The following is a 54,432-nucleotide window of genomic DNA, read 5'->3' on the forward strand; positions in this document are numbered from 1 at the left end:
GATCCATCGGGCCGAAGCCGTCCTGACGGTAGCCGTTCATATCGTCGGTTTCATGATGACCGGCCTGCACCGCCGCATCGATAAAGGCGCGGAACAGCGGATTATTGCCTTTTTTCGGCGTGGTGACGCTCAGGTAGCCGTCACCGCCGTGGTAATCGTTTTCACCGATATCGCGCTTCTCCGCCTTGCGGAAATAAGGCAGGCAGTTCAGATATGACCAGTTCTCCAGGCCCTTTTTGCTGGCCCAGTTGTCATAATCCATCGCGTTGCCGCGCACATAGCACATGCCGTTGATCAGTGAGGAGCCGCCAAGCCCTTTCCCGCGTCCACACTCCATGCGGCGGTTATTCATTTTCGGCTCAGGATCGGTTTCATAAGCCCAGTTATAGCGTTTTCCCTGCAGCGGATAAGCCAAAGCGGCTGGCATTTGGGTACGGAAATCCCAGCGGTGATCCTTGCCGCCTGCTTCCAGTAAAAGTACCGATACGTCAGCATCCTCAGTCAGTCGCGTGGCCAGGACGTTGCCAGCCGAGCCGGCGCCGATAATGATATAGTCAAATTTCTGCATTAAACCTCCAAAACGCTGCGGCCTGCGCCGCAGCAAAAAAGTGTTATAAGCGCAAAACCGCCATCAAAACGCGGACGGATAGTCGCCCATTTCAATCAGTACGGATTTGGTGCGGGTATAGTGATGGAGCGTTTCCAGACCGTTCTCACGCCCCACGCCGGACTGCTTATAGCCGCCGACCGGCATTGGCGCAGGCGATTCGCCCCAGCTGTTCACCCAGCAGATGCCCGCTTCCAGCTGATGAATAACGCGGTGCGCGCGATTCAACGAGGTGGTGAACACGCCTGCGGCCAGGCCGTATTCGGTGTTGTTGGCGCGATCGATAACTTCCTGCTCGTCATCAAAGACCAGCACGCTCATAACCGGCCCGAAGATCTCTTCCTGCACGATACGCATTTCGTCGGTGCAGTCGGTGAAGACGGTAGGCTCCACGTAACAGCCTTTCGCCATGTCGCCTTCGGTGATACGGGAACCGCCTGCCAGCACCCGCGCGCCTTCCTGCTTGCCGATTTCCATATAGCTAACCACTTTCTGGCAGTGCTCTTCGCTGACCAGCGGGCCGAAGTTGGTTTCCGGCTTAGTCGGATCGCCGCACTTGATGCCGCGCATTTTTTCCAGCAGACGCTTTTCAAACTCCGCTTTTAAAGAGCGATGAATAAACACGCGCGTGCCGTTGGTGCAGACCTGGCCGGTGCTGTAGAAGTTGGCCATCATGGCGCCGTCTACGGCACGTTCCAGCTCGGCGTCTTCAAAGATAATCAGCGGCGATTTACCGCCCAGCTCCATCGTGACCGACTTGAGGTTAGCCAGCGCCGCATCCGCCATTACGCGTTTGCCGGTGTTGACTTCGCCGGTGAAGGAGACTTTGGCAATTTTCGGATGCTGGCTCAGGCCCTGGCCGACGCTTCCGGCGCCCTGCACCACGTTAAAGACGCCGTCCGGCAGACCAGCCTCGGTGAAGATTTTTGCCAGCTCCAGCGCGGTAAGCGGCGTGACTTCGCTGGGTTTGAAAATCATGGCGTTGCCGGTAGCCAGCGCGGGCGCGCTTTTCCACATGGCGATCTGGATCGGATAGTTCCAGGCGCCAATACCGGCGCAAACGCCCAGCGGCTCGCGGCGTGTGTAGACCAGCGCGCTGTCGCGCAGCGGGATGGATTCGCCTTCGACCGCTACGGCCAGGCCCGCGTAGTATTCCAGCACGTCCGCGCCGGTTACGATGTCCACCGCTTCCGTTTCGCTCAGCGGTTTACCGGTGTCGGCGGTTTCCAGCGCGGCCAGCTCATCGTTGCGCTCGCGCAAGAGCGCCACGGCTTTTAACAGTACGCGGCTACGTTCAACCGGCGTATAGCTACGCCAGATACGCTGACCGGCTTCGGCGGAGGCGACCGCGCGATCGATATCCTGCTGGCTGGCCGAGGTGATTTCCGCCAGCACTTCGCCATTAGCGGGGTTGATGGTGGTGAATGTTTCGCCTTGACCCGCTTCTTCGCGGCCATTGATGTAAAGTCCACGGCGTTGCATATCGGCCATGTCTCCTCCTTTAAGGGTTAGGTTGCCGGGCCGGAAAGCCACAGCGCAAGATTTTGATAGCAAAGCTGACGCGCATCGAGCAGGCCCTGCGCCATCGGCTGGGGCGCCAGCGTCATGCGCAGCCACAGGCCGTCGATCAGCGCCGCCATGCTGGCGCCCGCCGCCCGCGCCGCATCTATCGGCAGCGCTCTGGCGAACTGCGCCGTCAGGTTGGAATGCAGTCGCCGGTCGTTGATTCGCTGCAAACGCTGCAAATCGGGCTGATGCAGGCTGCTGCTCCAGAACGCCAGCCAGGTTTTCAGCACCGGCCCGGCAATCTGCGAATCGTCGAAGTTGCCATCGATAATCGCGCGGATCTGCGCCTGCGGATCGTCGGCCGCGACGCTGCGGTGATGCTCGACCGCCCTGTAGAGATCCAGCAGGATCTGACGCATACAGGCATCCAGCAGGCCGTTTTTATCGCCGAAGTAGTGGCTGACGATCCCCGTGGAGACGCCCGCCTCTCTGGCTATCAGCGCCAGGCTGGCATCGGCCAGGCCGACCCGGTCTATCACCGTCAGCGTCGCATGAATTAACTGCGCCTGGCGGATGGCTTTCATTCCAACTTTTGGCATCGCTTAATCGGTTTCAGCTATTGAATAAGAGAGATTATAGACTTTTTATATTGAACGTTCAATCAAGAAAAAAATGACAGGCGTGGAGGCATGAAAAAAGTTAACGAAACAGCAACGCGTGGAATCAGGTTAACCTTCTGTATTTATGCTATTTATTTGCGGATGGCGTGTTAATAAATGAGCGAGCAACAACGGGCGCAAATGCGTTGTAAAGAAGCCTTTCTGATGACCTTATGCAACGGTCTGGCCAGGATTTAAGCGCGGTCTGGCAGGCTGGTGTACCGGCTTAACGCCTGCCAAACGCAGTCGGGCGGCCTGTGCTGGCGAACCAGCGTCGGTAAACATGCCAACGGAGCTGGTCGCCCGAGCCCCGGCTTTACCGGGGACGAGCTGTCAGCGCGGATTTTTGGCCGTCAGGCCATCCAGCTTTATAGCTAATTGTTCAAGCACAAAGCCCGCCGGATCCTCAAATCCGCCGTTCTGGGCGACCACCTGCAAACCTTCCAGCAGCAGCGTAATCTCTTTTGCCAGCGCCTCTGGCTCGCCCGCGCCTGCCTGGCGACACAAGGCCGCCAGCCGCTGAAACTGTCGCTGTTTGTGGGCAAAAATAAGCGCTCTGACCTCCGCGAATTGCCCGGTGGTTTCCGCCAGGGTATTGGTAAACGGGCAGCCCCGCTGCAGCGTGCCGGTAAGATTATCTGCCAGGAACCGCCCGAACCCCATAATCTGGGCGGCGGAGTCGTCCGGAAACCGTTCGGCAAGCCGATCGAATACCTGACTGTAATCCTCAACCAGTAACTGTATCCATTCCAGCACCAGCGCTTCTTTGGAAGCAAAATGTCGATAAAGCGTCATCTTGGTGGACTGCGCTTTTTCGGCAATAGCGTCCACGGTCACGCGAGTGATGCCGTCCTGATAAAAAAGCGTTTCCGCCGCCTGGAGCAGGCGATCGCGCGGGGGAAGGCGTGGCTGTGAGAGTCTGGGCATAATTCCTCGTTGCAACGATACTGGATAGTATTATACGATACCAATCGGTATCATAAGATACTAACCAGTATACACCTTCAGGGTGTTGTCGTCTTCTCAGCCACGAATCGGATTTTTATGAATCTTTCAGACTATACATCTTGCGACGCTGTGGGCCTCGCAGCGCTGATTACCCAGGGCGAAGTCAGGCCTGAAGAAGTCAAAGAGGCGGCGAATAAAGCCATAGAAAAAGTGAACGGCGAGGTCAGCGCCGTGATTGAACTCTGGCAGGATGAACACAGCAATCTGCAAGGCCCGTTATACGGCGTGCCGATGCTGGTGAAGGATCTCGGCGTGTCCGTTAGCGGCCGCCGTAATGAGCTGGGGAGTCGGCTGGCGGCGGGGTACGTGTCCGCGCAGGATTCTGTCCTTACGCAAAAAATGCGCCAGGCCGGGCTGGTAATGCTGGGCCGAACCACCACGCCGGAGCTGGCCACCAGCACCACCACGGAACCCAGCTTTAACGGCGGCACCCGCAATCCCTGGAATAAGCGCTACAGCGCCGGGGGATCGAGCGGCGGCTCTGCGGCGGCGGTGGCGTCAGGAATGGTGCCCGCCGCCCATGCCACCGACGGCGGCGGCTCGATCCGCGTACCGGCTGCAGTCAACGGGCTGTTCGGCCTGAAGCCCAGCCGTGGCCGCATCAGTATGGGCCCGGAAGTGGATGAAGTCTGGTCGGGCCTTGCCGTGCATGGCTTCGTCAGCCGTACGGTGCGCGACAGCGCGGCTCTGCTGGATGCCGTGCAGGGCAATACGCCCGGCGATCCTTTTATCATTGCCGCTGCGCATCAGACGCTGAGGGAGTGCGCCGCGCAGGAGCCGGGCAAGCTCAAAATCGGCGTGATGACGCATCCTTTAAATGGCCAGCGCAGCGAACCGGAAGTGGTTGCCGCGCTGGATCAGACTATTGGACAGCTTATTGCGCTGGGACATCAGGTAGAGGAAGCCGCGCCCGATATCGGCAGCTGGGACGCTTTTGTAGAAATGAATACGCGGTTCTGGGCATCGAATACCGCGGCCTGGATCGACGCGCTGGCCGCCATGATGAACAGGCCGATTAACGCCGACACGCTTGAGCCTGCAAACCTGGCGCTGTGGCGGCTTGGCCACGAGCTGACCGCCGTGGATATGATTGGCGCAATGCATATGCGCAACGCCGTGACCCAAAAAATGGGTCTGTTTTATCAGCAGTACGATATGTTGCTGACGCCTGCCCTACCCGCTTTGCCCGTAGAACTGGGCCGCTACAATCTTCATCAGGGCAATCTGGACGGGCGCGGCTGGATGCATCACGTTTTTGACCAGTCTCCTTTTACCGCCCTGGCTAACGTTTGCGGCACCCCGGCCATGTCGGTACCGCTGGGGTTCAGCCCGGCGAACCATCTGCCGATCGGTATGCAGTTTTTAGCAGGATTTAATCAGGAGCCGGTATTGTTGCAGCTGGCGGGCCAGCTGGAGCGGGCCTGTCCCTGGCGCGATCGCAAACCCGCCGTCTGGGCCGGTCATTAATCTGCACTGACCGCTTTCTGCCTGTGCAATATGAATAAACAATTAAGGAGGCAGGCCCGCTTTTGACAGAGGCGGGCCTATGCGAAGGGCAAGGAATTTAACGCCAGAACGTTTATCTTACAGCACTTCAATCACCTCAAATTCTTCTGCGATCAGCTCCATATCGTCAGAAAAATACCCTTCGCGGGTGAAAAACCGCTGATACTCTTTCTGCCAGTATTCAAGGCTTAAATCGCCTTCACCTTCTTTGTGGGCAAACGCCTCCGTAACATCACAAAAACGCACCAGCCGCATTGAAACCAGTCTGGTCACGCAGACCGGGACGTTCTGACCATCAAGGATGATGTTATAGCTCCCAATCTTAGGGGCAGGCTCTTCCTGCTGGTAAGAGGCAAGAGATCCGCAGGAGGCCGTTTTGATCCCTTTTTTAATCAGGTCAGCAAGCTGGCTGGCCAGTTCCGGACTGTCGCCCATTTGCCAGGCATCTGCGCCTGGATACTTCGCTTTTAATACCTCAACTGTAGCCATTTACAGCCCTTTTTAATCGTCGATGAAAAACGTCATACAGGGTTTTAGCATGAACTGTCCGGACATTAACAGTGAGGCTTTCCCTCTGGTATTGTGGTCCGCTGTTCGCTCACAGTAGACTTTAGCCTGCACATGTCCGCTTTGTGCCAAAAGCGGACGTATTATCACTACTTTTCTGGTTACTGCTCTCAGTAGTGATACGCAGCCTGCTCGTTTTTTCCGGTCTGTTACAGCTGATTCAGACATCATGACATAACCTGCGGTAATTATCGGGTTCAATCCCGTAACGCTTCATTTTGTTATACAGCGCACCGCGTGAAAGATTGAGCGCGATGGCAACCTGACGCATATTTCCCTTTTTTTCTATCAGACAGAGTTCTATTAGCGACTTCTCGCCATCCTTCAGATTAAAACTTTTAACGCTCTCGCCTGGTATATCGAAAATGGCACAGGCGGGCAGACGAAGCTCCTCAGGTAGATCTTTATCACTGATTTCGTCCGTTTCGGTCAGGTTGATGGTTCGTTCAACAATATTTTCCAGTTCACGCACATTTCCGGGCCAGTCATAGTTTTCCATCATCTGCAGCGCCGAACCGGAAAGTAATGCGCGTTCACGATTGAGTGCGCGGCAGATTTTTTCGCAGAACCAGTCAGCCAGCTCTTTGATATCTTCTTTTCTTACACGCAAAGGTGGAATGGGCAGACTGATCACGTTCAGGCGAAAATAGAGATCACGACGGAATGAGCCATTATCAATATCTCTTTTCAGATCGCGATTGGTTGCAGCAACAATACGCACATTGACTTTTAGTGGTTGCTTCCCGCCGATGCGCGTAACTTCACCTTCCTGCAGAACTCTCAGCAAACTGGCTTGCGCATCGAGCGGCATATCACCGATTTCATCAAGGAACAACGTTCCTCCATCTGCCAGTTCAAATTTGCCCGCTGCGCCACCACGTCTTGAACCGGTGAATGCGCCATCCTCATAGCCAAACAGTTCGCTGAGCACAAGATCACGAGGAATTGCGCCACAGTTAACGGCAAGGAACGGACCGGTATTGCGATTACTGCCATTATGGATGGACTGAGCAAATAGCTCCTTGCCGGTACCGCTTTCGCCTGTAAGCAGTACGGTACTATCACTGCGTCCAGCATTACGTGCTTTATTACGCGTATCCTGCATTATGCGTGACTGGCCGAGAATCATGTCAAAGGTATAGCTGGCACTACTGCCAATAACACGACGCGTCATATCACGTATACGGCGGTTATCACGCATAGAAATGACGCGGCCACCTTCAGGTGTGATAACAACTGAAATCACGCATGAAATACGCGAAACCGGGCCTGGACAAAAAGTAATGTTGCGATCTTTGCAGGCTGGCAGCTCTCTAAATGAACAATCATCCGGCAATAATACTTCATCAGCATCACGGAAGCGGACATCTTCCTGTATACCTAATATCTGGCGGGCATAACGGTTTAACTGCCGAATTGTGCCTTTCTCACTGACAACCAGAACGCCTTCATTCAGCGATTCCATTACCGATTCCTGCTCATTTACTAAATGACGCAAAATCAGCTGCTGTGAAATTGCCTCTGCAGCGGCCTGAACGGTTCCGAGTGTGTGGTAGTGAAAATAGCCAGGATTTGCAGTCAATGTCAGCACACCCAGCATAACGCCATTTTCATCCCGGATGGGAGCCGCAGCGCAGTGTTTGCCACGAATACGCAGCGCTTCTTTATAATTTTCTGCGCTCAGCATATAGACCAGTTTGTTCTCTTTAATGCAGCGACCGGTGCAGTTGGTACCGGATATTGCCTCACTGAGAATACTGCCTACTGGCGTTAAGTCCTGGCCACAATAGTGCATCGTTACACCATCAGCGTCGGTCAGATTGATGTGACCATCGGGATTATAGGCGAGCAGATTACGCATGATATCGCGCGCTATTGCGATTAATGCCGAGTTCCGTGCCATTACTCTGCGAAGTTCGTGCTCAGCGCACAACTGGTATTCGAAGCGATAGGCATCAATACCTTCGGCATGGCTACGTATCCATGACGCGTGAACAGCCGGGCGTAAGCCTTTCGGTGCATTTCCCTGCTCGAAAGCTTTCCAGGCTATCCCCAGTTCTTCGATGTATTCGGCAAATTTCTGCGCATGGTTCAGCTTAGCGATCAGCTCCCATTCCTCGTCCCACGTTTTTTCGTTGTTATGGTTCATAAGTTTCATTGTGTGAGGATTTTAATGCGTCCATTCTATAGACATGTTACGAAGACATGTCCTTTTTTTAAACACTTTGTGATCGTCATCTTTTTTTATTCCCAAATAAAACAGTGAGGTATGAGTTGGCACATTCATTGCTAACTAGAAAGGTCTTACCTACAAAGACAAAACATAAAAATCAACGTGGGGAAATAATGAAATGTCTACACGAAAGCATAATGTGCCTTACCTCATTTTCATCTGTGCCATCGCATCAGTTAGCGGGATCATTCTTGGCTATGACGCCTCTGTTATTTCAGGCGTTATCGAACCACTGACTGAACATTTATCGCTCACGCCCGCTGAAAGTGGATGGGCGGTTTCTAACGTTATTTTAGGATGTGTTATCGGTGCCTGGGGAGTGGGGCGCCTCACTGACCGTATTGGCCGTAAAGCTACATTAATCATTACTGCAGTTCTGTTTGCCATTTCAGCAATCGGTGCTGCACTCGCCAACGACCTTACCTGGTTCGTTATCTATCGCATGATTGGCGGTCTGGCCGTGGGAATGGCCTCTGCCGTCACTCCACTTTACATCGCAGAGGTGTCGCCGAAAGATCTGCGCGGGCGCATGCTGGGTATGCAGCAGATGCTGATGGTGAGCGGCCAACTGGTGGTTTACGTGGTGAACTACCTGATTGCCAAAGGCGCGGCTCACAAATGGATTGTGTCGATGGGCTGGCGCTGGATGCTGGCGTCAGCCCTGATTCCCTGCGTACTGTTCCTGGTGATGGCCTTCTTTATGCCTGAATCACCACGCTGGTATGCGATGCATAACAGAAAAGACAAATCGCTCAAGGTGCTGACCTCTCTTTCCAACGCAGCGCATGCTGAACGCTTATACGCCGAGATCCGGAGTTCTATTGATGTTGATTCCGCCTCAACCAGTGAGCCATCGCAGCGCGGCATCCTTAAGGATAAAAAGGCCTCTTATATTCTGTGGATCGGTTGTGCCATTGCCGTGCTTCAGCAGGTTTCCGGCATCAATATCCTGATGTATTTCGCACCATCACTGCTGCAGAACGTGACTGGTAATACACAGGACTCTCTGTTTCAAAGCATTTTCCTGGGTCTGGCTCTGTTAGCGGGTGTCAGCATTGCGTTGGTTGCGTTTGACCGCGTGGGTCGTATCCCATTACTTCGCTGGGGTGCTTTAGGTTGTGCTGCCTTCCTGTTCTTCACTTCCTGGGCCTTCATGAACGAAGCCAAAGGTTACCTGCCGGTGGTTGGCTTAGTGGGATTTATCTTTGTGTTTGGCTTGTCCTGGAGCCTCGGTGCCTGGCTGCTGATATCAGAAATCTTCCCGAACCGTATGCGTGCTGTAGCGATGGGCTATGCCTTCTGTTCCCTGTGGGTTTCAAACTTCATCGTTACTCAGAGCTTTCCAATGATGAACCGCAGTCCGGCACTGATGGAGCATTTCCATGGCGCCTTCCCGCTGCTGCTATGCGGTGGTTTCAGCGTCATCGCTTTCTGGTTCGTTGGCCGCTTCCTGCCAGAGACAAAAGGTGTATCGCTGGAGCACATCGAACCGCTGATGCTTTCTAAATCCCGTCGTTTTGGACGTGAGAAGCAACCGCTCGTCACACCAGAATCTGTATCCCAAAAGTAAGCCTTAAATACCCTACATATTGAGGAGAGTCACATGTCTTTAAAAAATATTGTGCGCGTTGGTCTGATTGGCGCAGGTCGTATGGGCAGTTTTCATGGTGAAACGGTTGCTCAACGTATTCCAGGTGCAACTTTAATAGCAGTTGCAGATCCTGTTCCAGGCGCCGCAGAGAAACTGGCCGCTAAACTGGGCGCACAAAAATCCTATACCGACCCGCAGGCAATGCTGAATGACCCTGACATTGACGCAGTAGTTATTGCATCTCCAGCGCGTACTCACGCTGAACTGGTTGTAGCAGCAGCAAAGGCGGGTAAAGGCGTTTTCTGTGAGAAGCCAATGGCTGTGACTCTGGAAGAGGCGGATAAGGCAATCAACGCCGCTGAAGAAGCCGGTGTTACGTTGCAGGTTGGCTTCAACCGTCGCTTTGTGAGCGGTTTTACTGCCGCTTACGAAGAAATCAAAGCAGGTAAAATTGGTGTGCCGCAGCTGCTGCGTTCAACCACACGCGATCCCGGCCTGGGCGATCCTACTCCAATCCCACACTGGACTATTTTCCTGGAAACCCTCATCCACGACTTCGACATCCTGCTGCACCTGAACCCGGGGGCGAAACCTACCCAGGTTTATGCCGTTGCCGATGCTTTAGTTCGTCCTGATTTTAAAGACCGTGGATTGCTGGACACCGCCGTAGTGAATATTCGTTTTGATAACGGCGCAATCGCTACTGCTGAAGCTAACTTCCAGGCTGTGTATGGCTACGACGTGCGTGGTGAAGTGTTCGGCAGCAAAGGGATGCTGCAGGCTGGCAATATGAACGTGAACAACTGCGTGCGGTACACCGCAGAGGGTATTTCAATCGATACTGCACGCCGCGATACCGATCTGCTGCGTGATGCCTATGTAGCAGAGCTGACCGACTTCGTGCGTTGTGTTGCGACCGGTGAAACCCCGAAGGCAACGGGCGAAGATGCCCGCAATGCGCTGGAAATCGCGCTGGCATGTATTGCATCTGTTCAACAGTCTCAGCCGATCAATCTGTAAGGATTATTCATGTCTAACTATTCATTATCCGTATGCGCTGAAATGGTGTTCCTCGATCTGCCATTCATTGAGCGCGTGGAACGTATTCACTCTATGGGCTTCGGCGTTGAAATCTGGGACTGGACCCAGAAAGACATCGAAGCGCTGGTTAAAACCGGTGCCCGCATTACTTCAATGACCGGCTATATCTCAGGAAACCTGACCGATGACGAAGAGATTGCACAGCTGCTTTCCAGTGCTAGCGAGTCGATTGAGGTTGCCCGTCGTCTTGGCTGCCCGTCACTGAACCTGCACGGAACCGGTTTGAATAATGTCGGCCTGCCTGTGAAACCAGTTGAAGTAGTAACCGGTGACATGTGGCTGAAGGCGAAGAAAACGCTGGATGCGCTTGCAAAGCTGGGCGAGAAAGCCGGCAAAGTGTTCACTCTGGAGAACCTTAATACGGCCGTTGACCATCCGGGTACGCCTTTTGCCAAAGCGGACGATACGCTTGCGCTGGTTGCCGCAGTGAACAGCCCATACCTGAAAATGAACCTTGATATTTATCACGCGCAGATCGGTGAAGGAAACCTGGTTGAGCTGATTCAGAAAAGCGAGAAGCACATCGGTGAAATCCAGGTCGCTGACGTGCCGGGCCGGAAGGAGCCGGGAACGGGCGAGATCAACTACAAAACTGTTGCCGGGGCGCTGCAGGGCATCAACTACCACGGCGTGGTAGCACTGGAAGGTTGGGCATCAGGTGATTCTGTAGCGGCGCTGGAAGCTTTCCGCGAAGCGTTCACTCTGTAATATCTGACACCCACTAAGGGCTCTGAGAACCTCCTTAGCATCGCTTCTCAGATTACAGGAAGCGGTGTTTTTTATTTTGAAGGATATAAATATGAGCGTATCAAAGCGTATTCTTGTTGGAGTGAGTCCCCTGTCCTGGACCAATGACGTACTGGAAGATCTCGGCGGCGATATTCCGCTTGAAATCTGCCTTGAAGAAGCCGCTGCCGCTAGCTATGAAGGGATTGAGTTGGGGCGTAAATTCCCCAGAACGATTAATACACTCCAGCCGATTCTCTCCAACGCCAAACTCAAGCTGGCATCCGGCTGGTTTAACGGTTTCCTTGCTGAACGTAGCGTCGAGGAAGAGCTCGAAGCTGTTCACGATCACGCATTACTTCTGAAGTCTCTTGGAGCGAAAGTAATGGTTTATGGTGAGTGCGGTGCTATGCCAGGCAACTCTCCTCTGGATGAGCCATTATCACTTTCTCCAGCTTTAGGAAGCATCAGTCTCGAACAGTATGCGCAGAAGGTAAATAATCTGGCTGTGTCACTGTTGAAAATTTACGGCTTGCGTCTCGCTTACCATCATCATTTGATGATGATTGTTGAAACTAACGATGAGTTGAAAGCATTCCTGGAAGCGACTGATGATGTAGTGGGCATCGTGCTGGATTGTGGCCATGCAACAACTGCTGGCGTGGACATTACCTGGGTGCTTGAAAACTATGGCAACAGGGTGGCACACATCCATATGAAGGATGTGCGTGGAGATGTATTAGATGATGTGATCAACAATGACTTGAGCTTTAATAATGCTGTCAGAAACGGTCTGTTCACCGTTCCCGGAGATGGCATCGTTGATTACACCCCAGTAATTAATTTCCTGAAACAATCAAATTATAGTGGTTGGATAATTATTGAGGCAGAACAGGACCCAGAAAAAGCACCGCCATTAGAGACTGTCAAAAAAGCGCGTGCATGGGTTAAAAATGAGATTGGAATCTGAGTCGCCACTAAAAATTAACCATCGGGTTAATACACAGGCTCGTCTGGCGCTCATTTAGCGCCTTTTTTTAATATGAAATAAATTGGCCATTATCTCTGGTATTTACTGTAATAGACTAACATTGGATGATTAGTAGTTGGATGAAAAAAGGATGGTGCCTTGCGCACTGTTACTTACCCGGGCATTTATTAATACAATACGTTATTTTTAAAGCCACCAGGAGGCAGTGAGAATAATTTTAGCTACCGTTTTTCACTCAAAGCGCATTTAAGCTCCTGCCGGACGGCTTTATGCTGAAAGTTTAACCGGAAATATAGTCTGCAGTGTACATTTTTCGTCAGCTTTATTCAGGCTTTCGGTGCAAAAGTTCGCAGCCAGATAATCGACGAGCCGCTTCGGTGGACGACCGGTAATTGTTTACACAGAGTTGCTGACCAGGGGCGATAAAGTGTCGCCGTGGTAACTTCCGATTCCATCTTCGTCATCGGTGTATGTTTGAGCAGCTATTCAACATAGCGTCAGGCGTAAGGTCGGGCACATCAGCCGGGCAACCAGAGAACGAGGCAAAGTGAACGGTAATCTGATCGATGGTCAGCATCTCCGGGCAGGTTAGCGGTAATATACGCCCTCCGAACGCTTGAACGAGCAGCAGTGCGGCCATTGATGCTGCTATATCCCCAGGTGCAATTGTCGCGAGCGATGTTCCCCGGTGGCAGGCCATAATGTCCGCTTTTCGCTCAAAGCGGACATCAGTCTGCGTGTCAGCCCGCTTTGTGCCAGAAGCGGAAATTAATGATAACAAAAAAATCACCATGACATGCACCTGTTAAGAATATATGATTTATATATATAACGTTACGGAGTGTATGTTTATGGGGATTGTTAAAATTTCAGATTTGCTGCATGAAGACGTTCGTGATGCCAGTAAAGCTATGGCGCGCTCAGTGAATGCGCAAGCCGAATACTGGATCCGCCTCGGTATGATGAGCGAACTCTATCCGGAGCTTAACTATCAGCAAATTAAGCTGATGATGCTGAAATCAGGCTCCGACCGTTTAATGGAGGTGATCAATGCCATCAATTCCCATTAAAACCGGCGATGAACTTACACGTCAGCGTCATGCAGGGATGCTGCTTGCTTCCGTCTTTGAAATGCTGGACACGTTTATTGTTCCGGGCGTCACTACCTTAGACATCAATAACCAGGCAGAAAGATTTATTGTCGAGCAGTTGCAGTCCCGCCCGGCCAGCAAAGGACAATACGATTATCCTTACGTGCTAAACACCTCTGTAAATGAAGTCGTTTGTCACGGCATCCCTAAAGCTAACGAGCACCTGAAATCCGGTACTATCGTTAACGTAGACATTACCCTGGAGAAAGAAGGACTGATTGCTGACTCCAGCAAAATGTACCTGATCGGAGACGTTTCGCCTTTAGCACGCCGCCTGGTGAAGAAAACCTGGGAAGCTATGTGGCTGGGCATTAAAGCGGTAAAACCGGGTGCGACGCTGGGAGATATCGGTCATGCCATTCAAACTCATGTTGAAAGCAACGGCTATAGCGTTGTCAGGGAATATTGCGGGCACGGTATTGGCAAAGAAATGCATGAAGCACCACAGGTGCTTCACTACGGTAAACCAGGTAGAGGAGAAGTGTTGCGGCCGGGGATGGTTTTTACCATCGAACCGATGGTAAATCAGGGCGACAGCAAAATAAAGACCAAAAAAGATGGCTGGACAGTGGTGACCCGCGATAAAAAACTCTCTGCTCAGTGGGAACACACCATAGCAGTGACCGATGATGGTTTTGAAGTCTTAACGCTGCGTAAAGACGAAGTTATACCAGACCACATTACTTAGAACCTTATCTCTGCGTAGAAAAAAAGAGTAAAACCGCAGAGAGTTCTGCCTGCCCAGCCGAAGAACGCAATAAGCATTTTCTTTAAGATTGCTGATAAAGAATAACGGAAACGCCATGTCCAAATTTAATATCTTAAGATAATAGTAGCAGCGAATAAACGTCCGCTTTTCGCTCATAGCAGACTTTAAGCCAGCTGCAGGAGTTGACCTTGCCTTGCACCATCAGAATTTGGCGAGCCGGAGGAGTCCAGAAGGATACTTTTCTTTTTTCTGATTACAGTCGGTTTCAGCTGCAGGCAGAGCATCTACAAAAGCCTGATCCTACCCACGTAATGTGGACACGGCCCTAAGCGAGGTTTTGGTTTTCAAACTGTTCCGGGCTAAGACCGCCACAGGCACTGTGACGACGCCAGCGATTGTAATCGCACTCGATATAATTAAACACTGCCGTTCGCATTATTTCCCGGCTGGCAAAGTTCTCTCCGTGGATACATTCCACCTTCAGTGAGTGAAAGAAGCTTTCCGCACAGGCATTGTCGTAACAACAGCCTTTAGCGCTCATACTGCCCTGCAGATTATGCCGTTTCAGTAAGCTCTGGTAATTCGTTGAACAGTACTGACCACCCCGGTCTGTGTGCACGATGACATTTTCCGGGCGTTTACGCCGCCATAACGCCATCTGCAGTGCATCGCAGGCAAGCTGTGCCGTCATCCATGAGGACATCGACCAGCCAATGACTGACCGCGACCACAGGTCAATCACCACCGCCAGATACAGCCAGCCTTCACCGGTGCGCAGATACGTGATGTCACCCACCCACTTCTGATTCGGGCCGCTGGCGTAAAAGTCCTGATTCAACAGATTCTCGGATACTGGCAGACCATGCTCACGGTAACTGACCGGGCTGAACCGGCGCGAGGCTTTCGCCCGCAGCCCCTGACGACGCAGACTGGCGGCGATAGTCTTGATGTTGTACTCCGGCAGTTCATCAGCAAGACGAGGTGCTCCATAACGCTGTTTTGCCCTGGCAAAGGTCTGTCGAACCGCATCATCGCAGACAAGTCGGAACTGTTGACGTCGGTTTATCTGGTGACGACGCTGACGCCAGGCATACCAGCCACTGCGGGCGACCTGCAGTACCCGGCACATGGCTTTAATACTGAACTCAGCCTGATGCTTTTCGATAAAGACATACTTCATTTCAGGCGTCTGGCGAAGTATGTCGCGGCCTTTTGGAGAATGGCCAGCTCCTCGTCCCGTTCAGCCAGTTGGCGTTTGAGGCGGGCATTCTCAGCGGCGAGTTCGCTCTCACGTTCAGAGGACGTTGCCTGTTGCTGCCGCTTGCTACGCCAGGTGTAAATTTGCGACTCATAAAGGCTGAGTTCGCGGGCGGCTGCGGCCACACCAATGCGCTCGGCCAGTTTCATGGCTTCGTTGCGGAATTCAGGTGTATGTTGCTTGCGTGGCTTTTTGGTGGTTGATACTGATTTTGTCATGTGAGTCACCTCTTGCTTGAGAGTTTACTCACTTAGTCGCGTGTCCACTATTGCTGGGTAAGATCATAGCGTTTTTTCATGATGACAAGCACTATTTTTAGTAGGGACGATTCATTATTTATTCATTTTTTTTCAGCTATCTGTTTGGCCTTAATCTTAAGGTGGACACACTGCAAGTGATGAAAGGTGGTGCCTGGTCAGTTTTTTGTAATAAATTCACCAACTCCATATCTTTTCATTCAGTAAAATTGAACAAAAAGACCAATAATTTACATTATGTTACTTTTATTGACTTAAAATAAACTTAATAATGACATAACTTACAAAGCATTGATGACCGCCGCTTTTCCGGAAAATTAATTATATATCAGAGAGAAAATGATTAACCCTTTTCTTTTGCAGAAAAAAAACCTTAAAAAAGTAATAAAAATTTTTATTTCCGTTAGTAGCATTTTTATAAGTTCGGGCGTTTTACCGGCCAGTCAAAAGATAGACATCCAGGATGAACGGGTTTTGAATAATCCTCCTGAAATAATTAAGAAAGGGGATGTTCTTTACTTTGACGGCCAAATAACAAATGAGGCCTATGTATTATTCTTAAAAGAAATCGGCAACTCCAGAATCAAAACCGTCTCTGTTAACAGCATTGGTGGAGATGTGGAAAATGCTTTATCCATAGCCAGTTACATTAAAAAAAATAATATGGATATAGAAGTTCGCAGCGTCTGTGCCTCTGCGTGTGCTAACTATCTATTTGTGGCAGGTAACCGTAAATTAATTAATAATGATTCATACATCCTGTGGCACGGTGGCGCCAACGGACCAGAGCAAGAAGTTGAAATTTCTGGGGATATAACCCGCGCAGAATTTTTCAGGCTTGAATCCGTTCAACAGATAAAGAAAAAGGAAGCACTCTTTTACAAGGAGGCAGGGGTAAGAAATGAGATATGTTATTGCCCACAGCTAAAAAATAACTATCACGATACTTTCCCGGAAAAATGGTTTTCATATTCTCCGGAAGATATGAACAGATTTGGCATAAAGAATATCTCTTTTGCCACTACACCTTCTCAATGGCTTATGTCAATGAGAAAAAAACACGTCATCTTTGCCCATTATTGTAATCAGGGGAAGTAACAATGCGTGAACTTTCTTTGAATGAAATGGATGTGGTTGCTGGTGGTTTTTCAATTGGTAGCTGCTCAATTGGCGGTTCCTACTCTTCCACGCATGACGGTCACGGTGGCTCTTCAACATCAGTGAGCGTTCATGCAGGCTGCGGCATTAACGCACCGGATGCAGGCAGAGGTAACAGCGGTAACTCCGGCAAATCACACTCTGGCCGCAACGGCAATAGCAAAAGCGACCGTGGCGGCAAGCATTAATTCTTAGCCTCAGTTTAATGCGGCTTCAGGTACCGGTTGCCGCATAATACGGTTTGTTACTGACAGGAAACCCCTCTGATTTTCGGGGCATGCAGGGTAACATGAACTCATCTCTCTATCGGCAGTCGGCTATTACACACAGAACTAACGTATGGAAAGGAAAAGCCCTGCTGGTGCGTGGACTTCCAGTATGGGTACATCTGCTTATTACCGCCATTTTTCTTATCTCACTTACTCTCCTTCTTACTTTTGGTAGTTATACACATCGTGTAACCGTAAGTGGTGAGCTTGCATCCGTACCTCGCCCTGTTACTGTCGCGTCTCCGGATCAGGGCTTTGTTATAAACAAATTTGTTAGCCCAGGCGATAATGTCAAAAAAGGACAGCCGCTGTATGAGATTGATATTAGTCGTACAACACGTTCGGGTGTGGTCAGCGTGCAACACAGACAAAGTACACAAGAACAACTTAGAATCGTCGATGATATTATAGGGCGCCTTCGTGAAAACCGGCGTATTACTCTTGCCACGCTTGAACAGGAAAAGGCAAGTTATGCTGCGGCATTTGAACATTCCACTAAAATTCTTAAACAGGCAGCTTCAGGCCTGAAAGAGATGAAACAAAACATGGAAAGCTATCGGCGCTATCAGCAGGCAGGATTAATAAATCGCGATCAACTTTCTCAGCAGACCTCTCTTTTTTATCAGCAGCAAAATGATCATCTCACTTTGAGCGGTCAACGTGAGCAGAATGCATTACAGGTTCTTGCGCTTGAGGGTGATATACGCACACGTGCAGCTGATTTTGACAATGAAATATTTCGCATGGAAATGCAGCGGAGTGTACTGGCTCGTCAGAATACAGAAGATGATGCTTCCGGCACGCTTTTAATTACCTCTCCGGTTAATGGTCGGGTAGATACGGTCAGTCTTACATTGGGGCAAAGCACCCGTTCGGGCGATACGCTGGCACAAATTATTCCGGATGTTAAACCACACTGGGAACTGGTGATGTGGATCCCGGACAGTGCCCTGCCCTTTATAAAAACCGACGCGCCGGTCAATATTCGCTATAGCGCTTTTCCATCGGAAAAATTCGGGTTATTTCCCGGCCGCATTGCAGAGGTCTCGGTCACACCTGCCGGTATGCAGGAACGTTCGCACTGGGCCAGCGCACCCGGCGCTGATACAGGTATACCACAAACCTGGTACAGACTAACCATCACACCTGACGTGACACATTTTGTATGGCAGGGGCAACGTCTTAAAGCGGGCAACGGGCTTCGGGCAGACTGCACGCTTTTTTTGGAAAAGCGCCGGCTATGGCAGTGGGTTCTGTCGCCGCTTTATGAAATGCGGGACAGCACGCGCGGAGCAATTAATGGATAACGAAAAACTTGCCTGGCTTCAAAGACGTCTAAATTTTTCTCCTCGTCGTCGGGTGCCCCTCATCCTTCAGACCGAGGCTGCGGAGTGTGGACTTGCCTGTATGGCCATGATCGCAGGCTGGCATGGTCATCATACAGATTTGTTTACATTGCGCAGTGAAAGCGGCCTCTCTTCACGTGGGGCAACGCTGGGCACCCTGCATGCCATTGCTGGCAACCTTGGACTGGCCGGGCGGGCACTGTCACTGGATCTGGAAGAACTTTCAGCACTGCGATTGCCGTGTGTGCTCCACTGGGATTTCAGTCATTTCATCGTGTTGGTCAGTCTCAAAGGTGACAAGGCTGTTATCCATGATCCTGCATATGGCCGACGAACGGTCAGTAGTCAGACACTGTCGCAAAGCTTTACTGGTGCTGCGCTGGAGTTATGGCCCGATCGTAATTTTAGCCGCCAGAAAAAGTCATCACGTGTCAGACCTACAGAGTTGATACGTGGTATTACCGGTTTTGGCCCGGCGTTGATTAAAGTATTTTGTCTGTCTGTTATGACTGAATGTATCAGTCTGCTGTTACCGGTAGGTACCCAGATTGCCCTCGACCATGTTGTTCCCTCTTCCGATCGCGGGCTCCTGGAGCTGGTTTGTTTGTCTTTAGGGATGCTAATTCTGCTGCAAACAGGTCTTAATTTGCTTCGTTCCTGGACTGTGATGATTACGGACACTTTGACAGACATACAGTGGAAAGAAGGATTATTAAGACATTTATTGTCGCTTCCCCTGCCCTGGTTTTCAAAAAGGAGAATGGGGGATATACAGTCCCGTTTTGCCTCACTTGGCATTCTGCGGGACAGCTTTGTTCACGATATTACCGGTAGCATCATTGACGGCATTATGTTGATTGGCTCACTGATCTTGCTGGCGGTTTACGGGGGGCCTCTGCTTTGTTGCGTGGTGGTTGGCTTTGTGCTGATAGCGGTTTTAATGCGTTTAATAACTTTTCCCCGCTATCGCCAGCTGGCTGAGGAACAACTGATAAAAAATGCAACGGCTGCTTCGCATTTTAGCGAGTCGCTTTGGGGCATCGCCACACTCCGGGCACAGGGTCTGGCGTCGCAGCGTGGGCGCAACTGGCTGACGCTGGAAGTTGAAGCTGCAAATGCCGGCGTTAACCGACGCCGCTTTGATATTTTATTTAATGCAGTTAGCGGGCTGACCGGAGCCCTGGATAATATTGTCATCCTCTGGCTGGGTATCAGCGCCGTGATGACGCACAGTCTTTCATTAGGCGCATTTGTAGCGTTTGGCGTCTTCAGAGAAATGTTTACGGGACGGGCGCTTTCCCTCACTGAGATGTTCCTGCGATTAGGAATGCTTTCATTACATGGCGAGCGGATCGCAGATATTGCGCATACTACGCCCGAACCCATATCACCCTTAACGGAACAATTTAAACCTGGAAAAGCTATCGTGCTGGAAGCGAAAGAACTTTTGTTCCGTCATGATGCCCAGTCTTCGCCTGTGCTACAGGATTTAAATCTTACTCTTTGTGCAGGAGAAAGTGTTGCTATTACCGGACCTTCAGGTTGTGGTAAGACCACGCTTATGAAAATATTATGTGGACTTGTGCCACCTTCCGGAGGAAACGTTCTGGCTGATGGTAAAGATATCTATGCAGGCGGTGTGGAAAGCTATCGTCGGGCTGTATCCTGCATTCTCCAGGAGGATCGTTTGTTCGCAGGGTCAATGCGGGAAAATATTACCGGGTTCGGTGACATGCCTGATGAGGCCTGGCTTGAAGCGTGCGCCCGTCTCAGCCACATTCACGATGACATTATGGCATTGCCTATGGGCTACGATACGCTAACCGGGGAGCTTGGCGAAGGATTATCAGGCGGACAACGGCAGCGCATATTTATTGCCCGGGCTTTATATCGACGGCCCGGCATACTGTTTATGGATGAGGCAACAAGTCATCTGGACGAGCATAATGAAGCGCTGATCAATATGGCTATACGTGGCCTGAATATTACCCGTGTCATCATCGCTCATCGGCCTTCCACCATCGCCTCTGCCGATCGGGTAATCAATCTTTCAGTTGTTCATAAACGCATCTAATGCCGGGGCTGCCATAAGCCCGCCTGGCTTCATATACCGGGGCCAGGTTTTGGCTGTTCGCTCCTCACCCTGCTGCGGTGCGCCTCAGCCATAACCCGGCCCCGTTGCTTTGACTATATATGTCCACAAACGTTATTCACTCTGTTTTATGTGCATTAAGCAGCTCAGAAACACATTTCGGATTAGCCTGCTGGTTTGCGTCACTCAATACTTTGTGAATGCTGTTGTTCTTCACAACCGCATTCTCAGCAACCATACATCTTATGCACGCCGACAAAAGCATAGTCTGAAGCCATTCTGTAGGGTGGTACTGAATCGCCAAGGTTGATATAGGCAAACTCCGGCTCTGTGCGCCTGATCATGACGCTGAAGCCAAGCACATCGGTATAGAAGCTAAGGGAAGCGGGAAGATCTGTTACGGTCAGCTCGGGAACCATGCGGTTCCAGTAGGGTTCTTTCATGTCAGTCATTTTTTTCATCCTTTTTTGACTGACGCAGCATACACCAGATGGCTTGTGCGGGGTTCGTGGCCGGGATGGTATGTTCAATTCGACCTGGTAGCAGATTCAGATGAGGAGGAGGCCGCCTCATGGCTGCGGCCAGCAAATTACTACAAAGGGGATACAGCTTGAACATTGTGCTGGAAGACGTAAGGATCAGATAGCAGCTCAAATTGCTCGTCGTCTGGATAGGTGACTGCAATCTGGTACTGTTCGCCTGCAAATGCTTTCACTGCCTCAAGATCTTTCCAGTAAGTTGCCAGGAAGAAATGTTCCCATTCACCCTGTGTCTCTCTGCGTACATATGCTCCCAGATTTCCTGGTGTCCTCTCTGAATGTTCAACACCGGTCTTTTGCAGATGGCTTGCAAAGCCTTCTGCATACTTAAACGGTACGCATCCGTGCCATGTTCTGACAATCATGTGTCTATCCTCATGTTGTGGAAGGGTTTAACCATAACATGGGATGGAAAGAGGTGGGATTCGTGATCAGATGTTATGGTAAATACAGGGTGTCTGAAGAAGGTGCATCGGATTACTGCATTACTCAGAGAGCCCGGAATATCCACACTGTAATGGGATACAACAGGTAAAGAATGACGACGACTTGCAGCCCTTTGAGCAGCCAACGGGTACGACGCCAGAGGTGACGTTCCTTTTCATTGGCTTCCTGAATGGATTTCTGTATCTGATCCTGATGAGGCACAGCGTCATCCTTGATTGAGGGTTATCAGAGGTTCCAGCATAACGGAACACGCTTTTTCATCAAGTGCATCACCCAGATGTTATGGTAAATTCAGGTGACCGGCAGGTATGGAAGAGATTTGACCGTCGGGCGCCAGCCTACCCGTTAACTTCACTCTGCAGGAGTGATAGCATCGCCCGGTTTACTGGCATGCCTGATAACTTACAGGGAGCGTTTAATGCAATTAATGAGAATGACCTACGACGATCTGACCAAGGGCGGCGGCGAGGCAAAGCTGCACGTTTACGGCGTGGGGACCTTTCCAGTCTTTTCCGGCCAGAAGCCTTATACCAACGATCCAAACTGTACGTACAGGCCTAACAGCGCCATTCCGGTCGGGCGCTACTGGATCGTTCCGCGCCCTGAAGGCAGTATCGCGAACCGGATCAGAGGATGGGCCGTCGACACCTGGAACAGTTCAAATCATTCAGAGTGGTTTGCGCTCTTTAATTCGGAAACGATGAATGATTCCATCCTGATCAACGGCGTTGCCCGCGGCGGCTTTCGCCTGCATCCCCTTCGGCCGGACGGCTCCGGAGAAAGTGAAGGGTGCATCACCTTCGTGCGGCGCGCTGATTTCTACACGGTAAGGCATGCGCTGCTCCGGAGAAAAAAAGTTCGCGTGCCGGGTTCGCGAAACGGCTTGATGGCATACGGCTACGTTGAGGTTCAGGGAGAAAGTAACTTTGCAAACTGCAAAATTCGTTAAAAAAACAGCGGGGTTTTTCGTCTGTTTTATTGTGGCCTTTATGGTGTCACGTTACGGGATGCCGCTCTATCCGCTGACGGCGTGGCTCGTTGAACATTCTTACCAAATTTTCAGCGGTTACCAGGATGACGTATATGAAGCCGGTACGGATCCGGTGACGTTTTTTTCTCTTATGACTGTTATCGCGTTTTACGCTCTGGCCATGTACTGGCTGGTAAAAGCGGCAGTTAAAAAAGTAAAGCGTGGATAGGCTGATTGCAGTAAAAGCCGGGGCGCTCTGTTGGTTTCTGATATCAGGCCGATAACAGGATCAACAACACCAGGCGCGTTACGGCAGTTCATAAGAAATTTCTTTTCAGCACCCCATACGGGGTGCTTTTTTATCCTTTCCTGCAGTTCTGTATGAAAAATCAACGCAACAACAGGTTCGCAAGCCGGATGTTATGTTCAATCCGGTGGTTTTGCAGATTGTCAGCAAGTAAGGTGCATCGTCGGGATGTGAACGGGATGCGTCCGCTCTTTGCTTGTAGCGGATCTGACAGCCAACTGGATTGACTGCTCTGTGCCAGAAGCGGACGTTGCTACCCACCCATTGGATTAAAATTTTCGATAATACTTTTAGCTGTACACTGCTCTCATTTGTCATTGAGTAATCCATTCTTTCAATAGCCTGACCTATATAAATCGGATGCAATTTTTCCCGGAATGTGTTAAGTAAATAAAAAGCCTGTATAAATGGAAGGATAAGGATGCATATTGATGAAATTCCTGCTTATTTATTGCAACACGACCGTTTTTATCTGACTGCTCCAGACCTGAGTCGCTCAGAAGAAATGCAACTTAAACTAAATGGATTTACTTCGATTCATCATGAGTTTCTGCTTTGGTCCCCTAACTTTCATTCCTTTTCTTCAGTCAGGGATAATATGTTGGATGCAGCAGATAATTTCCTGAATGACAGGGTGGAATATAAGTTTTTAATTATTGAGCGTACGTCAGATGAGCTATTAGGTTGTATAAGCTTATTCATAAGGAATAGTGCTATTCCTTATTTCGAGATAGGCTACTGGCTTGCCACGGATGCGATGGGAAAAGGCATAATGTCCGAAGCATGCAAGCTGGCTACAAAAATAGCCTCGGAATTTTTTAACGCTATAAGAATCGAAATTCGTACTGCCAGACGTAACGTTCGCAGTCAGTCTGTTGCATTAAAGTGTGGGTTCAAACTTGAAGCCATATTAGCTTCTGATCGACTCGACAGCACGGGAGTGATTGACGATACCTTTATTTATAGATACAACAGCTGATTATACCGTGCCCGGAAGCTACAACGTCCGCTTTTTGCTCTTAGCGGACGTTCATCTGATTCCGTCCTCTTTGTGCCATAAGCGGACGTTGGCTTATGCCAGTTAATAGAGCCAGGTCACTTCATCAGCCGGAAAAATACTAATTATCAGTTTCGGTTAGTGACGGATTTTTCAACGAGTACCGTCGTGGCGAACATCCATTGAGTCGTCGAAACGCCGTACTGAACGCAGCTTCTGATTCATAACCTAGTGAGTGCGCGATTGCAGAGACAGATTCAGCGCCACTGGTGAGCCGGTGGCATGCAATCATCATCCGCCATCGTGTCAGATATTCGATTGGCGACGCGCCGGATAGACTTTTAAACCTGAGAGCGAATTTGGATCGAGACATCCCGGCCTCCTGCGCAAGTGCCGGCAAGGTCCATCGTCTTCCCGGGCTGGCATGAATTGCGCCAATGGCAGCCGCGATCCGCTTATCACCAAGTGCAAACAGCCAGCCGACGCCTTTTCCCACGCCGTGATCCAGATAAAGCCGCAGCGCCTGGACCAGCATCAGATGCGCGAGATGCTGCACAATAAGCCTGGCGCCCGGCTGTGCTCCGAACAGTTCCTGGCGCATACGATCGAGGGCCCATCGCAGACCTGTCTTGTCGTCTTCATCGCGGAGCCGAATGATGGCTGGCATTGAGCCGAGAAGCATATCGACATGGTCGCCGGCAAAGCCGAAATGGCCGCCGAGCATTGTCGTTTCTCCCCCGCCGTTCACCGTTGCGATCCCGCCGTTCCAGTCTTCTTCAGGTATGGTAGCAATGCCGATCGGCTCGAAGGCGAGGTCTTGGGCAATCAGGAACCGACGTCCGTTAGGCAGCAGGACGCAATCACCCGCCTTAAGCTTTATCGGATCCTGCCCATCATCGACGGCCAGCCAGGCGCTACCCGATACCAGCGCAAAATACTTGAGGCCAGAATGCTTCCCGAACTGAAGCGCCCATTCCCCCCCGAAGTCAAATCCACCCGCGATGTAGGTTTTCGGCGTCAATAGCGAGATGATATCGGATAAAGGATCAGCAATCATGGGGACAATCTCGAAAGTAATAGGGATATTCAAACATAGTTTGTTTCGACTTCCATGGTTATCCTTATTTCGAAGCAGACGCACCGGCTGCTCCCCGTCAAAGGATATTTTCATGATCAAAGTCGTTATCGCTTTCAAGCGTCGGCAAGGTATGAGCATAGAGGAATTCAGGAATTATCGTCGCGACGTTCATGCTCCACTGCTTTTTGCCATTCCTGAAGCAAAGATGATCCGCCGCTTTGTTATTTCATACCCCACGGATTATGCGTCTTCAGAGCTACCCCGGTTTGACGCCATGGTGGAGGCGTGGTTCGACAACGCTGAAGAGATGGATAAACTCTTTCTGTCAGACAACTTTGCAACCCGGGTGGATCCGGACCACGTAAACTTTATCGACCTGAGTTCCGTAGTCCGGCTCGTGACCGAAGAACTCATCGTCGTTGAATAACGACCCCGCCGGGGACGCAGGACGAAAAGCGTGGTCTGGAACGGCGATCGCCCCGGCCTTATCAGGGATAAATCATGTCCGCCTCGTGCCAAAAGCAGCTAGCGGTGCTTTAGGTTAGAACCGAAGTGGAACGCCTCATAGCTGTTTGGTCTTCCACCTCATCGGGCCTGGCTGCCTACCCTTCCTGGCGATCTGCGCCATATGCCACGGCTTTCATTGCTTGCAGCGCGTGCAGACGCATTTTTAACGCGGCTTCAATATTGTCGTAGGCTGTGCTGCCCAGCGGCAGACGTAATGGAGGGCTGGCAGCATCTGCCGCCGCGATCATAGCCGTCACGCATTTTTCAGCATCGCCTTTAATTACAAACTCTCCGGACATCAGTGCCGCCCGCAGTTTCCCCGCTGCCGTATCACGGTAGGCCGGTAAGGCATCAGCAATATCCAGCCCCGCACCAAACCGCGTCGCCGTCGGCCCCGGCTCGACCAGCAAAAAATCAATGCCAAACGCCGCTACTTCCTGCCGCACCGCTTCGACAAAACCTTCAATTCCCCATTTAGTGGCATGATACAAACTGAAATCAGGATAGGCGACCTGGCCGCCTTCCGACGACACCTGCATAATGCGCCCGCCACCCTGCTGCCGCAAAAAGGGAATCGCCGCGCGGATAAGCTGAATCGACCCGGTAAGATTGGTGGCAATCTGACGCTCAATTTGCCTATCGCTTAGCTCTTCCGCTGCGCCAAACAGGCCGTAAGCCGCGTTGCTGACCACAATATCAATGCTTCCCGCCTGAGCGAACGCCGCCTCAACGGTGGGTTTTATCGTCGCTTCCATACTGAGATCAAGCACCGTTACCTGCAAACGATCGCCGTATATTGCTGACAGACCGTCTAATACTGCTCGATCGCGGACGCTGGCAAATACTCTGTCGCCTCGGGCCAGCAGCGTTTCACACATCAGGCGGCCCAGGCCGCTGGATGCACCGGTTATTAGCCAGGTTTTCATTAGGGTCTTCTCCATTCAGTGAACCGAAGGACAGCATAAACCGAATAATTGGTGGCATAATCTCCGCAAATCAGCATGAGGTGGTGGGAAATATTCAACAATGAAACGACCTTCCTGGAATGAATTGCAGGCGGTGAAAACCATTGCCGGGCAGCGCAGTTTTCGTCGCGCTGCTGAGGTGCTGGGACTTAAACGCTCGACGCTTAGCCATACTGTCAAAGGACTGGAGGCAACACTTGGCGTGCAGCTGTTCCATCGCACAACGCGCAGCGTTGCGCTGACCGAAGCGGGTGAAATACTGATCGCGCGCCTGGCGCCGTTACTGGCGGAAATGGATGACCTGCTGAACGACGTTACCGCCAGCGGTCAGCAGCCTTATGGCACGCTGCGCATCAGTGCCAGCGATGCAGCGATTAGCCTTCTGCTGGAAAAGGTGCTGCCGACATTTATCCAGCAAAAGCCGGGGATTGAAATTGATTTAGTGGCGCAGGGGCAACTCATAGACATCGTGGCGCAAGGGTTTGATGCGGGCATTCGGCTGATTGAAGATGTGCCTAAAGACATGGTTGCCATTGCTCTGAGCGGGCCGCTGCGCTTTATTACCGTGGCCTCGCCCGGTTACTTAGCCGGGCGGCCCAAAATCATGCATCCGCAGGATCTGATGCAGCATACCTGTTTGCGCCAGCGCTTGCCGGGCGGTAAACGGTATCACTGGGAATATCAGCAGCATGAGCAGCAGTTTGCGCTGGATGTGCCGGGCAGCCTGACCCTCGACAGCAGCGCTTTAATGGTGGAAGCGGCTGTCGCCGGGCTGGGTGTGGCCTATGTCCCCGAGCGCTACGCCCGACAGTGGCTGGACACGCAGCGGCTGGTGACGTTGTTGGACGACTGGACGATTGCGTCACAGGGCATCGCGCTCTACTTTCCGCAACATCGCCATATGTCTGTCGCATTACGCCTGTTTATCGACACGGTAAAAGCCGTTATGCGCGACCGGGCATAGCCTAATCGCTTTATTTTATTCAGAAAAGAGGCCAGGCACGGGCCAGAGAATAAGAAAGGTGGGTTGAGTAATCGAATTACTCATTTAACAGTCGGTAGAGCCACCTTAATTTATGCCTCTGGCCCGTGAATTCAGGGAAATATTTTTTGCCTGTTCAGATATGATTTTTCATATCTGATGAGTTGGGATGCGGGCAATGACCTTAATTTCAAAGTCGAATCCCGCAAGCCATGTCACGCCAACGGCAGTCCAGTTTGGATAAGGGGGATGGGGAAAAATCGATTTCTTCACCTGCATAATTGTCGAAAACTGATTTTTCGGATCGGTATGATAAGTCGTGACATCAATCAGATCGTCAAAAGTACACCCCGCTGCGGCAAGCGTGGCTGCTAAATTATCAAACGCAAGCTGCACCTGCGCGGCGAAATCAGGCTCCGGCGTACCGTCGGCGCGGCTACCGACCTGGCCGGAAACAAACAGCATATCACCAGAACGGATTGCGGCAGAATAACCATGTTCCTCATAAAGAGCATGTCGACTAGCAGGGAAAACCGGTTCACGATGGGCGATGGCCATACGATTTCCTTTGATTAGGTCGGGTTGGAATGCGGGATGCGCAGCGCACAGGAATGATCTAATATACGCTGCGTATGTACAATTAATCACACATACGCGTCGTATGTCAAATAACATACGCCGCGTATGGCACAAGGATATCGTATGGCCACCAAGAGCCGCGCCGAACTGATGAAAGAAAACCGCATAAAACTGATTGCGGCGGCACGAAAAGCATTTGCAGAAAAAGGGTTCGCAGGCGCATCAATGGATGAGCTTACTGCCAGCGTGGGCCTGACGCGTGGCGCGCTTTACCCCAATTTTGGCGATAAAAAGGGGCTGCTTGCGGCGGTTGTCGAACAGTTAGATGGTGAAATGGCGCAACGTGCTAAAGCTGCGGCGGCTACGGCTGGCAATGACTGGGAAAAGTTAATAGCTGAGGGCATCGCCTATATCGAAATGGCGATGGATGCAGAAGTACGGCGCATCGTGCTGCTTGATGGTCCGGCCTTTCTTGGTAACCCTTCGCAGTGGCCTGGTCAAAATAGCTGCCTGGAATCCACTCGCCAGAGCATTATAAAAATGAGCGCAAGCGGCGTCATAAAACCCGTCGATGCCGATGCCGCCGCACATCTTTTAAATGGTGCCGCGCTCAATGCGGCCTTGTGGATAGCAGCCAGCGACGATCCGCAGCAGGCGCTGCCAAAAGTTATTGAGGTATTCAGGCTACTGGCAAGTAGCTTACTCACCCGCTCGGGTAAAGAGGAGTCTGATTAGAACGCTGTCGCCGGTTCAGGCTTTTGCAAGCAAAAAAATAGCCGCAGGAGCAAAGCGATAATTTCTCCTGCAGCCCAGAGGAGATATTGAAGCAAACTTCCCGCTTCAGACACTCGCACCCAGCGCTTTATCAACGGCAGCTTCGCAGTGGATCAGCGTGGTATCGAAGACAGGGACGGAAACGTTATCCCTGTTAAGCAACATGCCGACTTCGGTACAGCCAAGGATCACACAGTCAGCGCCGTTGTCAGCTAAACGCTGTGCGATATTTTCATAAACAGCGCGACTGGCCGGGTTTATAACGTCCTGGCACAGCTCCTGATAAATGATGCGATGAACCTCAGCCCGATCGGCATCATTCGGTATAACGGGCTGAAGTTTTACCGCCCTGAGCCGATCAAGATAAAAAGCTTGTTCCATCGTAAATGCGGTTGCCATCAGGCCTGGCGCTTTAAGGCCCGCTGCAAGGATCCGAGCCGCCTTTGCATCAGCAATGTGCAGCAGCGGAATGGAAACGCCGCTCATCATTTGGTCCGCCAGTTTATGCATGGTATTTGTCGCCAGTACGATAAAGTCGGCCCCGCCGCGCGCCAGCGCCAGCGCCTCCTTATTTAAAAGGGTGCGGCGTCGTCCCATTTTCCGCTGGCCTGCAAATGTTCAATGTTGGCAAAATCCAGCGAACGGATAAGCAATTCAGGCGAGTGTAAACCGCCCAGACGCTGACGAACCAACTCACACATTTTCCGATAATAAATTTGTGTTGAGGCTGCTGACATCCCTCCCAGGATCCCAATCGTTTGCATTGCGTTTCCTTAAATTTTTTTACCTGTTCAGGGTGGTTACTCCAGCTTATCGCTGATAGCGGGCAGAGTGCGCCAGTTCATATCTGTTTTGGAACTAAAGCAGGCCTGAGCACGTAAGCCCATCGTTTACTGCCATAGCCTTGGGATCCTTATTTTAAGCCGTAATCCGGGTGATACCAAAGCGCAGTAAAGCAATAGCATACTTACCTGAAAATGTATGTCGCCCGGCCTGTGGCAAATAATCATGCAGGTCTGCCAGCGAGCGCCTTTCCCGGCATCCTTTTTAAGGATCAGGCCTTTTCGCCCGGAGCCTGCCCGATACTAAGGGGAAAGTGGCGCACTTTTAGTACGCCACCCGACAGTTATAACAGCGGCAGTTCCAGAAGCTGCCCTCCCTCTTCCGCAAGCCGCGTTAAATAGTGCGACGCTTCCAGAATCTGATAAGGAAAGTAGAGACCCGGCGCCACCGGTGGTTTGCCATCCAGCCCGATCAGTCGTTCAAGAAGCAGGGCAATGCTCATGCCTGTCAACGGTGCTGCTCCCCCCGGATGAACGACCGCATTGCGGGTACGAAGAGCCTGCCCGGCCTGATCCAGGCCTGAAATCTCAATAATGATTTCGGTGGAGAATGTTCCTCCTTTGCGCCGGCTTGAGCTGATACCCATGCCGAGATCGAACAGGACGCTGTGCGCACCCGTAGCAGTTGCCAGCCCAACCACGTCAATCGACGAGAAGCCCGTGGCGGGGATTTTGGTGCCGTCGAGCGCTGAGAAGGTGCCCTTAGCCTCATCGCCCTCGCGCCACAGATAGACGCCGGCCCGCCGCGTGAGCGCTGCGGGCAACAGGTGGTGCAGATGGTCGAAATCAGCGGCGACCGCAGGCCCGCCAACATCCTGTTCATCGACTAACGCCCCAATGCGGATTTCATGAACCTGGCCAAACGCTTTGCTCAGATGAAGCGCAGGCACCGTCGTGGCACCGACCAGCCACTCATAGCCGAGCACCACTGCCGACGCGCCCGGAGCGTGCATAAAGCTTGCGATTTCCGGAGCAATCTCGAACACGCCAGAAGAAATACTCAGATGGGGTACGCCTCGTGACTGAGCAAAGCGGAGTGCAGCAAGCGTATGGTCTTTATAGAGGACGACCACCGCACTGATTTTTCGCTCGCCGAGGCCAAGGTCTGCACGGGCGGTGTCAATCGCTATACCTTCCGCACCTCCCATTTTTGCGGCGGCGTGCTGCGCCCTGGCAAGGTCGCGCCCCCCTATCAGCAAGGGAAGATCGGGATAAGCAGCGCGTATTGCCCGGGCAGTCTGACCACCAATAGATCCGGAGCCGCCCAGCAGTAAGACAGGAGCAAATGACATAAGCGAGGTTCCTTGTGTGTGATAAGCTACTATTGGTAGGAAAGATAGCACTCCACAGCAACATAAGCTACTTTTAGTAGGTTTAATGAGAAAGAGAGAATGAAAGAACACAAGGCTCCGGCTACCGGGTCGCCTGCCCGGCGCCTGTCGAAGGCAGAACGGCGACAACAGCTTCTCGATACCGCGCTTCTGATCGTGCGCGAGGAAAATGCGGATCGCCTCACGCTGGGCCATCTGGCCGTGCGTGCAGGCGTCTCGAAACCTGTGGTTTACGATCATTTCGCGACTCGTTCGACGTTACTGATCCAGCTGTACAGGTGGATAGATATGGAACGGGTAAGGACGTTTACTGAGGCCATGAGCGCGACTCCCCGAAGCCAGCAGGAAACGGTACAGATGCTGGCGAGCGCCTATATACACTGCGCCGCAGACAAAACGGACGAGTTTCACGCAGTGGGAGCGGCGCTGGCGGGGAGTGAAGAAAAGGCGGTCGTTTTCCAGGAACTTCTGGACAATTGTGTCGCCATGTTTGCGTCAATTCTGACACCCCATGTCAATATGACGCCCCAATCACTACAGCAATGCTGCATCGGCCTGGTCGGCGCGGGAGAAGCGCTGTCCGTGGCCCTTACCCGTGGGCGACTGAAGGAAACGGAAGCGGTTACAGCCTTCGCCTCGCTGATTGGCGGACTCATACAGACGGGCGAAGGCTGAAGGTCTGCGCAGATAACAGGCCAGGATATCAGCTTTTCGCCTGGCCCGGGGGCGGACGTGTTGTTTACATATTCTCTTCCAGAAAATCACGAATAGCAGGAATGATTTCCTTGCCGTGGGTTTCCAGTGCAAAGTGTCCGGTGTCATAGAAGCGAATCTCCGCATTGGGAAGGTCGCGTTTCCATGCCTCTGCGCCAGCCGGAAGGAAAAACGGATCGTTCTGCCCCCAAACTGCCAGCAAAGGTGGCTGATAATCACGGAAGTACTGCTGAAAATCAGGATACATTGCCACATTCGAGGCGTAATCCAGCACCAGATCGAGCTGAATATCCGCATTGCCCGGCCGTGAGATTTGCAGCCCCTCCAGCGTATATCCATCTGGCGAAATCAAACTCTTGTCGGTCACCCCTTCAAGATATTGCCATTTAATTGAGGCCGGTGTCGGAAAATGCTGCAGCGCATTCCGGTTCTGCTGTCCAGGGTCATGCCAGTATCTCTGGATAGGCGCCCAGCTCTCGCCCAGTCCCTCCTCATAAGCGTTGCCGTTCTGGGAAATGATGGCGGTCACGCGCTCCGGATGCGCGACAGCGAGACGCCAGCCTACCGGGGCGCCGTAGTCGTGAACCATAAGTGCGTAGCTATTGAGCTTAAGCTGTTCGGTGAACTGTCCGATGGTCTTTGCCAGCTGGCTGAACGTATAGGCGTACTCGCCTCTTGCAGGGGCTTCGGTAAAGCCGAACGCCGGCAGATCTGGCGCAATGACGTGATAGCGTCCGGCAAGTTCAGGTATCAGGTCGCGGAACATAAATGATGAGGCAGCAAAGCCGTGAAGCAGCAATAGGGCGGGCGCTTCTGGATTACCAGCTTCACGGTAGAAAATCCTTACGTTATCCACCTGCTCGTAGCGGTAATGAACCTGGCTCGCCACGGCGGATGCCGTGTCGTTAAGCAAAGGGGCAGCAGATGCTGATTTAGAAGCAGTCACGATCGTCTCCTGTAACCTTTAAAGTTAGAATTTGAAGGTTACATGCATTTTTGGTAACCTGCCAAATTAAATTTGTGGGTTACATAGCATGCTGGATCCTGACAACGCTTTTTCCGACGCCCCGTTTCTGGGTGATAACCTGGCCCTCGATTTTATTAACAGCGAGTATGTTGTGGAGGGTAAACGTCATGACACGCTTATCGACGATCGCAGCGTCGCAAGCTGGCTGATGAGAGCCGGACTCTTGTCCGACATCAACGATCGGCAGGTCCCGGATGGACTGCTTACTGAGGCTCGTGAACTTCGCGACGCGGCAAAGATCGTGGTGAACGCCGCCATTAACAGTGTTCCAGTGGATCTGGCTGTGATTAATCGGGTGCTTGAGCTGGGCCGCCCTGTCAGGAAGCTGGAATGGGACGGCGATTTGCAGCAATTTCGCATCGCCGTGTATCAAAATGCCACCAGCCCGTCCGGCCTGCTCTGGCCGATTGCCGAGGCTCTGATCAATCTGGTCACCAGCGATAAGTTTGAATTCGTACGTCAGTGTGAGGCCCATGACTGCATTCTGTGGTTCCATGATCTGAGTAAATCTCATCGCCGCCGCTGGTGCAGCATGACAACCTGCGGTAATCGCATGAAAGTGGCGGCATTTCGTGCCAGAAAGAAACCCGGATAAGGCAGATCTTCCGGGCCTGCACTGCGTTCCCGTCAGCTGTGGCAGCATCTCCGCCTCTTGCTCAAAGTGGACATCGGCCTGCACGTCAGGGCGCTCCGTGCGAAAAGCAGACGTGGGTTCCCAGGGGGGCCGTATGGTCAACTCAACCGGCCGCAATCAGCCGTTAACGTCAGAGCCTGGTGAAACTTAAACTACCTCGCTCAAACTTGTGTCAGCCCACCATCCACACAAATTTCCGCTCCGGCTATATAGCTGCTTTCGTCACTCGCGAGGAATAATGCTGCATTGGCAACTTCTTCAGGCCTGCCCATTCTTGCTAAAGGAATGGCGCTGATTATCCCGTTGCGTAGCTCTTCAGAGGCTGCCTGCATCATCTCCGTATCAACAGGGCCAGGGGCGACAACATTAATGCGAATGCCCCGCTCGGAGAGTTCACGTGTCCATGTGCGGGCAAAAGAACGAAGCGCCGCCTTACTGGCACCGTATACGCCATATCCCTGAGTGCCAAGGACATCGGCGACAGAACCTATCAATACTACGCTCGCGCCCGCTTTCATCAGGGGAAGTGCGGCCTGGAGAGCAAACAGCGGTGAGCGCACGTTCAAACCGAAAGTAGTATCAAAATGCGCTGGGGTAACTTCATCAAGGGTCGAATATGTCGACATGCCGGCATTGATCACCAGCACATCTATCTGGCCGGACTCCGTCTTAATCAGCTCAGCTATACGCGTTAGTTCGCTTATCTGACTGACATCGGCACGTAGCGGCCTGCCATCGCCGGCTATGGTGTGGCTGGCTGCTGCTAATTCCTCGTTGCGGCGCGAGGTGAACCAGGTTGTTGCCCCTTCACTGGCAAATCGCTGGCTGATAGCAAGACCAATGCCTTTGGCGCCGCCGAGTATCAGGGCAACTTTATTATTTAACCTACTCATCTGCTCACTCCTGTCGGGATGGAAAACAGATGATATAATTTTTATACTTAATAACAATTACGCACTTTGTTTATACCAGGTATTCCGGAGTATATCGCTATGAATCAGACTGACTGTAATGACCTGAAAGAAATAGGAAAAACCCGCCCGGTTCTTGAGAATATAACCAATAAATGGTCGATTTTAATTCTTACCGTGCTTTGTAGTGAACCCGTGCGCTTTAATGAACTGCGCCGCCGACTGGACGGCATTACGCACAAAGCTTTGGCTGATGCGCTTAAGCGGCTTGAGCGCAATGGACTGGTTCATCGAAAGGTACTGTCTGGTTCGCCGGTGAGCGTGGAGTACAGTCTTACCGCACTCGCGCAGTCGCTCCAGGACCCTTTTAATGCGCTGTACGAATGGGCGCTAAAATATGGCCCTGAAATGGCACAGGCTCAGTTGATATATGACGCTAAACATGCGGAAAAACTTTGCTGAATCAGCGAAACGTTGGGTAACCTTGCGATGAGCCGCCTGGCCTTTCGGGTTGTTGCAGGCTTTAAGGAGGCGAAAGCATCCGCTGCTTTCTGTTACGAAGAATTAATCGCGCAGCAGCGTCAGCACGTTTTGCGCCTGCTGGTTGGCCATCTTCGTGACCGCATTTTGCCCCTGCTCTTTGATCTGCGCCATAGCCAGCTTGCTGGCTTCCTGCGCGTAGTCGGCGTCCTGAATGCGGCTCTGTGCCGCCTGCGTCGCGATACTCTGCTGTGACAGCACCGATTTGTTGGACTCGTAACGGTTGATCTTCGAGCCATAATCGGAACGGTAGCTGCTGACTTTGTTCAATGCCGCATCCAGCGCGCCCATCGCCGTACGAATGGCACCATCGGTCAGCAGGCTGGTGTTGTCCAGACCCAGCGTTTTGGTATCGGACGGCGTCGGCCCCAGGGTATCCGACTGGATCGGCTGACCATAGTTGGCGCTGGTGATCACCTCTAAAGGCTGGCTCTGTTTCGGCGGCACCGCGGGCGTGGCAGTCGGCTGCGGCAGCGAGCCCCACGTCAGGTTGCTGTTAAACGAACCGTTGCCCACCACCACCACGATAAGATCTTCACTGACGTTATCAATGCTGACCCGTTCCAGGGTATTGCTGGTTACCGTGCCGTCGTTCGCCGCGCCCGTGGCCGCATCTTCATAGCGATCGCCGTCGCCGCTATAGGTGATGCTCATCCCGTTGTAGCTGGAGGTTTCGCTGCCGTTCAACGCCCACGCCGGGCCGCCTTCATTCAGACCTGAAGCGTCGTAGCTGGCGCCGCTGCTGAAACCGTTGCTGACGCTCATCAGCTTGCTGGTCGCGGAGGCGGCATCGGTGACGCCTTTACTGGCCCACGTAAAGTCGGGCGTGCCGCCTTCGATCGGCGTGCCGGCCAGATGCTTGCCGTCGCGCGTGAACAGCTGCACATCGTCATCCATGCTCAAGGAATCAACGGTAATAGAAATATTCGTGGTGCCGGCCGGAATATACGCCAGCGAAATCACGCCGGAGTTAAAGGAGTAGTTCTGTCCGGCTATCGGGAATTTAGTGCCGATAGGCGCAACGTTGCCCAACAGCACCGGCGGCAGCTCCGGCTTATCGGTCGCCAGAGGAAACTGCCCAAAAATTTCCGTGCCGCTGGCGATGCCGTTGATGCTTGCCAGCAGCTGTTGATATTCCGCGTTATAGCTCTGGCGGTCGGACACTGACATAGTGCCGTTGGCCGCGCGTACCGCAAGGCTTTTTGCCTTGATCAGCATATCGCCAATGTTGCCCAGCGCGCTTTCCGCCGTCTGCGCGTAGCTGATAGCGTCGTTAAGGCCGCGTGTTACCGCGCTGTCGGCGTTGACGTTCGCCTGCATACGGTTGGCGATAGCCTGCCCCGCCGCGTCGTCGCGCGCGCCATTAATGCGCAAACCAGAGGAAAGCCGCTCAATAGATTGCGCCAGCAGCGAGCTGTTCGCCGCTCGGGCATTGCCCGTGGCCAGCGCAGTTTCATTGTTGTAAATCGTTAACATTATCACTCTGCACAATTATTGAGGTAGTGAAGTTATCGGCTGCAGCCAGGACGGCTTTAGACGGCACGATTAATCTTTACACAACCCAAATAAATCTCGCCTTTCCGCGCCAGAGGCCAACATGGCGCACGGTTGGATAAGTTATTTTTCACTCATTAATAACTTATGATGCACTTAACTGCGCGGTTTTAGCTCGTTGAGTCGCGCCAGATGACGGCAGAAACGTGATAATCCTCTATTTTTTGTGAAATGGCGTGCATAAACCACGCATAATATTGCTTAAGTTTGCTGCGGTAAGAGAAATATCCAGCTGTTACAGATAGGTTATTAATAGGGCTTTTTGCGCAACCCTTAACCTTGATACAGAGCAATATGTTTAACATTTATGTAAAAAAAGCAGTTTATAGCAGGCACGGGCTTTTCAAATGTAATAAACACTAATAAAACTGCGCTTGACCTTATTTGAAAAAAGGCTTGCCTGACAGCACGCAATCGGCGAAATTAACCGCCGATTTTCCGAATTTATAACTATGCGGCTAAAGCCCGTCCTGATGAAAACCGACTTAATTTTCGCTTCAAATCAGGCGATTGACTCCAGAGGTATCCGTGTCAACTGCAAACAAACATCCTGAGAACACCAGTCTCAACGCGTTTAAACAGCCCCGATCCTTTTATTTAATTTTTTCGATTGAGCTCTGGGAACGATTTGGTTACTACGGCCTACAGGGCATCATGGCGGTTTATCTCGTCAAGATGCTGGGCATGTCCGAAGAGCAGTCTATTACGCTGTTCGCCTCTTTCAGCGCGCTGGTTTACGGCCTGATAGCCGTTGGCGGCTGGCTGGGCGATAAGGTGCTCGGCACCAAACGCGTTATCGTGCTGGGCACGCTGGTGCTGGCGCTGGGCTACGCGCTGGTGGCCTGGTCAGGCCATGACGTCAGCATGGTCTATATCGGCATGGCGACGATTGCCGTCGGTAACGGCCTGTTTAAAGCGAACCCCTCTTCGCTACTCTCTACCTGTTATGAAAAAGACGATCCCCGCCTGGACGGCGCCTTCACCATGTATTACATGGCGATCAATATCGGCTCCTTTTTCTCCATGCTGGCCACGCCCTGGCTGGCCGCGCACTATGGCTGGAACGTCGCCTTCTCACTCTCTTTTGTCGGCATGCTGATCACCCTGGTGAACTTTATGATTTGCCGCCGCTGGGTGAAAGATCATGGTTCTAAGCCTGACTTCCAGCCGTTGCAGGTAGGCAAGCTGCTGGCAACGATAGTCGGTATCGCGGTGCTGATCGTCATTGCAACCTGGATGCTACACAATCAGGGCGTCGCGCGTCTGCTGCTGGCAGTGGTCGCTATCGGCATCGTGCTGCTGTTCGCTAAAGAAACTTTTGCCTTACAGGGCGCGCCGCGCCGCAAGATGATCGTCGCGTTTCTGCTGATGGTGGAAGCCATCGTGTTCTTCGTGCTCTATATGCAGATGCCGACCTCGCTGAACTTCTTCGCCATCCGCAACGTCGAGCACAGCATCCTGGGCCTGACCTTCCAGCCCGAGCAGTATCAGGCGCTGAATCCTTTCTGGATCATGATTTTCAGCCCGCTGCTGGCGGCAATCTATAACAAGATGGGCGACCGCCTGCCGATGCCGCACAAGTTTGCGCTGGGCATGGTGCTTTGCTCCATCGCTTTCCTCGTGCTGCCGCTGGGTGCGAAATTCGCCAACGATCTGGGTATCGTGTCGGTGGGCTGGCTGATCCTGAGCTATGCGCTGCAAAGCGTGGGCGAGCTGATGATCTCCGGGCTGGGCCTGGCGATGGTCGCCCAGCTGGTGCCGCAGCGTCTGATGGGCTTTATTATGGGCTCCTGGTTCCTGACCACGGCAGGCGCTGCCATGGTAGCCGGTAAAGTTGCCAACATGATGGCGGTGCCGGAAAACATCACCGATCCGCTGCAGTCACTGCACGTTTATGGCGACGTCTTTTTGCAGATCGGTATCGTGACCGGCGTTATTGCTGTTCTGATGATGCTGACCGCGCCTAAACTGAACCGCATGACGCAGAACTGATATCGACTTAGTGCTGAAAAGGGTGACGCCACGTCACCCTTTTTTATTGACGGCCAACGTTGAGGCGGCAAACTCCACCGCCAGCCCGGCGGCGGGCAGCAGCTGGCGAAAACGCACTATTTTTTCCGGCGCGATCAGCAGGCAACGTTCTTCCCCCTCCTTTTGTGGCCAGACAAGCTCCGCCGTTCCCTGAATATGCAGCGCCGCGCCCTGATGAAAATCCATAATCAGCAGCGCGCAGCGAGGCGCCAGCAGCAGATTCCCCAGCGTATTCATATAACGGTTGCCCGCGTAGTCAACGATCGCCAGCTTCCCCTGCGTCATCCCGATAAAACCCGGCGGCCCGCCGCGATGGGAAATATCCGCGCCCTGCTGCGGCGCGCGGCTGGCGATAAAGCAGGTATCCGCGGCGGCAATCAGGTAGCGCGCATCGGCATCCAGCGCGACCAGCGGCTCCCGCTCCGGCTGTCGCAGCAGCTGGTGCTCAGGCAAGATCCGCCGCTGAATATATTTTGGGCAGTTGCCAAAGCTTTCCTGCACGGCGAGCGTCACAAAATCTGGCGTAACGCTGGCGATCGTGCCGTTGACCCGATTGCGCCGCCGGTTGGAAAAATCGAGGCCCAGGCCGCCCGCCGTCATGCCGGGTCTTAAAGCCGGCAGGCCGGGAAAGGTCGTTAAGGAAGCGGTGGCTATGCGCAGATGGTTCTCATCCGTTGCCTGCACAAATCCCGGCTCGCCCTGCAAAACGGCCGCAACCGGATAGCCGGCGGCATCGATCGTGCTGAAATAAAACTGGCTCAGCCCGGCGTAAAACAGCTGGTGCTGTTGCGGCATTGCCGTATAGATGGCGGCGCTTTCGGGGCTAAAGCCCGCCTTTTGCTGCGCCAGACGTTCGCCGGAGTGGAACATGGTTACGCTTCCTGTGGATGCGGCAGCGGCGGCAGCGCAATAAATCCCGGCAGCGCCTCAACGTTTTGCAGCCATTGGCGAATAGCCGGATAGTCGCGCAGCGAAATGCCGCCTTCCGGCGCGCAGGCGACGTAGGCATAGCAGGCCAAATCGGCAAGCGTCGCGCTGTCGCCCACCAGCCAGCTTTTGCCGCCTAAATGCGCCTCCATCTGCGGTAAAAATTTACGCGCTGTCGCCACTGCCGAGTCATAATTCTCTGGCGTGCCGAACTGTTTAATCAGCCGCGCCGAGGCAACCCCGTAGCGAATTTCGCCTGCGGCCTTGCCCAGCCATTGCTGCACCTGGGCCTGCTGATGCAGATCCTGCGGCAGCCACTGGCTGTCCGGCGCATAGCGTTTTACCAGCCAGATCAGTATCGCGTTGCTGTCGGTAATGACGTGCTCGCCATCCACCAGCACCGGCACCTGTCCCAGCGGATTCAGCGCCAGAAAAGCGGCGCTTTTTCTGACATCGGCACCAGCCTCTTTCAGGGTGGTCGGCAGGTTCAGCATAGCCAGCAGCAGCCGGACGCGATGCACGTGCCCCGAAAGTTCCGTTCCATAAAGCGTTAAGGTAGTCATGACGTTTCTCCTCTGTTTTTTCCAGCATACTCTTGCTGAAAACGGCGTAAACCGGCAAAGATAGCAATTCATAATTTCATAAAGTGAAACGGTGATGGATAAACTCGACGAGCTGGCGGTCTTTGTCGCCGTGGTGCAGCAGGGAAGCCTGGCAGCGGCGGCCCGCATGCTGCGGCGTTCTCCGGCGGCGATAACCCGCACGCTGGCCGCGCTGGAGCAGCGCCTGGCCTGTACGCTGATAGAGCGTACCACGCGTCGCCTGGCGCCGACGCCCGCAGGCGTTGCGCTGTTTGAACGGGCAAAAGGCGTGCTGGACGCTTATCAACAGGCGCTTTCCGCCAGCGACGGCAATCCGCTCAGCGGCCAGCTTAGCCTGACCGCGCCGGTGCAGTTTGGCCGCAGGCATGTCGCCCCGCTGGTGCTGACGTTTCTGGAGCGCTATCCGGATATCCAAATCGATTTACAGCTCAACGACGGCTATCAGGATCTGATTGAGCAAGGGCTGGATATGGCGGTGCGCATTGGGCAGCTGCGCGACTCTTCGCTGGTTGCCGTCGAGGTCGGCCGCGTGCGGCGCCTGCTGGTCGCAAGCCCGGACTATCTGGCCCGCATGGGCGAGCCTTTATCGCCTGCCGCGCTGGCGGATCACCATCTGATTGCCGGTGTGACAGCCAGTAAAACGTGGCGCTTTACCGCCGCTGGCTTGCAGGAGCGCGTTCGCATCACGCCCAGGCTAACCGTTAACGAGGTGGAAACCCAGCTGATCGCCGCCCGCGCGGGAAAAGGCATCGCCCGCCTGCTCTCCTATCAGGTTTACGAGGATCTACAGGCGGGAACGCTGTGCGAAGTGCTGCCCGCGTTTCGTTGCGCCGCCGTTCCGGTGCAGCTGGTGACGCAGAATGTCAAATATATGCCCGCCCGCGTGCGGGCATTCTGGGAGCTGGCTCGCGCCGCGCTGCCCGAGCTTGCCTGTTTTCAGACCAATAAGCCGGGCCAGCCCGAAAAAGAGATCGATTAAGCCAGCCGCGTACGCAAAGCCGCTGACTTTTTGAGCAGACGGCACTAAGCTAAGAACATCTTTTCCTCTGAGTCAGGGAGTACGCCATGAAACTGTTCTTTAAACCCGGTGCCTGTTCGCTTTCGCCGCATATCGTGATGCTGGAAACGGGCCTGGATTTCACGCTGGTCAGGGTCGATACCGCCGCCGGGATCACCGAGCAACAGGAAGATTACCGCCGGATAAACCCAAAAGGAAAAGTCCCCGCGCTACAGTTTGACGACGGCACCGTGCTGACCGAAGGCGTAGCGATTGTCCAGTATCTGGCGGATCTGAAGCCCGACCGTCAGCTGCTGGCGCCGACCGGCACGTTGGCGCGCTATCAGACGCTGGAATGGCTGAGCTTTATCTCATCGGAGCTGCATAAAGGCTTTTCGCCGCTGTTCAGCGATGCCGCGCCGGACGACTATAAAGCCGTGTTGCGCCAGCAGCTGGAGGAAAAATTCACCTGGATCGATGGCGAGCTGAAAGACAAACAGTGGCTGTCTGGCCTGCATTTCAGCGCCGCAGATGCCTATCTGTTTACCGTAATGCGTTGGGCGAAATTGCTGAAGCTGAATATAGCCAGCCTGTCGGCGCTGGAAGGCTGGTTTCAGCGCGTTGCGGCACGACCATCCGTAATTGAGGCCTTAGAGGCGGAAGGACTGAACTGAAGGCCTGCGGATGAGCCAGCGCATAAGGTGTTAAACCGCGTAGCGGCAATGCCTTATACTCTGCGGCTATTACATCTGGAGGTACTATGAGTTCCGTAATTGATATCCTTACCGCCCATAAAAGCGAGCGCAGCTTTACCGATCGTCCGATTGATGACGCTATCCTCGATCGTCTTGTTGCGTCCGCCTACCGTGCGCCAACCTCGGTGAACTCACAGCAGGTGTCGCTGGTTATTACGCGCAATGCCGAAGCTCGCGGCAAGATTTCCGCTATTGCCGGCGGCCAGCCGTGGATTGCCAAAGCGCCGCTGTTTATCACCTTTGTGCTGGATATGCATAAAAGCCAGCAGGCGATGGCGGCCATCGATAAAGAGCAGATTGCCCAGCAGAGTATTGAAAGCGTGGTCTCCGGCGCGACCGACATCGGCATTGCGCTGGGCGCCGTGATGACGGCCGCGCGGGCTGAAGGCCTGGGCATTGTGCCGATTGGCGGCATCCGTCGCGATCCGCAGGCGATGATTGAGCTGCTGCATCTTCCCGAGCTGACTTTCCCCGTGGTCGGGCTGGCGCTTGGCTATGTGGATGAGCCGGCGCATCAGAAACCGCGCCTGCCGCTGAGCACTTTCCGTCACGAAGAGCGCTACAGCACGGAAGGCCTGCAGGAAAATATCGCGGCTTATAATCAGGAGATGGTGCAGCACTGGCAGAATATCGGCCGCCAGGACGGCGAAAGCTGGAGCGAGAGCGTTTCCGGCTACTATCAAAATATCTATTTCCCGGACGTGCTGTCCGCGCTGCTTAAGCAGGGCTTCGGCAACGAGAAATAATGAGGTTGCCGGGCTGCTTTCAGCCCGGCAATATCAGAGTTTTACCGCATCAAAATGCTGCTGGGGATTGGCGATACTGTCCTGAGCCGCCACCAGCTGAAGCTCGTACTCCCCCATCTCATGGGTTTTCAGCATCACTTCATAGACCGCCGCCGTAATGTGCTCTAACGCCTCTTTCAGCCCCAGACCGTGCAGCAGATCCACCAGCAGCAGCCCGCTGGTCAGATCGCCGACGCCTACCGGCTGACGCACGCCAAAATCCACCAGCGGACGGCTGATATGCCAGGCCTCATCCGCCGTGACCAGCAGCATCTCAAAGCGATCGCTGCGCTGGCCTGCCCGCGCCAGATGCTTCACCAGCACGATTTTCGGCCCTTTGGCGATCAGCTCGCGCGCGGTGGCGATAGCCTGCTCCACGCTGTTGACCTCATGACCGCTGAGCAGCTCCAGCTCCAGCAGGTTCGGCGCAATAATATCGCTGGCGGGCAGCGCGCTGCGGGCATGAAACTCCGCCACGCCGGGCGCAACGATACAGCCCTTTTCAGGATGCCCCATCACCGGATCGCAGAAGTACCAGGCGTCGGGATTAGCCGCTTTCACCTGACGAACGATTTCGAGGATCTGCTCGCCCTGCTCTGCGGAGCCAAGATAGCCGCTGAGCACGGCATCACAGGTTTTCAGCCGGTCGATAGCCGCAATGCCGCTGACGATATCGGTCAGGTGGCTGGCAGGCATGACCACGCCGGTCCACTGGCCGTACTGGGTATGATTAGAAAACTGTACGGTATTCAGGGGCCAAACGTTTGCGCCCATGCGGCGCATCGGGAATTCCGAGGCGCTGTTGCCGGCATGGCCGAAAACGGTGTGCGACTGGACGGAGAGAATGTTTTTCATGGAAACCTTGCCGGAAAAAAGGGACGGGATGCTTAAAAGCGGGCTGGCGCGCCCCTGCTTCAGGACGCGCCTTTGTCTGTTCACGCCTGAAGCATTATTTCCAGACGATCAGACAGTAGTTCTTTTTACCACGGCGCAGCAGCGTAAAGCGATTAAACAGGCGATCTGCCGGTGCAAACGCGTATTCCGCGCTGAGCTGCACGTCACCGTTGATACTTACCGCTTTCGATTCGATCAGCTTACGCGCCTGGCCGCGAGACGGCGCTAAATCGCCGTCGACCATCGCCTGTTGCAGATCCTGACCGGCTTCCAGCTCAACAAACGGCATTCCGTCCTGCGCCAGCTGCTCAAAGTCCGCTTCGGTCATTTCCGCCAGGCTGCCGGAAAAGAGGCTTTTGGTAATGCGCTGCGCGGCGGTCAGGCCTTCTTCGCCGTGCACCAGCTTCGTGACCTGCTCCGCCAGCACATACTGGGCGCGAGGCGCTTTACCGCTGTTTTTGTCTTCTTCTTCCAGCGCATTGATCTCTTCAATGCTCATAAAGGTAAAGAACTTCAGGAAGCGGTAAACGTCGGCGTCCGCGGTATTGATCCAGAACTGGTAGAATTTGTACGGGCTGGTTTTCTTCGCGTCCAGCCACACCGCGCCACCTTCGGTTTTACCGAACTTGGTGCCGTCGGATTTAGTGATCAGCGGAACGGTCAGGCCAAACACCTGGTTCTGATGCAGACGACGAGTCAGATCGATACCGGAGGTGATATTGCCCCACTGATCGGAGCCGCCAATCTGCAACGCCACGCCGTAGCGCTCGTTCAGGCAGGCGAAGTCGTAGCCCTGTAGCAGATTGTAGGAGAACTCGGTAAAGGAGATGCCCTGGTCGTCACGGTTCAGACGCTGCTTCACCGCTTCTTTATTAATCATCTGATTAACGGAGAAGTGCTTACCGATATCGCGCAGGAAAGTCAGCACGTTCATGCTGCCGAACCAGTCGTAGTTATTGGCCGCTACGGCGCTGTTGTCGCCGCAGTCGAAGTTCAGGAAAGGCGCGACCTGGCCGCGGATCTTTTCCACCCACTCGTTAACGGTATCCGCGGTGTTCAGCTTGCGCTCGGCCGCCTTAAAGCTCGGATCGCCGATCAGACCGGTCGCGCCGCCCACCAGCGCCACCGGACGGTGACCGGCATCCTGGAAGCGCTTCAGGCAGAGAAGCGGGACCAGATGGCCCAAATGCAAGCTGTCCGCGGTCGGATCGAAGCCGCAATAGAGCGCGATTGGCCCTTGCGCCAGCCGCTCTGCTAACGCTTCCTCATCCGTTACCTGGGCGACCAGGCCACGCTCTTGCAATTGTTTAATCAGGTTACTGCTGCCCATCTGTGACTCCGTGTAAAAAAAGTCTGCACCTTTGCTGGTACACAGCTCTCCGCTGGCTAGCGGATGAAAAAAAGGGGTATAGAATAAAGCGCCGACGGGCTCTGTGCCAGCGCTTAACGGATTATTTCGCGCAATCAGGGCGCCAGACGATCGATTTTCCACGCCTCGTTGTCGCGCTGGTAGAAAAAGCGGTCATGCAGACGATGTTCGCCGCCCTGCCAGAACTCCATTGAGTCTATGGTAATGCGATAGCCGCCCCAAAAGCTCGGCAGCGGCACCTCGCCCTGCTGAAATTTCTGCTTCAGTTCCAGAAACTTGCCTTCCAGCACTCCGCGCGCGGAAATGCGGCTCGACTGTTTCGATACCCATGCGCCTATCTGGCTTTCGCGCGGGCGGCTGTGGAAGTACTTTATCACGTCGATCATTGACAGTTTTTCAACGCGGCCCAGCACCATCACCTGGCGCTCCAGCATATGCCACGGAAACAGCAGGCTGATACGCGGATTTTTTTCCAGATGCTGCGCTTTGCGGCTGCCCAGATTGGTGTAAAACACCATGCCGCGCGAATCAAAATGCTTCAGCAGCACGATGCGCTGGTAAGGCTGCCCGTGCTCGTCCACGGTCGCCACGCTCATGGCAGTAGGATCCGGCAGCTGCGCGGCAACCGCCTGGCTCAGCCACTGTTCAAACAGCACCAGCGGGTCGTCAGGCAGATCCTTGCGGCGCAGGCCGCCACGAGTATATTCACGGCGCAGATGAGCAATCTGCTGTAGGCTGTCGTCATTCATGGGATTTTCCGCTATCAGAGTTGAGGCATTGTGCGCCTCATCACAATCAATTTCAACGAGTTAACGGTTTTCGAGCCGGCAGTCGTCAATGATGATTTTGCCGTTGCGCTCCACAAAAGCGCCGTCGCCTTTTGACCAGAAAACGTAGTTTTCATCGGCATAGCGCGTGCCGGAAGCGGCGGGCTGCTGCTTCAGCGTCAGCGGATTGCCGTCCAGAATCAGATTCACTTCCTCACGATCGTTATCCAGCAGCACCGACAGCGGCAGCGTGCCGCAGCGATAGTGCAGCCGGCTGATTTTTTCAGGCGTCTGATGTAGACACCCGCTCAGCAGCAGCGCGGCCATCAGCAATAAACATTTTTTCATCTTTGCTCCATTCAGATAACTCAGCGGCAGCGCTGAACATTAGCGGGAAAGATTGCACCGATCACGGAGGCTTCGCGCGCGCCGGTCACGGAAGGCAGATTGCCCGGCTGCGATGAGAGCGTACGGCAGGCCAGCCAGGCGAAAGCCAGCGCTTCCATATCGTCACCGCGAATGCCGACCTCATCGGTGGCGTTGACTTCAATGCCCGGCAGCAGCGCTTTCAACCGCGCCATCAGCAGCGGGTTTTTACCGCCGCCACCGCACACCAGCAGCCGCTCGCAGCCGCCGCTCAGCATCACCTGCTGCGCAATAGTGGATGCGGTCAGCTCGACCAGCGTGGCCTGCACGTCCTGCGGCGGCAGACCGGGGAAGTTAACCAGCTGCCGGTCGATCCAGGCCGGATTGAAATATTCTCTGCCGGTAGACTTGGGCGCGGCCAGCGCAAACCAGGGATCCGCCAGCATTTGCTGCAATAAAGGATACACTACCTGGCCGCTGCTGCCCCAGGCGCCGTCCCGATCGTAAGGCTGACCCTGGTGACGCCAGATCCACGCGTCCAGCAGCATATTGCCCGGCCCGGTATCGTAGCCGCCCACCGGCTGGCCGGGGAGCAGCAGCGAGAGGTTGGCAATGCCGCCGATATTCAGCACCATCCGCCGCTCTTCAGGATGCATCAACACTGCCTGATGAAAAGCGGGCACCAGCGGCGCGCCCTGTCCGCCTAACGCCATATCCCGGCGGCGAAAATCCCCCACCACCGTAATGCCGGTCAGCGCGGCTATCTGGTTATTGTCGCCGATTTGCAGCGTATTAGGCGCGTCGCCCAGCGGCTCGTGCCAGACGGTCTGCCCGTGGCAGCCGATGGCTGCGATATCCTCTTTCTCCAGCCCTTCGCGCTCGATCAATGCCTGTACCGCTTCGGCAAACAGCCGGCCCAGCCGCGTATCCAGCTGCCCCAGCCGGGAAAGCGTCAGCGACTGCCCCTGGCTGACCGCCAGGATCTCCTGGCGCAGCGCCAGCGGCATGGGATGGCAGTAGCTGGCCTGCTGCGCCACCATCTGCGGGTCAATTGCGGCCAGCACCACGTCCACGCCGTCCAGACTGGTTCCTGACATTACGCCTATATAACGTCCCGATCTCATCAAAGTCCCTTACCCGCTGTGGGAATATCAAACCTGGGTACAGCGTCGCAAAAACGGTGCAGCAATTCTATGATTAACTGTGCATTTTTACATGATGACAGAATTTTTACTGCGCTTTCCGCGCCGGCATTGATTTCAGGTTTACCCGCACTGCGCTATGCTTAAAGCAATTTTTTGACGTAACCACACAGCAGGCATTGCCTGTACCATATAATTAGGTTATTGATCGCTGCGCAATTGACTGCAGCACATGGAAAAGAAAGGAGTTTGATGATGTTGAAGCGCATGATGATCGTAGCACTGACCGGTGTGACTTTAGCAGGCTGCGCCAATGACAGCTCGCTTTCCGGCGACGTTTACACCGCCTCGGAAGCGAAACAGGTGCAGAGCGTCACTTACGGCACGCTGGTTGGCGTCCGTCCCGTCCAGATCCAGGGCGGCGACGACAGCAATGTGATCGGCGCGCTCGGCGGCGCGGTGCTCGGCGGCTTCCTGGGTAATACCGTTGGCGGCGGCACGGGCCGCAGCCTGGCGACGGCGGCAGGCGCAATTGCCGGCGGCGTGGCCGGTCAGGGCGTACAGGGATCCATAAACAAAACTCAGGGCGTGGAGCTGGAGATCCGTAAGGATGACGGCAACACCATTATGGTGGTGCAGAAACAGGGCAACAGCCGTTTCGCTGTAGGACAGCGCGTCGCGCTGGCTTCCAACGGCAGCCAGATCACCGTTTCGCCACGCTAACCGAGGAACCGGCTCGCGCCGGATCATCAGAGTGCGGATAAAGCCCATTCAGTGGACTGCACCCCCGTAATGTTAGACACAGTTTTTTATGAGCAGTCCCCTGACCATAAGCAGATGTTCAGGGGACTTCATAGAACAACCAGAACCACATCGCTTACATGTTCCAGTAATCCTCTACAAAGTTGCGCACAGGCAGTTTTGGACTTAATAATCCTATGCAAGTTCAGTTAGTCGTAATTTGACTAATTATTACACCCTCTACATTCTTGTCTTTAAGATTGTACTGAAGGCAGTTCATCTGTGTGAAATCACCATAAATCTTGGTGTCATTGCAATATCTAAACACTTTTGCATCTGAAGTGTCAGAAAATGATGATGAAATGTTTTTCAATGTCATATTCAATAAAGGAATCCCCTTGATTGTTACGCTTAAATCATCTGAATAAGAATAACATCCTTTCGTCCTCTCATTTCTGGCTACTGCTATAGATGTTAAATTGCCTTGCCCCATCTCGTTATCAGAAATAAACCAATAGTTCACGCCTTTTGAGTTCAGGCAAAGCCATGAGGCTTGATCTCCTTTGTTGATGGTTACGTCAGTAGTTTTCGCTATGTCTGCAAGGGGGCTGTATTCCATAACAAACACCTTGTCGCCAACAATAACGTGAGGCGATAAATCCTTATTAGTATTGTATTCAGGAACGGATGCATCATCCTGGTAATAGTTAGCACCAAACCCCTCCATTTGCATAGACATAGCAGCAGGAGAAGCCATTACAGCAAGGGCAAGGGCAATATTTTTCATTTCACCTTTAACTCCCTGTCACCACTTGCCCAAATGCTCTTTCTGACGCTGATGGGGGCGATAATACATCCTTCGGATGAGTCCAGTGGATGCCTCTTGCTCGCGCCATGTATGCGAAAGGCTGAGCGTCCGCACATTGCATTACTCAGGTTAGGGGTAAGGTTTAGCGTATATTTCCCCGTATGAGGGGAATTGTGGGGGAAGCCGATTGTATAAGTCCCTCTGGGAAGAGGGCCTTTCCCGCTCACACATTCTTGAGAGCTATCATTTTTATATCCAGTCGCTCCGGCATAGTCAGCGGTATAAGTTTCACCGTTACGGGTAAAAGTGTGTGTTTTTACATCATATATCCACGCCATTATGCAGCCCGTCCTTTCCATAAGTCAGAATGAATAATATTGCCATCAAGATAATGCCATGTGATCTTCTCATAAGCTAAATCAACGTATTCAAGATGGTCATGCCTTTCCCATTGAGGATTGTTTATATCCATCATGAGCGGTTCTATTTCTGTTACTTTCACGTTCTCCAGCGTGGTCCTGAAGTACTCTTCCTCGAATCCGTTGTGGTTGATGCGATAGAACTTAAATACAGCCCTTTTTAGGGTCTGACCTGTAGACAATGCTTTGTAAAGATAAGATGATGAGCTATCGATGCCTTTCATGAAAGCATATGAGCTATGTAAACGCTTTGCAGTCGCTTTCCCAGTCAGAAAATCAGTAGGCTGTTCTACAGAGTGCATTAGTTCACTAACTTCTATGCTTCCTTCCCGACCATTCACATTGACACTGCCCTTTATTGAAGATCCACTGTCATCTTCGAGCCATAGGTAAACCGGAATAGCCATTGAATAAATTCCCTTATTAGTTGAATGGGCGATTATCCTCTGTCCAATCTTTCATGATGGAATGTTGTTTGATATTTTATTGAGACAGGTCAATAAAACATGCATTTCCCCGACTACATTCAGCCTTCGTCTCGTGTTCTCTGCGATCAGGCTGCCACCTGTTGAATGTTGAAGTAAGCGGAACTCAACCGGGCTGAGGCCATTGAGGCGCAAACTGATGCGTTCATGGTTGTAGTAGTGGATACAGGCGTCAATGGCCTCTTTCAGAGCAGGGATGCTGCTGAATTCTTCCAGATAGAAGCATCAGGATTTAAGCGTGCCGAAAAAGCTTTCAGCTATTGCGTTATCGAGGCAGTTGCCCTTTCACGACATGCTTTGCACCACGCCTGCCGCCCGGAGCCTGTCCTGATAAGCCGTCATCTGGTACTGCCAGCCTTGGTCAGTGTGCAGCACGGGCGTATCACCCGGCGACAGCCGTGTAAATACTTTATCCAGCATCGTATCAATAGCGCCATCACGTGCCTTTCCGACAGACTGTACGCGCGGTCAGGGCGTGCAGGGATCCATAAACAAAACTCAGGGCGTGGAGCTGGAGATCCGTAAGGATGACGGCAACACCATTATGGTGGTGCAGAAACAGGGCAACAGCCGTTTCGCTGTAGGACAGCGCGTCGCGCTGGCTTCCAACGGCAGCCAGATCACCGTTTCGCCACGCTAACCGAGGAACCGGCAATCGCCGGTTCTTTTATTCGCGGTTTTGCAGATCCAGAATATTCTTTTCCAGCCTGGCGATTAGCGTCACCAGCTGGTCGATCTCCTGCTGGGAGATACCAGCCAAAATATCATCCCGCGTGGCGTCGATAACATGCTCGACTTCGCTAATGATCGGCGCCGCTTCCTCGGTCAGCTTGATGCGCTTGGCGCGACGATCGCTGGCGCAGGTGGTGCGGGTAATCAGCCCTTTTTCTTCCAGCTGATCCAGCGTGCGCACCAGCGAAGGCTGTTCAATGCCGATGGCTTTGGCCAGCTGGATCTGCGACTGCTCCGGCGGCAGCTGATGAATATTGTGCAGCGTGACCCAGTGCGTCTGCGTCAGCTCCAGGGGTTTCAGGCGCTGGTCGATTAGCGATCGCCAGATGCGCACCAGTCTTGCGAGATCCGTTCCTAATGGGGTATCCAATTTCCTCTCCTTATAATTAGCTTGCTAGCTATCAAGCCTCATTCCAGGCTATTCTGCGAGTTTACAGGACAGAATACAAATATCATTCACATTAAGCGTAATGCCAATCTACAGCTATGCTGTGACCTGGGTAACAAGGAGTGCTTTAAGTGAACAATGCTTTTACGGCGGCTGTTTCGCCGCTAACCGACCTGGTTTTCGGCGCGTCGCTCTATTTTCCGCCGCTGTTTAAAGCCGTGCTGGCCGGGTTTTTCCTCTGGCTGCTGATCCACCCCGTGTTGCGCAGCTGGATCTATTCCGGCGAGATTTGGCATCCCACCCTGCTCGACCTTTCCCTGTTTATTCTCTGCGTCAGCGCTTCGCTGTGGCTACTGATGGCATTCGTATGAAATTCAACTCGCTAAAATATTTTTCAACGCTGATCTTCTTCGCCGCCGCGCTTTGCGCAGGCTGGTGGCTATGGAATTTTTATATGCAGTCACCGTGGACGCGGGACGGTAAGGTGCGCGCCGAGCTGGTTAATATCACGCCGCAGGTTTCCGGGCGCATTGAAACGCTGCTGGTAAAAGATAACCAGTTCGTGACCAAAGGCACGCCGCTGCTGACGCTGGACGCCGAGCCTTATCGCATCGCGGTGCTGAACGCCGAGGCGCAGCTGACGAAGGCACAGGCCGATCTGCTGAAGGCTCAGCATGAGTCGCGGCGGCGTCAGAGTCTGCCACGCAACGTGATTTCCGCAGAAGATTTGGATGCGGCCGAGCTGAACGCGAAGTCGCTGGCGGCGGCGGCAAAGGCCGCTCAGGCGCAGCTGGAACAGGCGCGCTGGAACCTGACCCAGACGCAAATCGCCGCGCCAACCGACGGCTGGATCAGCAATCTGGTGGTGCGGCCCGGTAACTATGCCACCAGCGGAACGCCGGTCTTCGCGCTGGTCGACAGCCACTCTTTTTATGTGATGGGCTATTTTGAAGAGACCAAGCTGCGCCATATTCGTCCCGGCTATCGCGCGACCGTGCGGCTTTACAGCGATAACCGCGTGCTGCACGGCGAGGTCGAAAGCATTGGCCGCGCTATTTACGATCAAAGCGTGGAAAGCGACAGCTCACTCATTCCCGATATCAAACCGAACGTGCCCTGGGTGCGCCTTGCGCAGCGCGTGCCGGTGCGTATTCGCCTGGCCGCGTGGCCAAAAGATTTGCCGCTGGTAGCGGGCACCACCTGCACCATCACCGTTGCGCCATGAACTGGCAGTGGCTGGAGTGGCAAAACCTGCCGTGGATCAAAGCGACCCGAGGCCAGTGGCGCTACGCGTTGCGCAATGCCCTCGCGATGTGTCTGGCGCTGAGCATCGCCTATGCGCTGGCGCTGGACGAGCCTTACTGGGCGATGACTTCCGCCGCTGTGGTGAGTTTTCCGACCGTCGGCGGCGTAATCAGCAAAAGTTTGGGCAGGATTGCGGGCAGCCTGCTGGGCGCGGGCGCGGCGCTGCTGATCGCGGGCTATACGCTGAACGAACCCTGGCTGTTTGCGCTGGCTATCGCGGGCTGGCTGGCGCTCTGCACCTGGATCCAGAACCATTATCAAAATAACGTTGCCTATGCGTTTTCCCTGGCGGGCTACACCGCCGCCATTATTGTGTTTACCACGGTTAATATTACGGAAATCGGCGATCTGTGGGAGATTACCCAGGCGCGCGTTTGCGAAGTGATTACCGGCATCCTGTGCGGCGGCCTGATGATGATGATCCTGCCCAGCACCTCGGACGGCGAGACGTTGATTAACTCGCTGAAAGAGATGCATCTTCGCCTGCTGGATCATGGACGACTGCTGCTGCAACGCGAAAGCACCGATAATGTGCGTAGCGCGCATGAAAACGTTATTGGGCAGATCCTCACGCTTAATCTGCTGCGTATTCAGGCGTTCTGGAGCCATTATCGCTTTCGTCGGCAAAACAACGTGCTGAACTATATCCTGCATCAGCAGCTGCGCCTCACCAGCGTGATCTCCAGCCTGCGCCGAATGCTGCTGAACTGGCCCGACGCGCCGGAAGGCCTCTATACCGTTGTACAGCAGCTGCTGGATGAGCTGGCGAGCGCCGACTGCGATAAATATCGTCTGGCGCGACTGCTCGCCAGCGCCGCGCCGCAGGATCAAAGCGACTATCGCTATCAGGCTTTCTGGCATCGTCTGCGCTATTTCTGCTGGCTGTGGCTGAATATCCGCCGCTGGCTGCGGCTGTTTGAACAGGCCGACGACGATACCCGCCTCGCACCGCCCGCCGCCCCGGCGCTCGCCAGGCATAGCGACAGCGCGGAAGCCAGCTGGAGCGCCCTGCGCACCTTTAGCGTGATCGTGCTGGGCTGCGCTTTTACCATCGCCACCCAGTGGGATGCGGGCTCGGCAGCGTTAACGCTGGCCGCCATCAGCTGCGTGCTCTACTCCTCCGTGCCTTCGCCCGTCAGCAGCGTGTCGCTGCTGCTGAAAACGCTGCTGCTGCTTTCCGTGTTCAGCTTTATCATCAAGTTCGGCCTGATGGTGCAAATCAGCGTGCTGTGGCAGTTTTTGCTGCTGCTGTTTCCGCTGCTGGTCACGCTACAGCTTTTCAAGGTGCAGCAGAAAAAGCGCGCCGCGCTGTGGGGCCAGCTGATTGTGTTTGGCGGCTCGTTTCTTGCCGTTACCAATCCGCCCACCTATGACTATCAAAGCTTTATTAACAATAATATCGCCAAGGTGTGCGGCGTGCTGCTTGCGTGGCTGGCTTTTCTTATTTTGCGGCCCAGTTCCGACAAGCGGCGCAGCCGCCGCCATATCCGGGCGCTGCGCCGCGAGTTTCTCGATCAGCTCAGCCGCAGGCCGCACCTTAGCCAGAGCCGCTTTGAGTCGCTGATTTACTATCGGGTCAACCAGCTGAACGCCAGCCGTGACGAGCCGGCCAGGCTGTGGCTGCTGCGCTGGGGCGTGGTGCTGCTGAACTGTTCGCATATTGTCTGGCAGCTGCGCGACTGGCAATGCGATTCGCCCGCGCTGCTGGCGGTGCGGGACGCCATGCTGAGCAATCTGCATCGTATTATCAGCGGTAAAGGCGTACAGCAGCCCGCGCTGGAAGAGACGCTAAAGGAACTGCAGGAAAATCTGGATCTGCTGGCGGCGGGCAAAACAAAAAGCGAAACGGAACTGGCGGGTATTGCCTGGCGGCTTTACTGCTCGCTCTCACAGCTTCAGCAGGCTTCGACATTGACATAACACCGAATTTTTCATTTATACTGGCCACGCTTACATGGAGTTTAACGAATGAGGGATCATGATGAAAAAAATTCTGGCTACCGTTCTTCTGCTCGCCTGTTCTCTGCCGGCTTATGCTCACGCGGCAAAAACCGTCACGGTTAAAGAGGCGAAAACGCTGCGCGATGATACTCGCGTGGTGCTGACAGGCAAAATCACCGGACATGCAGGCGACGACGATCTTTACTGGCTGCAGGACAGCACCGGAAAAATCCGCATCGACATTGATGATGACGAGTGGGAAGACAATCACCTAGCGATTGGCAAAACCGTGCGCGTGGTCGGCGACGTGGATAAAAACGGCGGGCATACCGAAATCGAAGTCGATCATATTAGCGTGCTGCGTTAGGCAATAAACCTGCCGCCGCGACGAGCGGCGGCGGTTTGGTTAGATCACCCCGCAGGCGAAACGGCCGCCTCCGCCGCCCAGCGGCGCAGGATGATCGGCATGGTTATCGCCGCCGGCATGCACCATCAGCGCTTTCCCTTTTATTTCCGCCAGTTTTTTAATGCGCGGCGCCAGCACC

General features: G+C 53.5%; 59 protein-coding genes and 2 pseudogenes (2 of these 61 cut by a window edge). 30 read left to right on the plus strand and 31 right to left on the minus strand.

The features are described 5' to 3' along the window. The 4 genes from betA to ACMGEE_RS03395 all read right to left on the minus strand — a co-directional run. A protein-coding gene (betA, locus tag ACMGEE_RS03380; RefSeq protein WP_436829675.1) for a choline dehydrogenase crosses the window boundary here: on the minus strand, nucleotides 1-568 show its beginning. Its footprint begins 1,121 nt before the window's first position; 568 of the gene's 1,689 nt are visible here — the first part of the coding sequence; its start codon is at nucleotides 566-568; its stop codon lies off the left edge, out of view. Between the two features lie 63 nt (nucleotides 569-631). Then, nucleotides 632-2,089 carry a betaine-aldehyde dehydrogenase gene (gene betB, locus ACMGEE_RS03385; RefSeq protein WP_253460990.1) on the minus strand — a complete coding sequence of 486 codons (1,458 nt, stop codon included), beginning with the start codon at nucleotides 2,087-2,089 and terminating at the stop codon, nucleotides 632-634. A gap of 26 nt (nucleotides 2,090-2,115) precedes the next feature. Beyond that, nucleotides 2,116-2,712 carry a transcriptional regulator BetI gene (betI, locus tag ACMGEE_RS03390; RefSeq protein WP_253454376.1) on the minus strand — a complete coding sequence of 199 codons (597 nt, stop codon included), beginning with the start codon at nucleotides 2,710-2,712 and terminating at the stop codon, nucleotides 2,116-2,118. Nucleotides 2,713-3,105: 393 nt separating this feature from the next. Beyond that, nucleotides 3,106-3,699 (minus strand): TetR/AcrR family transcriptional regulator, encoded by a 594-nt coding sequence (locus ACMGEE_RS03395; protein WP_253454377.1) that lies wholly within the window; start codon nucleotides 3,697-3,699, stop codon nucleotides 3,106-3,108. Nucleotides 3,700-3,849: 150 nt separating this feature from the next. Here ACMGEE_RS03395 and ACMGEE_RS03400 point away from each other — a divergent pair, with 150 nt between their 5' ends. After that, the gene (locus ACMGEE_RS03400; protein WP_436829676.1) at nucleotides 3,850-5,247 is read left to right on the plus strand and encodes an amidase; all 1,398 of its coding nucleotides are present in this window, start codon (nucleotides 3,850-3,852) and stop codon (nucleotides 5,245-5,247) included. A 117-nt stretch (nucleotides 5,248-5,364) separates the two neighbouring features. On the opposite strand, the gene ACMGEE_RS03405 is transcribed toward ACMGEE_RS03400, so the two are convergent. After that, entirely contained in the window at nucleotides 5,365-5,775 is a 411-nt protein-coding gene (locus tag ACMGEE_RS03405) for an ASCH domain-containing protein (protein ID WP_436829677.1), read from the minus strand. A 238-nt stretch (nucleotides 5,776-6,013) separates the two neighbouring features. After that, entirely contained in the window at nucleotides 6,014-8,002 is a 1,989-nt protein-coding gene (locus tag ACMGEE_RS03410) for a sigma-54-dependent Fis family transcriptional regulator (protein WP_436829678.1), read from the minus strand. A 202-nt stretch (nucleotides 8,003-8,204) separates the two neighbouring features. On the opposite strand from ACMGEE_RS03410, the gene ACMGEE_RS03415 reads away from it, so the two are divergent. The 6 genes from ACMGEE_RS03415 to map all read left to right on the plus strand — a co-directional run bounded on the left by ACMGEE_RS03415 (nucleotide 8,205) and on the right by map (nucleotide 14,334). Beyond that, nucleotides 8,205-9,656, plus strand: a complete 1,452-nt coding sequence (locus tag ACMGEE_RS03415; RefSeq protein WP_436829679.1) for a sugar porter family MFS transporter — start codon at nucleotides 8,205-8,207, stop codon at nucleotides 9,654-9,656. A 33-nt stretch (nucleotides 9,657-9,689) separates the two neighbouring features. After that, nucleotides 9,690-10,697 carry a Gfo/Idh/MocA family oxidoreductase gene (locus ACMGEE_RS03420; protein ID WP_436829680.1) on the plus strand — a complete coding sequence of 336 codons (1,008 nt, stop codon included), beginning with the start codon at nucleotides 9,690-9,692 and terminating at the stop codon, nucleotides 10,695-10,697. 9 nt (nucleotides 10,698-10,706) lie between these two features. Beyond that, a complete protein-coding gene (locus ACMGEE_RS03425; RefSeq protein ID WP_436829681.1) occupies nucleotides 10,707-11,486 on the plus strand; it encodes a TIM barrel protein in 780 nt (259 codons plus the stop codon). A gap of 91 nt (nucleotides 11,487-11,577) precedes the next feature. After that, entirely contained in the window at nucleotides 11,578-12,474 is an 897-nt protein-coding gene (gene iolE / locus ACMGEE_RS03430) for a myo-inosose-2 dehydratase (RefSeq protein ID WP_436829682.1), read from the plus strand. A gap of 872 nt (nucleotides 12,475-13,346) precedes the next feature. Continuing rightward, nucleotides 13,347-13,565: a ParD-like family protein gene (locus ACMGEE_RS03435; protein WP_436829747.1), complete on the plus strand. Its 219-nt coding sequence runs from the start codon at nucleotides 13,347-13,349 to the stop codon at nucleotides 13,563-13,565. Beyond that, nucleotides 13,546-14,334 carry a type I methionyl aminopeptidase gene (gene map, locus ACMGEE_RS03440; RefSeq protein WP_436829683.1) on the plus strand — a complete coding sequence of 263 codons (789 nt, stop codon included), beginning with the start codon at nucleotides 13,546-13,548 and terminating at the stop codon, nucleotides 14,332-14,334. Before ACMGEE_RS03435 ends, map begins: the two co-directional genes overlap by 20 nt. A 346-nt stretch (nucleotides 14,335-14,680) precedes the next feature. Here map and ACMGEE_RS03445 read toward each other — a convergent pair. Continuing rightward, nucleotides 14,681-15,831 (minus strand): IS3 family transposase gene (locus ACMGEE_RS03445; RefSeq protein WP_436829684.1). Its coding sequence is split into 2 segments (ribosomal slippage): nucleotides 14,681-15,573 and nucleotides 15,573-15,831, totalling 1,152 coding nucleotides; the frame shifts between segments, so codons are not numbered across the junction. Between the two features lie 378 nt (nucleotides 15,832-16,209). On the opposite strand from ACMGEE_RS03445, the gene ACMGEE_RS03450 reads away from it, so the two are divergent. From ACMGEE_RS03450 to ACMGEE_RS03465, 4 genes are all read left to right on the plus strand, one after another. Beyond that, nucleotides 16,210-16,968: a hypothetical protein gene (locus tag ACMGEE_RS03450; RefSeq protein ID WP_436829685.1), complete on the plus strand. Its 759-nt coding sequence runs from the start codon at nucleotides 16,210-16,212 to the stop codon at nucleotides 16,966-16,968. 2 nt (nucleotides 16,969-16,970) lie between these two features. Then, entirely contained in the window at nucleotides 16,971-17,216 is a 246-nt protein-coding gene (locus ACMGEE_RS03455) for a hypothetical protein (protein ID WP_253454399.1), read from the plus strand. Between the two features lie 101 nt (nucleotides 17,217-17,317). Then, nucleotides 17,318-18,604, plus strand: coding sequence for an HlyD family secretion protein (locus ACMGEE_RS03460; protein WP_253454400.1), 1,287 nt, complete (start codon nucleotides 17,318-17,320; stop codon nucleotides 18,602-18,604). Further along, on the plus strand, nucleotides 18,597-20,717 hold the full coding sequence (locus tag ACMGEE_RS03465; protein WP_253454401.1) for a peptidase domain-containing ABC transporter: 2,121 nt from the start codon (nucleotides 18,597-18,599) through the stop codon (nucleotides 20,715-20,717). The genes ACMGEE_RS03460 and ACMGEE_RS03465 overlap by 8 nt, the downstream gene beginning before the upstream one ends. A 245-nt stretch (nucleotides 20,718-20,962) precedes the next feature. On the opposite strand, the gene ACMGEE_RS03470 is transcribed toward ACMGEE_RS03465, so the two are convergent. Both ACMGEE_RS03470 and ACMGEE_RS03475 read right to left on the minus strand, forming a co-directional pair. Continuing rightward, a complete protein-coding gene (locus tag ACMGEE_RS03470; protein ID WP_436829686.1) occupies nucleotides 20,963-21,187 on the minus strand; it encodes a VOC family protein in 225 nt (74 codons plus the stop codon). 140 nt (nucleotides 21,188-21,327) lie between these two features. Further along, complete coding sequence (locus tag ACMGEE_RS03475; RefSeq protein ID WP_024966939.1) at nucleotides 21,328-21,639, minus strand: hypothetical protein; 312 nt, start codon at nucleotides 21,637-21,639, stop codon at nucleotides 21,328-21,330. 500 nt (nucleotides 21,640-22,139) lie between these two features. Here ACMGEE_RS03475 and ACMGEE_RS03480 point away from each other — a divergent pair, with 500 nt between their 5' ends. From ACMGEE_RS03480 to ACMGEE_RS03490, 3 genes are all read left to right on the plus strand, one after another. Continuing rightward, nucleotides 22,140-22,670 carry a DUF2778 domain-containing protein gene (locus ACMGEE_RS03480; protein ID WP_301729647.1) on the plus strand — a complete coding sequence of 177 codons (531 nt, stop codon included), beginning with the start codon at nucleotides 22,140-22,142 and terminating at the stop codon, nucleotides 22,668-22,670. Beyond that, complete coding sequence (locus ACMGEE_RS03485; protein WP_301729648.1) at nucleotides 22,648-22,920, plus strand: hypothetical protein; 273 nt, start codon at nucleotides 22,648-22,650, stop codon at nucleotides 22,918-22,920. The genes ACMGEE_RS03480 and ACMGEE_RS03485 overlap by 23 nt, the downstream gene beginning before the upstream one ends. Nucleotides 22,921-23,419: 499 nt before the next feature. Further along, nucleotides 23,420-23,977: a GNAT family N-acetyltransferase gene (locus ACMGEE_RS03490; RefSeq protein WP_369896535.1), complete on the plus strand. Its 558-nt coding sequence runs from the start codon at nucleotides 23,420-23,422 to the stop codon at nucleotides 23,975-23,977. A 139-nt stretch (nucleotides 23,978-24,116) separates the two neighbouring features. Here ACMGEE_RS03490 and ACMGEE_RS03495 read toward each other — a convergent pair whose 3' ends face one another. Then, nucleotides 24,117-25,166: an AraC family transcriptional regulator gene (locus tag ACMGEE_RS03495; RefSeq protein ID WP_436829687.1), complete on the minus strand. Its 1,050-nt coding sequence runs from the start codon at nucleotides 25,164-25,166 to the stop codon at nucleotides 24,117-24,119. Here ACMGEE_RS03495 and ACMGEE_RS03500 point away from each other — a divergent pair. Further along, a complete protein-coding gene (locus tag ACMGEE_RS03500; RefSeq protein ID WP_436829688.1) occupies nucleotides 25,165-25,500 on the plus strand; it encodes an EthD domain-containing protein in 336 nt (111 codons plus the stop codon). The genes ACMGEE_RS03495 and ACMGEE_RS03500 overlap by 2 nt on opposite strands. Nucleotides 25,501-25,675: 175 nt before the next feature. Here the strand turns inward: ACMGEE_RS03500 and ACMGEE_RS03505 are convergent, their stop codons facing one another. Next, a complete protein-coding gene (locus tag ACMGEE_RS03505; RefSeq protein WP_436829689.1) occupies nucleotides 25,676-26,506 on the minus strand; it encodes an SDR family oxidoreductase in 831 nt (276 codons plus the stop codon). Between the two features lie 100 nt (nucleotides 26,507-26,606). Between ACMGEE_RS03505 and ACMGEE_RS03510 the strand changes: the two genes are divergently transcribed. Further along, complete coding sequence (locus ACMGEE_RS03510; RefSeq protein WP_253454384.1) at nucleotides 26,607-27,509, plus strand: LysR family transcriptional regulator; 903 nt, start codon at nucleotides 26,607-26,609, stop codon at nucleotides 27,507-27,509. Between the two features lie 168 nt (nucleotides 27,510-27,677). Here ACMGEE_RS03510 and ACMGEE_RS03515 read toward each other — a convergent pair whose 3' ends face one another. Further along, nucleotides 27,678-28,079 (minus strand): RidA family protein, encoded by a 402-nt coding sequence (locus ACMGEE_RS03515; RefSeq protein WP_436829748.1) that lies wholly within the window; start codon nucleotides 28,077-28,079, stop codon nucleotides 27,678-27,680. Nucleotides 28,080-28,229: 150 nt separating this feature from the next. Here ACMGEE_RS03515 and ACMGEE_RS03520 point away from each other — a divergent pair, with 150 nt between their 5' ends. Next, nucleotides 28,230-28,841 (plus strand): TetR/AcrR family transcriptional regulator, encoded by a 612-nt coding sequence (locus ACMGEE_RS03520; protein ID WP_253454385.1) that lies wholly within the window; start codon nucleotides 28,230-28,232, stop codon nucleotides 28,839-28,841. Between the two features lie 105 nt (nucleotides 28,842-28,946). Here the strand turns inward: ACMGEE_RS03520 and ACMGEE_RS03525 are convergent, their stop codons facing one another. From ACMGEE_RS03525 to ACMGEE_RS03535, 3 genes are all read right to left on the minus strand, one after another. After that, on the minus strand, nucleotides 28,947-29,477 hold the full coding sequence (locus tag ACMGEE_RS03525; protein WP_436829690.1) for an aspartate/glutamate racemase family protein: 531 nt from the start codon (nucleotides 29,475-29,477) through the stop codon (nucleotides 28,947-28,949). Further along, nucleotides 29,453-29,644, minus strand: coding sequence for an aspartate/glutamate racemase family protein (locus ACMGEE_RS03530; RefSeq protein ID WP_436829691.1), 192 nt, complete (start codon nucleotides 29,642-29,644; stop codon nucleotides 29,453-29,455). The genes ACMGEE_RS03525 and ACMGEE_RS03530 overlap by 25 nt, the downstream gene beginning before the upstream one ends. Before the next feature lie 362 nt (nucleotides 29,645-30,006). Further along, nucleotides 30,007-31,014, minus strand: coding sequence for an NAD(P)-dependent oxidoreductase (locus ACMGEE_RS03535; RefSeq protein ID WP_253454388.1), 1,008 nt, complete (start codon nucleotides 31,012-31,014; stop codon nucleotides 30,007-30,009). Nucleotides 31,015-31,113: 99 nt separating this feature from the next. On the opposite strand from ACMGEE_RS03535, the gene ACMGEE_RS03540 reads away from it, so the two are divergent. Then, nucleotides 31,114-31,728: a TetR/AcrR family transcriptional regulator gene (locus ACMGEE_RS03540; protein ID WP_369896008.1), complete on the plus strand. Its 615-nt coding sequence runs from the start codon at nucleotides 31,114-31,116 to the stop codon at nucleotides 31,726-31,728. 64 nt (nucleotides 31,729-31,792) lie between these two features. Here ACMGEE_RS03540 and ACMGEE_RS03545 read toward each other — a convergent pair whose 3' ends face one another. Further along, a complete protein-coding gene (locus tag ACMGEE_RS03545) occupies nucleotides 31,793-32,713 on the minus strand; it encodes an alpha/beta fold hydrolase (RefSeq protein ID WP_436829692.1) in 921 nt (306 codons plus the stop codon). 88 nt (nucleotides 32,714-32,801) lie between these two features. Between ACMGEE_RS03545 and ACMGEE_RS03550 the strand changes: the two genes are divergently transcribed. Beyond that, complete coding sequence (locus tag ACMGEE_RS03550) at nucleotides 32,802-33,389, plus strand: CGNR zinc finger domain-containing protein (RefSeq protein WP_301253247.1); 588 nt, start codon at nucleotides 32,802-32,804, stop codon at nucleotides 33,387-33,389. Between the two features lie 200 nt (nucleotides 33,390-33,589). Here ACMGEE_RS03550 and ACMGEE_RS03555 read toward each other — a convergent pair whose 3' ends face one another. After that, nucleotides 33,590-34,321: an SDR family NAD(P)-dependent oxidoreductase gene (locus tag ACMGEE_RS03555; RefSeq protein WP_301253246.1), complete on the minus strand. Its 732-nt coding sequence runs from the start codon at nucleotides 34,319-34,321 to the stop codon at nucleotides 33,590-33,592. Nucleotides 34,322-34,420: 99 nt separating this feature from the next. On the opposite strand from ACMGEE_RS03555, the gene ACMGEE_RS03560 reads away from it, so the two are divergent. Then, nucleotides 34,421-34,801 (plus strand): winged helix-turn-helix transcriptional regulator, encoded by a 381-nt coding sequence (locus tag ACMGEE_RS03560; RefSeq protein WP_301253244.1) that lies wholly within the window; start codon nucleotides 34,421-34,423, stop codon nucleotides 34,799-34,801. A gap of 102 nt (nucleotides 34,802-34,903) precedes the next feature. On the opposite strand, the gene ACMGEE_RS03565 is transcribed toward ACMGEE_RS03560, so the two are convergent. Continuing rightward, the gene (locus tag ACMGEE_RS03565; RefSeq protein ID WP_301253243.1) at nucleotides 34,904-36,355 is read right to left on the minus strand and encodes a flagellin N-terminal helical domain-containing protein; all 1,452 of its coding nucleotides are present in this window, start codon (nucleotides 36,353-36,355) and stop codon (nucleotides 34,904-34,906) included. Nucleotides 36,356-36,961: 606 nt separating this feature from the next. Here ACMGEE_RS03565 and dtpA point away from each other — a divergent pair. After that, nucleotides 36,962-38,425 (plus strand): dipeptide/tripeptide permease DtpA, encoded by a 1,464-nt coding sequence (gene dtpA / locus ACMGEE_RS03570; RefSeq protein WP_253454417.1) that lies wholly within the window; start codon nucleotides 36,962-36,964, stop codon nucleotides 38,423-38,425. A 33-nt stretch (nucleotides 38,426-38,458) separates the two neighbouring features. On the opposite strand, the gene ACMGEE_RS03575 is transcribed toward dtpA, so the two are convergent. After that, nucleotides 38,459-39,334 carry a pyridoxamine 5'-phosphate oxidase family protein gene (locus ACMGEE_RS03575; protein WP_436829693.1) on the minus strand — a complete coding sequence of 292 codons (876 nt, stop codon included), beginning with the start codon at nucleotides 39,332-39,334 and terminating at the stop codon, nucleotides 38,459-38,461. A gap of 2 nt (nucleotides 39,335-39,336) precedes the next feature. Continuing rightward, a complete protein-coding gene (locus tag ACMGEE_RS03580) occupies nucleotides 39,337-39,954 on the minus strand; it encodes a glutathione S-transferase family protein (protein WP_253454419.1) in 618 nt (205 codons plus the stop codon). Between the two features lie 94 nt (nucleotides 39,955-40,048). Here ACMGEE_RS03580 and ACMGEE_RS03585 point away from each other — a divergent pair, with 94 nt between their 5' ends. From ACMGEE_RS03585 to ACMGEE_RS03595, 3 genes are all read left to right on the plus strand, one after another. Then, nucleotides 40,049-40,972 carry a LysR family transcriptional regulator gene (locus ACMGEE_RS03585; protein WP_301253240.1) on the plus strand — a complete coding sequence of 308 codons (924 nt, stop codon included), beginning with the start codon at nucleotides 40,049-40,051 and terminating at the stop codon, nucleotides 40,970-40,972. An 86-nt stretch (nucleotides 40,973-41,058) separates the two neighbouring features. Next, a complete protein-coding gene (gstA, locus tag ACMGEE_RS03590) occupies nucleotides 41,059-41,664 on the plus strand; it encodes a glutathione transferase GstA (protein ID WP_253454421.1) in 606 nt (201 codons plus the stop codon). 86 nt (nucleotides 41,665-41,750) lie between these two features. Then, on the plus strand, nucleotides 41,751-42,491 hold the full coding sequence (locus ACMGEE_RS03595; protein WP_253454422.1) for an NADPH-dependent oxidoreductase: 741 nt from the start codon (nucleotides 41,751-41,753) through the stop codon (nucleotides 42,489-42,491). A 33-nt stretch (nucleotides 42,492-42,524) separates the two neighbouring features. Here ACMGEE_RS03595 and pdxY read toward each other — a convergent pair whose 3' ends face one another. The 5 genes from pdxY to anmK all read right to left on the minus strand — a co-directional run bounded on the left by pdxY (nucleotide 42,525) and on the right by anmK (nucleotide 47,050). Then, nucleotides 42,525-43,385, minus strand: a complete 861-nt coding sequence (gene pdxY / locus ACMGEE_RS03600; RefSeq protein WP_125289802.1) for a pyridoxal kinase PdxY — start codon at nucleotides 43,383-43,385, stop codon at nucleotides 42,525-42,527. A 94-nt stretch (nucleotides 43,386-43,479) separates the two neighbouring features. Then, complete coding sequence (gene tyrS, locus ACMGEE_RS03605; protein ID WP_253454423.1) at nucleotides 43,480-44,754, minus strand: tyrosine--tRNA ligase; 1,275 nt, start codon at nucleotides 44,752-44,754, stop codon at nucleotides 43,480-43,482. Nucleotides 44,755-44,888: 134 nt separating this feature from the next. Then, the gene (gene pdxH, locus ACMGEE_RS03610; protein ID WP_253454424.1) at nucleotides 44,889-45,542 is read right to left on the minus strand and encodes a pyridoxamine 5'-phosphate oxidase; all 654 of its coding nucleotides are present in this window, start codon (nucleotides 45,540-45,542) and stop codon (nucleotides 44,889-44,891) included. A 60-nt stretch (nucleotides 45,543-45,602) separates the two neighbouring features. Further along, complete coding sequence (locus tag ACMGEE_RS03615) at nucleotides 45,603-45,908, minus strand: MliC family protein (protein ID WP_253454425.1); 306 nt, start codon at nucleotides 45,906-45,908, stop codon at nucleotides 45,603-45,605. Between the two features lie 20 nt (nucleotides 45,909-45,928). Next, entirely contained in the window at nucleotides 45,929-47,050 is a 1,122-nt protein-coding gene (gene anmK / locus ACMGEE_RS03620; protein ID WP_301253237.1) for an anhydro-N-acetylmuramic acid kinase, read from the minus strand. A gap of 273 nt (nucleotides 47,051-47,323) precedes the next feature. Here anmK and slyB (ACMGEE_RS03625) point away from each other — a divergent pair, with 273 nt between their 5' ends. Continuing rightward, nucleotides 47,324-47,791 carry an outer membrane lipoprotein SlyB gene (gene slyB / locus ACMGEE_RS03625; protein WP_253461006.1) on the plus strand — a complete coding sequence of 156 codons (468 nt, stop codon included), beginning with the start codon at nucleotides 47,324-47,326 and terminating at the stop codon, nucleotides 47,789-47,791. A gap of 223 nt (nucleotides 47,792-48,014) precedes the next feature. Here slyB (ACMGEE_RS03625) and ACMGEE_RS03630 read toward each other — a convergent pair whose 3' ends face one another. The 4 genes and pseudogenes from ACMGEE_RS03630 to ACMGEE_RS03645 form a co-directional block, all read right to left on the minus strand. Next, complete coding sequence (locus ACMGEE_RS03630; RefSeq protein WP_436829694.1) at nucleotides 48,015-48,596, minus strand: hypothetical protein; 582 nt, start codon at nucleotides 48,594-48,596, stop codon at nucleotides 48,015-48,017. Further along, nucleotides 48,593-48,976 (minus strand): tlde1 domain-containing protein, encoded by a 384-nt coding sequence (locus tag ACMGEE_RS03635; RefSeq protein WP_367652761.1) that lies wholly within the window; start codon nucleotides 48,974-48,976, stop codon nucleotides 48,593-48,595. Before ACMGEE_RS03635 ends, ACMGEE_RS03630 begins: the two co-directional genes overlap by 4 nt. After that, a complete protein-coding gene (gene tssD / locus ACMGEE_RS03640; protein WP_436829695.1) occupies nucleotides 48,955-49,443 on the minus strand; it encodes a type VI secretion system tube protein TssD in 489 nt (162 codons plus the stop codon). The genes ACMGEE_RS03635 and tssD overlap by 22 nt, the downstream gene beginning before the upstream one ends. Nucleotides 49,444-49,620: 177 nt before the next feature. Continuing rightward, nucleotides 49,621-49,985: pseudogene (locus ACMGEE_RS03645) on the minus strand (transposase); the annotation flags it as partial. A 2-nt stretch (nucleotides 49,986-49,987) separates the two neighbouring features. Here ACMGEE_RS03645 and slyB (ACMGEE_RS03650) point away from each other — a divergent pair. Then, a pseudogene (gene slyB, locus ACMGEE_RS03650) lies at nucleotides 49,988-50,161 on the plus strand (outer membrane lipoprotein SlyB); the annotation flags it as partial. A gap of 27 nt (nucleotides 50,162-50,188) precedes the next feature. Here the strand turns inward: slyB (ACMGEE_RS03650) and slyA are convergent. Next, the gene (slyA, locus tag ACMGEE_RS03655; protein ID WP_253454427.1) at nucleotides 50,189-50,623 is read right to left on the minus strand and encodes a transcriptional regulator SlyA; all 435 of its coding nucleotides are present in this window, start codon (nucleotides 50,621-50,623) and stop codon (nucleotides 50,189-50,191) included. A 149-nt stretch (nucleotides 50,624-50,772) separates the two neighbouring features. Here slyA and ACMGEE_RS03660 point away from each other — a divergent pair, with 149 nt between their 5' ends. From ACMGEE_RS03660 to ACMGEE_RS03675, 4 genes are read left to right on the plus strand one after another with little or no spacing between them, the layout of a single operon-like run. Next, nucleotides 50,773-51,012 (plus strand): DUF1656 domain-containing protein, encoded by a 240-nt coding sequence (locus ACMGEE_RS03660; protein WP_253454428.1) that lies wholly within the window; start codon nucleotides 50,773-50,775, stop codon nucleotides 51,010-51,012. Further along, nucleotides 51,009-51,866 carry an efflux RND transporter periplasmic adaptor subunit gene (locus ACMGEE_RS03665; RefSeq protein ID WP_253454429.1) on the plus strand — a complete coding sequence of 286 codons (858 nt, stop codon included), beginning with the start codon at nucleotides 51,009-51,011 and terminating at the stop codon, nucleotides 51,864-51,866. Before ACMGEE_RS03660 ends, ACMGEE_RS03665 begins: the two co-directional genes overlap by 4 nt. Beyond that, nucleotides 51,863-53,866: an FUSC family protein gene (locus tag ACMGEE_RS03670; RefSeq protein WP_369896017.1), complete on the plus strand. Its 2,004-nt coding sequence runs from the start codon at nucleotides 51,863-51,865 to the stop codon at nucleotides 53,864-53,866. Before ACMGEE_RS03665 ends, ACMGEE_RS03670 begins: the two co-directional genes overlap by 4 nt. A 58-nt stretch (nucleotides 53,867-53,924) precedes the next feature. Beyond that, complete coding sequence (locus ACMGEE_RS03675) at nucleotides 53,925-54,254, plus strand: NirD/YgiW/YdeI family stress tolerance protein (protein WP_301253228.1); 330 nt, start codon at nucleotides 53,925-53,927, stop codon at nucleotides 54,252-54,254. A gap of 39 nt (nucleotides 54,255-54,293) precedes the next feature. On the opposite strand, the gene sodC is transcribed toward ACMGEE_RS03675, so the two are convergent. Further along, nucleotides 54,294-54,432, minus strand: partial view of a superoxide dismutase [Cu-Zn] SodC gene (sodC, locus tag ACMGEE_RS03680; RefSeq protein WP_436829696.1) — the 3' end only. Its footprint extends 380 nt past the window's final position; 139 of the gene's 519 nt are visible here — the last part of the coding sequence; its start codon lies off the right edge, out of view; the stop codon is at nucleotides 54,294-54,296.

The organism is Erwinia artemisiae (assembly GCF_051400835.1).
Lineage (GTDB): Bacteria > Pseudomonadota > Gammaproteobacteria > Enterobacterales > Enterobacteriaceae > Erwinia > Erwinia aeris.

Bases quoted from the DNA above. Each gene is read 5' to 3' on its own strand.
- ACMGEE_RS03520 (WP_253454385.1), top strand. From the start codon at position 28,230: ATGGCCACCAAGAGCCGCGCCGAACTGATGAAAGAAAACCGCATAAAA.
- tyrS (WP_253454423.1), bottom strand. From the start codon at position 44,754: ATGGGCAGCAGTAACCTGATTAAACAATTGCAAGAGCGTGGCCTGGTC.
- ACMGEE_RS03425 (WP_436829681.1), top strand. From the start codon at position 10,707: ATGTCTAACTATTCATTATCCGTATGCGCTGAAATGGTGTTCCTCGAT.
- ACMGEE_RS03595 (WP_253454422.1), top strand. From the start codon at position 41,751: ATGAGTTCCGTAATTGATATCCTTACCGCCCATAAAAGCGAGCGCAGC.
- ACMGEE_RS03435 (WP_436829747.1), top strand. From the start codon at position 13,347: ATGGGGATTGTTAAAATTTCAGATTTGCTGCATGAAGACGTTCGTGAT.
- ACMGEE_RS03500 (WP_436829688.1), top strand. From the start codon at position 25,165: ATGATCAAAGTCGTTATCGCTTTCAAGCGTCGGCAAGGTATGAGCATA.
- betI (WP_253454376.1), bottom strand. From the start codon at position 2,712: ATGCCAAAAGTTGGAATGAAAGCCATCCGCCAGGCGCAGTTAATTCAT.
- pdxH (WP_253454424.1), bottom strand. From the start codon at position 45,542: ATGAATGACGACAGCCTACAGCAGATTGCTCATCTGCGCCGTGAATAT.
- slyB (WP_253461006.1), top strand. From the start codon at position 47,324: ATGTTGAAGCGCATGATGATCGTAGCACTGACCGGTGTGACTTTAGCA.
- ACMGEE_RS03665 (WP_253454429.1), top strand. From the start codon at position 51,009: ATGAAATTCAACTCGCTAAAATATTTTTCAACGCTGATCTTCTTCGCC.
- ACMGEE_RS03575 (WP_436829693.1), bottom strand. From the start codon at position 39,334: ATGTTCCACTCCGGCGAACGTCTGGCGCAGCAAAAGGCGGGCTTTAGC.
- ACMGEE_RS03555 (WP_301253246.1), bottom strand. From the start codon at position 34,321: ATGAGTAGGTTAAATAATAAAGTTGCCCTGATACTCGGCGGCGCCAAA.
- ACMGEE_RS03540 (WP_369896008.1), top strand. From the start codon at position 31,114: ATGAAAGAACACAAGGCTCCGGCTACCGGGTCGCCTGCCCGGCGCCTG.
- ACMGEE_RS03535 (WP_253454388.1), bottom strand. From the start codon at position 31,014: ATGTCATTTGCTCCTGTCTTACTGCTGGGCGGCTCCGGATCTATTGGT.
- ACMGEE_RS03475 (WP_024966939.1), bottom strand. From the start codon at position 21,639: ATGATTGTCAGAACATGGCACGGATGCGTACCGTTTAAGTATGCAGAA.
- ACMGEE_RS03395 (WP_253454377.1), bottom strand. From the start codon at position 3,699: ATGCCCAGACTCTCACAGCCACGCCTTCCCCCGCGCGATCGCCTGCTC.
- ACMGEE_RS03470 (WP_436829686.1), bottom strand. From the start codon at position 21,187: ATGACTGACATGAAAGAACCCTACTGGAACCGCATGGTTCCCGAGCTG.
- ACMGEE_RS03415 (WP_436829679.1), top strand. From the start codon at position 8,205: ATGTCTACACGAAAGCATAATGTGCCTTACCTCATTTTCATCTGTGCC.
- ACMGEE_RS03405 (WP_436829677.1), bottom strand. From the start codon at position 5,775: ATGGCTACAGTTGAGGTATTAAAAGCGAAGTATCCAGGCGCAGATGCC.
- map (WP_436829683.1), top strand. From the start codon at position 13,546: ATGCCATCAATTCCCATTAAAACCGGCGATGAACTTACACGTCAGCGT.
- ACMGEE_RS03530 (WP_436829691.1), bottom strand. From the start codon at position 29,644: ATGCAAACGATTGGGATCCTGGGAGGGATGTCAGCAGCCTCAACACAA.
- ACMGEE_RS03495 (WP_436829687.1), bottom strand. From the start codon at position 25,166: ATGAAAATATCCTTTGACGGGGAGCAGCCGGTGCGTCTGCTTCGAAAT.
- ACMGEE_RS03585 (WP_301253240.1), top strand. From the start codon at position 40,049: ATGGATAAACTCGACGAGCTGGCGGTCTTTGTCGCCGTGGTGCAGCAG.
- ACMGEE_RS03525 (WP_436829690.1), bottom strand. From the start codon at position 29,477: ATGGGACGACGCCGCACCCTTTTAAATAAGGAGGCGCTGGCGCTGGCG.
- ACMGEE_RS03580 (WP_253454419.1), bottom strand. From the start codon at position 39,954: ATGACTACCTTAACGCTTTATGGAACGGAACTTTCGGGGCACGTGCAT.
- ACMGEE_RS03510 (WP_253454384.1), top strand. From the start codon at position 26,607: ATGAAACGACCTTCCTGGAATGAATTGCAGGCGGTGAAAACCATTGCC.
- ACMGEE_RS03675 (WP_301253228.1), top strand. From the start codon at position 53,925: ATGATGAAAAAAATTCTGGCTACCGTTCTTCTGCTCGCCTGTTCTCTG.
- iolE (WP_436829682.1), top strand. From the start codon at position 11,578: ATGAGCGTATCAAAGCGTATTCTTGTTGGAGTGAGTCCCCTGTCCTGG.
- ACMGEE_RS03420 (WP_436829680.1), top strand. From the start codon at position 9,690: ATGTCTTTAAAAAATATTGTGCGCGTTGGTCTGATTGGCGCAGGTCGT.
- gstA (WP_253454421.1), top strand. From the start codon at position 41,059: ATGAAACTGTTCTTTAAACCCGGTGCCTGTTCGCTTTCGCCGCATATC.
- ACMGEE_RS03480 (WP_301729647.1), top strand. From the start codon at position 22,140: ATGCAATTAATGAGAATGACCTACGACGATCTGACCAAGGGCGGCGGC.
- ACMGEE_RS03615 (WP_253454425.1), bottom strand. From the start codon at position 45,908: ATGAAAAAATGTTTATTGCTGATGGCCGCGCTGCTGCTGAGCGGGTGT.
- ACMGEE_RS03635 (WP_367652761.1), bottom strand. From the start codon at position 48,976: ATGGAAAGGACGGGCTGCATAATGGCGTGGATATATGATGTAAAAACA.
- ACMGEE_RS03450 (WP_436829685.1), top strand. From the start codon at position 16,210: ATGATTAACCCTTTTCTTTTGCAGAAAAAAAACCTTAAAAAAGTAATA.
- ACMGEE_RS03560 (WP_301253244.1), top strand. From the start codon at position 34,421: ATGAATCAGACTGACTGTAATGACCTGAAAGAAATAGGAAAAACCCGC.
- ACMGEE_RS03550 (WP_301253247.1), top strand. From the start codon at position 32,802: ATGCTGGATCCTGACAACGCTTTTTCCGACGCCCCGTTTCTGGGTGAT.
- betB (WP_253460990.1), bottom strand. From the start codon at position 2,089: ATGCAACGCCGTGGACTTTACATCAATGGCCGCGAAGAAGCGGGTCAA.
- ACMGEE_RS03630 (WP_436829694.1), bottom strand. From the start codon at position 48,596: ATGAAAAATATTGCCCTTGCCCTTGCTGTAATGGCTTCTCCTGCTGCT.
- ACMGEE_RS03490 (WP_369896535.1), top strand. From the start codon at position 23,420: ATGCATATTGATGAAATTCCTGCTTATTTATTGCAACACGACCGTTTT.
- ACMGEE_RS03410 (WP_436829678.1), bottom strand. From the start codon at position 8,002: ATGAACCATAACAACGAAAAAACGTGGGACGAGGAATGGGAGCTGATC.
- ACMGEE_RS03670 (WP_369896017.1), top strand. From the start codon at position 51,863: ATGAACTGGCAGTGGCTGGAGTGGCAAAACCTGCCGTGGATCAAAGCG.
- anmK (WP_301253237.1), bottom strand. From the start codon at position 47,050: ATGAGATCGGGACGTTATATAGGCGTAATGTCAGGAACCAGTCTGGAC.
- ACMGEE_RS03565 (WP_301253243.1), bottom strand. From the start codon at position 36,355: ATGTTAACGATTTACAACAATGAAACTGCGCTGGCCACGGGCAATGCC.
- ACMGEE_RS03455 (WP_253454399.1), top strand. From the start codon at position 16,971: ATGCGTGAACTTTCTTTGAATGAAATGGATGTGGTTGCTGGTGGTTTT.
- ACMGEE_RS03465 (WP_253454401.1), top strand. From the start codon at position 18,597: ATGGATAACGAAAAACTTGCCTGGCTTCAAAGACGTCTAAATTTTTCT.
- ACMGEE_RS03460 (WP_253454400.1), top strand. From the start codon at position 17,318: ATGAACTCATCTCTCTATCGGCAGTCGGCTATTACACACAGAACTAAC.
- tssD (WP_436829695.1), bottom strand. From the start codon at position 49,443: ATGGCTATTCCGGTTTACCTATGGCTCGAAGATGACAGTGGATCTTCA.
- ACMGEE_RS03505 (WP_436829689.1), bottom strand. From the start codon at position 26,506: ATGAAAACCTGGCTAATAACCGGTGCATCCAGCGGCCTGGGCCGCCTG.
- pdxY (WP_125289802.1), bottom strand. From the start codon at position 43,385: ATGAAAAACATTCTCTCCGTCCAGTCGCACACCGTTTTCGGCCATGCC.